We start from the raw sequence: 57308 nt of genomic DNA on the forward strand, positions 1-57308 counted from the left end.
GTTCGCGCGCGCCTGGTACATCGCGAGGACGTCCATCAGGTCGGTGTGGCGCGTGTGGTAGCGGCTCAGGTAGTTGTTGAACTTGAACTCGCGGTCGTCCTGGCCGGCGTCCCAGTAGCGCGACGCCGTGACGCCGTGCACCAGTGCACGGTAATGGAGCACGGGCAGATCGAACCCGCCGCCGTTCCACGAGACGAGCTGCGGCGTGTACTTTTCGATCACCCGAAAGAACGACTGGATCAGCGACGCTTCCGGGTCCTGCGGCGTGCCGAGCGAGCGCACGCGGAAACCCGTGTTGTCGCGAAACACGCAGGAAATCGCCGCGATCCGCTGCAGATGATGCGGCAGAAAGTCGTTGCCGACGCGCTCGCGGCGCGCGGCAAAGGCAAATTCGGCGACTTCGGCGTCGGAGAGGTCAGCGGGCAGATCTTCGAGACGGCGAATACCGTCGACATCGGGAATCGTCTCGATGTCGAAAACGAGGATGGGAGTCATCGAATGCTAGAGCACGGCGTCCTTGCGCACGCCGTTGGAAGCGAAAAAGCGCTTGAGCCGCACGAGCGCCTCTTGCTGGATCTGGCGCACACGTTCGCGCGTGAGGCCCATTTCGTCGGCGAGCTCTTCAAGCGTCGCCGGTTCGATGTGATTCAGCCCGAACCGGCGCTCGATCACATGCCGATGTTTGTCCGACAGACGCGACAGCCACAGGCGCGTGAGCGTCTCCAGTTCGCGGTGCTGCACTTCGGCGTCGGGCGACTGGCTCTGGTCGTCGGACAAGAGGTCGAGCAGGCTCGAACCCGGGTCGAGATCGAGCGGCGCGTCGAGCGACGCGGTGTGTTCGTTCAGCGCGAGGATGTCGGTAACTTCCTCGGGCGTCTTGCCGGTCAGGTACGCGATGTCGTCGATGCTCGCGTCGCGGCGGTCCGGCGCGATCGCCGTGTTCGAATTCGCAGAATTTTTTTCCAGATGACGCTTGGCGCGCAGCACCTGGTTCAACTCGCGGATCACATGCACCGGCAGGCGCACCGTGCGCGCCTGATTCATGATGGCGCGCTCGATGCTCTGGCGAATCCACCAGGTGGCGTAGGTCGAAAAGCGGAAACCGCGCGTCGGATCGAATTTTTCGATCGCGTGCATGAGACCGAGATTGCCCTCTTCGATCAGATCGAGCAGCGGCACGCCGCGATTCAGATAACCCTTTGCGATACTCACGACGAGCCGCAGATTGCGCTCGATCATGACCTGGCGCGCCTCGAATTCGCCCGCCTTCGCGAGGCGCGAATAACGCTGCTCTTCCTCGACCGTCAAAAGCGGCTTGACGCTGATTCGATTCAGATAATGCTGGATGGTGTCGGCGGTGAGTTCCGCCTGCAAAATCGAGCGGAAATCGTCGGCGTCGGGCGCGGAATCGTTTGCGGCGTCGATCGTGTCTTTGGTGCGTATGCCGGATTCGCCGGATTCGTCGTCGGCGGCGTCGATTTCGACGTCGACCGTTTCGGTGTCTTCTTCGTCGTGGCTCGAAGCACCGTCTTCCACCGACACTTGCATAGGTCGGCTGATCGACTCAGTCTCGGCTTGAGGGAGGCGGCGCTTCGTTTTAGGCATGATGGTTTCGCTTTTTATTGCGGCGGCAAGTACTTCAGCGGGTCGACAGGTTTGCCCTGCCGGCGGACTTCGAAATGCAACATCACGCGATCCGAATCGCTATTACCCATCTCAGCGATTTTCTGCCCTTTTGTCACCGCGTCACCCTCTTTTACCATCAAAGCGCGGTTATGTGCATATGCCGTGAGAAAAGTCGCATCGTGCTTGATGATAATGAGATTGCCGTAGCCGCGCAGCCCATTTCCGGAGTAAACCACGCGTCCGTCCGCCGACGCGTTCACCGGGTCGCCCGGCGCGCCGCCGATGTTCAAGCCCTTGTTCTTCGCATCGTCGAACGTGCCGATGATCGGGCCGCGCACCGGCCAGATGAACGCCGGCTGCGTCGCCGGCGCCGTGGCCGCGTTGTTGTCGATGCCGGCCATGCCTGCCGCGGCGCCCGCGCCGACTCCCGGTGCCATTCCCGGCGCCGTTCCCATTCCCGAGGCCGAGCCGTACACCGGCGCCGCCGCGGTCGTTCCGGTCGTCACGCCCGGTTGCGGCGTGCCGTAGGTCGAATTGTTGAGCGGCTGCGCCAGCACGGCACCGCCCGCGATCGGCGCCGTCGACACGCCCGGCGTCGTCGCGGCGAGATTCGCTCCCGGCGGCGCCACCCGAACCAGCTGACCGACTTCGATCTGGTTCGGATTGGTCATGTTGTTCCATGCCGCGATATCGCGATAATTCTGACCGTTTTCCAGTGCGATCCGATATAGGGTGTCGCCCGGTTTCACACGGACATAGCCGGGCGGCGGCGGACCGTTCTGCGCCGCCTGCGCCGCTTCGGTGGACAGCGGCGCGCCGGTCCGGTCGACGACCGGCGCCTGCTCCATCCGCGTCGCACAGGCTGCCAGCATGGACAGCGCGAGGATGCACACGCCGCGCTCGACCGCCGTCCGGCGGACCAACACGCTCCCTTCTCGCACAAAACGCAACATACTCATCGGTGTCAAATCACTCCGGATTTTAAGGGTACAAAGAAAACGCGATCGAGCTGGGACTTCCGCCACTGCGTCGGCGATACGCGCTCGACGAGCGTCAGCACCTGCGACTGCGCGTCCTGCGAGCCGACCGGCGCGACGAGCCTGCCGCCGACCGCCAGTTGCTCGAGCAGCGCCTGCGGCACGCAGAGCCCCGCGCACGCGATGACGATCGCATCGAACGGCGCCGCCGGCGGCAGGCCGAGGCGGCCGTCGCCGTAATGCAGGCGGATGTTCGGCACGCGCAGCGGGCGCAGATTGAGCTTCGCGCGCTCCGACAGCGGGCGCACCCGCTCGATCGAATAGACCTCCGTTGCGACCTGCGACAGCACGGCCGCCTGATAGCCGCAGCCGGTGCCGATCTCGAGCACCTTCGCGAGCGAGCGCCCCGCCGCGACGAGCTCGATCATGCGCGCGACCACCGATGGCTTCGAGATCGTCTGATGATGGCCGATCGGCAGCGCGGCGTCTTCATAGGCCTGCGCGGCTAGTCCGGGATCGACGAACATATGGCGCGGGACAACTGACATCGCGTTGAGCACCCGCGCATCGGCGATGCCGTTCGCGCGCAGCCTTTCGACCATGCGCTCGCGAACCCGTTCCGAGGTCAGCGCGTGCGCCGTGTTCAGCGCGACATTCGGCGCGCCGCGTTTCACGTTGGCGGTGCTTGCGGTCGCTTCGCGGTGCTCGTTCTGGCGCGGCGCCGCGCGCAACGCGCCCGGCAACTGATGCGCGACGGCGCTCGCAACCCTTGGGCTGGCCGGTGCCGCCGGCGCGACGGTGCGCAGCGGCGTCCTGGTCGCGACGACCGACGCGGGATTCGCGGTTCTCGGCACAGTTGGCTTGGCCGGTTTGACCGCGGCCTGAACGGCGACGACCGGCTTGCCGGTACGGCTTTTCTGCGTCGCGGAATTCACCGCGCCGACACCCGGCACCGATCGCAGCGCACTGCTCACGGCCGTCGCGGCCTTGGCGCGCACTTCGTTCGGCCGGGCGCCCGGCTTCTTCGGCTCGCGGACCAGATCGGCGAGCGCGAGCGGGAAGCGCTTCGCGCGCTCGTCGGTCATGAGCGATGGCTCCCGGCGCGCGCCCATTCGCGCGTGTCCGACAAGAGCTTCGTATGCGTGAGGTCAAGTTGCAGCGGCGTAATCGACACATGGCCGTTCGCGACGGCGTGGAAATCGGTGCCTTCGCTCGCATCGAGCGCATCGCCCGACGGCCCGATCCAGTAGATCGGATTGCCGCGCGGATCGGTCTGGCGGATCACCGGCTGCGACGGATGGCGCTTGCCGAGCCGCGTCACCTGCCATTCGCCCATCTGCTCGTAAGGCAGGCTCGGAATGTTCACGTTCAAAAGCGGATGGCCGGGCATCGGATGCTCTAGAAAATGGGCGACGATTTCCGCGGCGACGCGCGAGGCCGCATCGAGATGCAGCCAGTCGCGCCCGACGAGCGAAAACGCGATCGCCGGAATGCCGAACATGAAGCCTTCGGTGGCGGCGGCGACGGTGCCCGAATAAAGCGTGTCCTCGCCGACGTTCTGACCGTTGTTGATTCCCGACACGACGAGGTCCGGCTTGTTGTCGAGCATGCCGGTGAGCGCGATGTGAACGGAGTCGGTGGGCGTGCCGTTCACGTAGTAAAAGCCGTTCGCCGCCTGATGGATGCTGAGCGGCCGCGAAAGCGTGAGCGAGTTCGACGCGCCGCTGCAGTTCTGCTCCGGCGCCATCACGGTGAGCTCGCCGAGCGGACACAGGGCGTCGTGCAGCACGTTGATGCCGCGCGCCAGATAACCGTCGTCGTTGCTGAGTAGGATTCGCATCCGACGATTGTAACCGAGGAAAGATGGCACGCCCACGACGCGGCAGCCCATGCTCTACACTGATGCGCGATGCCGTGAACCCCGATCAGGAGACGAGATGCGCGCCGTTCGATGCACCCGCTACGGACCACCCGAAGCCCTTTCCATCGAGACCTTCCCCGACCTGCATCCGGGTGCGGGCGAAGTCGTGATCGACGTGAAAGCCGCGAGCGTGAACTTCCCCGACGTGCTCATCATCCAGAACAAATATCAGTTCAAGCCGCCGCTGCCATTCACGCCGGGCGCCGAGCTCGCGGGCATCGTGCGCGAAGTCGGTGCGGGCGTGACGCAGTTCTCGCCGGGCATGCGCGTCGCTGCCTACACCGCGCAGGGCGCCTTCGCCGAGCAGGCGGTGGCGAGCGCGTCGTCGTGCGTGCGGCTTCCCGATGACGTCGATCTCGCGCACGCCGCCGCGTTCACGCTGGCTTACGGCACGTCGTATCACGCGGTCGTCGACCGGGCGGCGCTCAAGGCCGGCGAGACGATGCTCGTACTCGGCGCCGCGGGCGGCGTCGGCCTCGCGGCGGTGCAGATCGGCAAGGCTCTGGGCGCGCGGGTGATCGCGGCGGCATCGAGCGCGGAGAAGCTCGCGCTGTGCACCGAAAACGGCGCGGACGCGACCATCGACTATGCGCGTGAGGATCTGCGCGAACGTATCAAGGCGCTGACGGACGGCCGCGGCCCCGACGTGATCTTCGATCCGGTCGGCGGCAGCTACGCGGAACCGGCGTTTCGCAGCATCGCGTGGCGCGGGCGCTATCTCGTGATCGGCTTCGCCAACGGCGAGATTCCGAAGCTGCCGCTCAATCTCGTGCTCCTGAAGGGCGCGAGCATCGTCGGCGTGTTTTGGGGCGAGCACATGAAGCGCGAGGCGGAGCTCGCCCACGAAGGCTTCGAGCGGATGATCGGCTGGATCAGGGAAGGCAGGCTGCTGCCGCACGTGTCGAAACGCTACTCGCTCGATGAAACTCCGCAAGCGCTCGACGACATGGCGAACCGCCGCGTCACCGGGAAAGTGGTCATCGTGCCGTGAGCCCAGCGACGGGGCACCGCGTGGCATGAAAAAAAGGCGCGCCGGGCAATCCGGCGCGCCTTTTTTCAATCTGGCATCAAGCGCGTCACAGCTTCTCGGTTTCTCCGGTCTTCGGCTGCCATTTCATCAGCCGCCGCTCGACCAGCGCAACGATGCCGTCGAGCACCAGCGCGAACGCCGTGAGCACGAGAATCCCGGCGAAGACGGTGTTGATGTCGAAGGTGCCTTCGGCCTGCAGGATCAGATAGCCGACGCCGCGCGCCGAGCCCAGATACTCGCCGACCACCGAGCCGACGAACGCCAGTCCGACCGACGTATGCAGGCTCGAAAACACCCAGCTCGTCGCGCTCGGCAAATAGACGTGCTGCAGCAGTTGCTTGCGGTTCGCGCCGAGCATGCGCGCGTTCGCGAGCACGACCGGGCTCACTTCCTTCACGCCCTGATAGACGTTGAAGAACACGATGAAGAACACGAGCGTGACGCCCAGCGCAACCTTCGACCAGATGCCGAGACCGAACCAGACCGCGAAGATCGGCGCGAGAATCACGCGCGGCATCGAGTTGGCGGCCTTGATGTACGGATCGAGGAGCGCGCTCATCATCGGTGCGAGCGCGAGCCACAGCCCGACCCCCAGTCCCAACACCGTGCCGATCACGAACGCGAGCACGGTTTCGATCAGCGTCACCCACAGGTGAACGTAGATTTCGCCGGTCGTGAACCATTCCCAGATGCGCAAGAGCACCTTCTGCGGCTCGCCGAAGAAGAACGCGGCCTTGCTGTTGTCGTCGAAATAAAACGCGGGTAGGAGCGTCGGGCTCGTGAGCACGTACCAGAGCACGAAGCACAATACGAGCAGCAGCCACTGCCACACCGCCAGGTTTGCGCGATTCGGGCGCAATTTGTTCCACATGATCTTGTTCCGCCTTCGCGGCGTTTGGTTAGACGGCGGTGAGTTGCTGCTGATAGCCTTTCAATACCTCTTCGCGCAGCACGCCCCAGATTTGCGCGTGCAGTTCGACGAAGCGCGGATGCGAGCGGATTTCGGCGACGTCGCGCGGACGCGGCAAATCGATAACGAATTCGCCGATCGGATGCGTGCCCGGCCCCGCCGACAGCACGACGACGCGATCGGACATCGAGATCGCTTCGTCCAGATCGTGCGTGATGAAGAGCACGGCCTTGCGCTTCGCGGCCCAGAGATCGAGCAGCTCGTTTTCCATCAGCTGGCGCGTCTGGATGTCGAGGGCGGAAAACGGCTCGTCCATCAGGATGATGTCCGGATCGAGGATCAGCGTCTGCGCCATGCCGACGCGCTTGCGCATGCCGCCCGACAGCTGGTGCGGATAGCGGTCGCCGAAGCCGCCGAGACCCACGCGCTTTAGCCACTCCTCGCCGCGCTCGCGCGCCTCGTCTTTCGGCACGCCGCGAAACGAGAGACCCGCCGTGACGTTGTCGAGCGCCGAGCGCCACGGCATCAGCGCTTCGGCCTGGAACATGTAGCCGGCGCGCTTGTTGATGCCGTCGAGCGTTTCGCCGAACACGGTCACCGCGCCCGACGACGGCTGCAACAACCCCGCGCCGACGTTGAGCAGCGTGGACTTGCCGCAACCCGTCGGCCCGACGACCGATACGAATTCGCCCGGCGCGATGCGAAGCGTCGTGTCCTTCACGGCGGTGTAGCGCGCCGCCCGGTTCTCGCGCGACGCGAACGTGCAGGTGATGTCTTCCAGCGCGAGCGCGTAACCCTGAAGAGAAGCTTGCATCGGCGTCACGCCTTGACCGTCGAGAGCGCCTTCTTCACGAAGTCGTTGGTCCACGCCTTCGACAGATCGATCGGCTTGCCCTTCACCGTCTGGTCGAACGCCTGGAGCGTCTTGAGCGACGTCGCGGGACCGTCGGCCGGCATCAGGCCGTCGGGCGACATCGCTTCCTTCACGTGCTGCCAGGAATCGAGGTAGAGCGCGCGGTCGCCGAGCAGGAAGCCTTCGGGCACCGTCGCGATCAGCTCGGAGCCTGACGCCGTTTGCAGCCACTTCAGCGCGCGGACCATCGCGTTGGTCAGCGCCTGCGTGGTGTTCGGATTCTTCGTGATGAAACTCTGCGACGCGTACAGGCACCCCGCCGGCATGTTGCCGCCGAAGACGGCCTTCGTGTCCGCGAGCGTGCGCGTATCCGAGACGATGCGGATGTCGCCCGCGCGATCGAGCTTGGTCATCACCGGATCGAGATTCGCGATCGCATCGATCTGCCCGGACTGCAGCGCGGCGATCGCGCCCGCGCCCGCGCCGACGCCGATGAACGAGACGTCGCTCGCCGTGAGCCCGGCCTTCGCGAGCACGTAGCTCGCCATGATCGACGTCGACGAACCGGGCGCCGTCACGCCGATCTTCTTGCCCTTCAGGTCGGCGACGGACTTGAAGTTCGGCATCGCCTTCTTCGATACCGCGAGCACGATCTGCGGCGCGCGTCCCTGCAGCACGAATTCGCGGAAATACTGGTTCTTCGCCTGCAAGAGCAGCGTGTGCTCGAACGCGCCGGAGACAACATCGGCGCTGCCGCCGACTGCCGCCTGCAACGCCTTCGCGCCGCCGGCGAAGTCGGCGATCTCGACTTCGAGCCCTTCATCCTTGAAGTAGTTACGGCGCTCCGCGATCGTGAGCGGCAGGTAATAAAACAGATTCTTGCCGCCGACCGCGACCGACACCTTCGACTGCTCCAGCTTCGCCTGCCCGAAGGCGAGCGGCGCGCCCGACAATGCACCACCTGCGAGCACGACACCGCTCGCCACGAACGTTCTGCGTTTCATCGACTTCCATCTCCGGTCTTTGTGTTCTTGTCAGCGGACGCGCCTTCCAGCCAGGTGCCTAGATCACCTTTGCGGTCCGCAGTCTCAAAATATCGTCAGGATGATACCCGAGCGACTGAAGGACTTCATCCGTGTGTTCACCGAGTTGCGGCCCGAGCCAGCGGGTCTCGCCGGGCGTCTCCGAGAGCTTCGGCGTCACGTTCGGCAGCGTGATCTCGCGGCCGTCCTGCCACGGAAACCGCTGCAGCATCTGGCGCGCGATGTATTGCGGATCGGTGAACATGTCCGCGACGCTGAAGATCCGCCCCGCCGGCACGTCAACGGCATTAAGAACCGCGAGCGCCTCGTCGATGCTGCGCGTTTTCAGCCAGGCGGCGATCGCGTCGTCGATTTCCTGCGTGCGCGGCACGCGGCCGTCGTTCGAGGCGAGCGCGGGATCGTTCGCGAGATCGTCGCGCTCGATGGCATTCATCAGGCGCTTGAAGATCGGATCGCTGTTGCCGCCGATCACGATGCTGCCGTCGCGGCACGGATACGTGTTCGACGGCACGATGCCCGGCAGCGACGCGCCCGTGCGTTCGCGCACGAGGCCGTACACGCCGTACTCCGGCACGACACTCTCCATCATGTTGAAGACGGCTTCGTATAGCGCGACGTCGACCACCTGTCCCTTGCCGCCGTTCGCCTTCTTGTGGTGCAGCGCCATCAGCGCGCCGATCACGCCGTGCAGGGCCGCGATCGAATCGCCGATCGAGATGCCGATGCGCGGCGGCGGCAAGTCCGGATAACCCGTGATGTGCCGCAGGCCGCCCATCGATTCGGCGATCGCGCCGAAGCCCGGCCGGTCGCGATACGGGCCGGTCTGCCCGTAGCCCGAGAGGCGCACCATCACGAGTCCGGGATTTTCCGCCGACAGCACTTCATAGCCGAGCCCGAGCTTTTCGAGCAGCCCCGGCCGGAAATTCTCGACGACGATATCCGCTTCCTTCGCGAGCCGGCGGACGATCTCCTTGCCCTCCTCGGCCTTGAGGTTCACGGTCACGGACTTCTTGTTGCGCGCCTGCACGGCCCACCAGAGCGACGTCCCGCCGACTTCCGGATAGAGCTTGCGCCACTTGCGCAGCGGATCGCCGCCGTTCGGATCTTCGATCTTGATGACGTCCGCGCCGAATTCGCCCATGAAGCGCGCGGCGAAGGGGCCCGCGATCAGCGTGCCGAGTTCCAGCACCTTGACGCCGGCGAGCGGCCCGGTCGATGTGCTCATGGTGTCGTCTCCGATTTTGTTGTTCTGGCGCGCCCGGACTAGAGCGGAATGTCGAGCGCCGTAAAACGCGGCGTGCCGTCCGCGAGCGTGCCGTTGAACATCTCGGCCGGCCGCACCCACAGTCCGCGTTCATGCGGCCACAGGTGTTCGTAGACGATCATCGGTTCTTCCGTCTCCGAATGCCGCGCCACGCCGATCACGCGATACAGCCCGCCCTTGTAATGCCGATGCGTGGCGAGCGCCTTCGCTTCTTCTTCCGTCATTGCAATGCTCCTATACCGAACGCCGGTCGAGCATCGCGCGCGCGATGGTTCCGGCGTCGACGTATTCGAGTTCCCCGCCCACCGGCACGCCGCGCGCGAGCCGCGTCACCTTCAGGCCTTTCGACTTCAAGGTCTGCGCGAGATAGTGCGCGGTCGCCTCGCCTTCGTTCGTGAAGTTGGTGGCGAGCACGACTTCCTGCACAAGGCCATCGTTCGCGCGGCCGATCAGCCGGTCGAAGTGGATCTCCTTCGGGCCGATGCCGTCGAGCGGGCTCAGATGGCCCATCAGCACGAAATAGAGGCCGCGATACGTGAGCGTCTGTTCGAGCATGACCTGGTCTGCGGGCGTTTCGACGACGCACAGGAGCGCGGGATCGCGCTCGGCATCGCTGCACACCTCGCAGATCGCCGCCTCGGTGAACGTGTTGCACATCTCGCAGTGCTTCAGGTGCTCCGTCGCGAAGACGAGCGAGCGCCCGAGCTTCTCGGCGCCCGCGCGGTCGTGCTGCATCAGGTGGTAGGCCATGCGCTGCGCCGACTTCGGGCCGACGCCGGGCAGCGCCCGCAACGCTTCGACGAGCGCCGACAAGGCAGAAGGCTGTTTCATGTTTCCCTGCGTATTCCCTGTGTTCGACGAGCGCAGGCGATCAGAACGGCATCTTGAAGCCCGGGGGCATCGGCATGCCGGCCGTCATGCCGCTCATCTTTTCCTGCGTGGTGGCTTCGGCCTTGCGCACGGCGTCGTTGAAGGCGGCGGCGACGAGGTCTTCGAGCATGTCCTTGTCGTCGGCGAGCAGGCTCGGGTCGATCTGCACGCGGCGCACGTCGTTCTTGCAGGTCATCGTCACCTTGACGAGGCCCGCTCCCGACTGCCCTTCCACTTCGATCAGCGCGAGCTGGTCCTGCATCTTCTTCATGTTTTCCTGCATCTGCTGGGCCTGCTTCATCAGCCCGGCGAGTTGATTCTTCATCATGATGTGGCTCCTTGCCTGGAAATCGATGTGGTGCGTATGCGTGGCGGACATCGGCGCATGCGTGTGCGTCGGGTGCGCCTTGATTGTCCGATGCTGCGTGTTCGTTACTGCGGGGTGCGTCGATACTCAGTTGCCGGCCGCCGTGCCCGACGATGCCAGCGGCTTGATCGACCCCTGCACGATACTCGCCCCGAAGTCGCGGATCAGCGACTGCACGAACGGGTCCCGCGCGATTTCCTGCTCCGCTTCCTGCTGGCGCTTCGCGCGCAGGGCGGCGTCGAGCGCGGCGGCCGTGCGGCGCGCCGGACCGACCGTCACGCTGACTTCGAGTGCGCGGCCGAGCTTGTCGGCAAGCGCCGTCTTCAGCTTCGCGACCTGCGACGCTTCGGCGTACTGCGGCACGGGCACGCTGAGCGCAATCGAGGTGGCGTCGCAGGCGGTCAGTTCGCTGTTGAACGCGAGCTGGTAGGAGATGCCTTTCAGCGGCAGATCGACGGCGAGCGCGGGCCAGTCTCCCTTGACGCCGATCGCATCGAGCGGGACGGCGGGCGGCAGCGGGCGCGTATCGACTTTCGGTGCGGGAGCGGGCGTCGCGTTAAAGCGCAGGTCGTCCGGGCCGCTTTCGAACGCGGGCACGAAGCCGTCGTCGGGCGGCATGAAATAGGCGTCTTCCGCGGATGCCGGCTGGTAATCGTCCGGCGGCATGTCTTCCCACGGGGGCACCGACGCGGCGGCGTCGCGCTTCGGCGCGGCAGCTGGCGTCGATTCGACCGGCTGCGCTGCGGACGAACGACGCGGCGTCGGGATTGGAACAGCGGGGGCTGCGGGTTTCGCTGCGACGGGCTTCGGCGTGGCCGGCGCCGCGCGCGCGCCGCGATCGGACGAAATCCGCATGCCGGCGCTACGCAGCACGTCCAGCGCAGCACTCGCGCCGGAAGCGGCGCGCGGCGCAGCGGTCCGGCCGCTATTGTCGACGGGCGGTTCCGCGTCGCGTTCGGACGCGGTTGCGGCCTGCTGCGCGGCGGCGGCGATCGGTGCGACCGGCGCAGCCGGTGATGCTTCATCGCGCGACGACGGCTGCGGCTCGGCCGAAGCGTCGGTGGCCGACGAGTCGGTGGACGCTGCGTCGAGCCCGGACGCCACCGGTTCGGCGGACTCGGCGGTACGCTTCGCATCGGCCGGCATGACGGGCATCGCCCCGCTTTGTGCCGATGCTGCAGGCGCCGCACGTTCAACCGTCGCGGCTCCGTTCACGCGAGACGCCTGCGCGGACGCGGCGTTCGCAGCCGTTGCCGCTACCGCCCCCGCCTTTCTCGCCGAACCGCCCGCCGGCGCATTGACCGCGACGCCACCGCCGCCGCCCGGGCCGCCAGCCGGCTCGAAGGCGAGCATGCGAAGCAGCGTCATCGTGAAGCCGGCGTATTCGTCCGGCGCGAGCCCCAGTTCGCTGCGTCCGACCGTGGCGATCTGATAGAACAGTTGGACCTGCTCGGCGGAAAGCGCATCGGCGAAGCGGCGGATGTCTTCGGCTTCGGGCCACTCATCCAGCACCGACGCCGGCGCGAACTGCGCCCACGCGATCCTGTGCAGCAGACTCGCCAGATCCTGCAACGCGGTGGAGAACGACAGGCTGCGCAGCGCCATTTCATCGGCGACCGAAAGCACGGCCTCGCCGTCACCGGCGGCGAGCGCATTGAGCAGTCGGATCAGATAGCTCTGATCGAGCGCGCCGAGCATGCCGCGCACGGCTTCCTCGGTGACCTGATTGGCCGAATAGGCGATCGCCTGATCGGTGAGCGACAGCGCGTCGCGCATGCTGCCGTCGGCCGCGCGCGACAAGAGCCGCAGCGCCTGCGCCTCGAACGGAATCTTTTCTTCGCCGAGAATGTTCTCGAGATGCGAAACGATGTGCCCCGCCGGCATCTGCTTCAGATTGAACTGCAGGCAGCGCGACAGCACGGTCACGGGAATCTTCTGCGGATCGGTCGTGGCGAGGATGAACTTGACATGCGACGGCGGCTCTTCGAGCGTCTTCAACATCGCGTTGAACGCGTGGTTCGTGAGCATGTGCACTTCGTCGATCATATAGACCTTGAAGCGCGCATCGACCGGCGCGTACACGGCGCGCTCAAGCAGCGCCGCCATCTCGTCGACGCCGCGATTGCTCGCCGCATCCATCTCGACATAGTCGACGAAACGCCCCTCGTCGATTTCCCGGCACGCGCGGCACACGCCGCACGGCGTGGAGGTCACGCCCGTTTCACAATTGAGCGCCTTCGCGAAGATACGCGAGAGCGTCGTCTTGCCGACGCCGCGCGTGCCCGTGAACAGATAGGCGTGGTGCAGGCGGCCGCCGTCGAGCGCGTGCGTGAGCGCACGAACGACGTGCTCTTGGCCGACGAGCGACGCGAACGATTTCGGCCGCCATTTGCGTGCGAGAACTTGATAGGTCATGCCGAAATTGTATCAGCAACGTCACGCGACAAAGGCGGACGCAATGGCCCTTCGGGCATGCGTTCAAAGCGTGCCGAGCGGCGTGAAAACGAGGGGGAGAAAAGCAGAGAAAAAGCGGAAGGTGACGAGCCCGACCCTCGGCACTGGCGGAAAACGGCTGTGGCTGCTTCGTTCCCGACCTGACCAGGTTGACCGCGCCGCCATGCGAGGAGGCCCGTCACGACGAATTGTATCATCGGATGGACAGAAGCGCACCTCCGGCTTCGATCGCGCTTGGACGAGCGTCCGTCGGGCCTTGTTCCGCAAGCGTTTCGGCGGCCTCTTGCGCATTCGGTTTGCGCCCGCATGTGGGTCGTATCGATGCTCGCTCGACGTCCCTATCGGCATCCGGCAACGGATAGCAAAGTAGGCTAAGATGACATGTGAATTACCCGTAACCGGCGTGCTCCGGCACGTTCGCGGCTCAAAGCAAAGGCTTTGTCGCGTGCGGCATGCGAGCGGTTTTCACTTCCGCAGCAACGAAGAACTTTCTTGTTTTGGTGTATCGTGGCGAGCATTCAAACGCAGGCCTCGAATCCATAGAGGTATTCAGATAATGAGCGAATCAATCAAGCATATCAGCGACGCATCGTTTGAACAGGATGTCGTCAAGTCGGATAAACCTGTCCTGCTCGACTTCTGGGCCGAGTGGTGCGGTCCGTGCAAGATGATTGCCCCGATCCTCGACGAAGTCGCGAAGGATTACGGCGATCGCCTGCAGATCGCGAAGATCAACGTCGACGAACATCAGTCGACGCCGGTCAAGTTCGGCGTGCGCGGCATCCCCACGCTGATCCTGTTCAAGAACGGCGCCGTGGCCGCTCAGAAGGTCGGCGCATTGTCGAAGTCGCAACTCACCGCGTTCCTCGACAGCAACCTGTGACACCCCGGGCTAGTACATAAATCAGGGCGCTGCGAAGGCGCCCTGCTTTGCTTCTGCGTCATCGGGCGGAAGCCGGCCCATGTTGTCTCGCGACAACATGGGCGCCAAAGCCGCGTCGCACCGCCACCCGGGGCTCGCCCGGCGTGTGCTATGCTAGAATCACAAGACTTCAAAGACGTACAAGTCCTAGAGCGGTTCCGCTCACCTCTTCTCCCAAATCTTTCTGTCGCACCTCTTCTCCCTGGCGGGAAATCCGTATGCATTTATCCGAGCTCAAGTCTCAGCACGTGTCAGCCCTGATCGAAATGGCTAATGGCCTCGAGATCGAAAACGCAAACCGACTGCGCAAGCAGGAACTCATGTTTGCGATTCTCAAGAAGCGCGCCAAGACGGGCGACACGATCTTCGGCGACGGCACGCTGGAAGTCCTTCCCGACGGCTTCGGCTTCCTGCGCTCACCCGAGACCTCGTATCTCGCGAGCACGGACGACATCTATATCAGCCCGTCGCAGATTCGCCGCTTCAATCTGCATACCGGCGATACGATCGAAGGTGAAGTGCGCACGCCGAAGGACGGCGAACGCTATTTCGCGCTGGTCAAGGTGGACAAGGTCAACGGGCAGCCGCCCGAGGCCTCGAAGCACAAGATCATGTTCGAGAATCTGACGCCGCTGCATCCGAACAAGCCGCTGCCGCTGGAGCGCGAAATGCGCGGCGAGGAGAACGTCACGGGCCGGATCATCGACATGATCTCGCCGATCGGCAAGGGCCAGCGCGGTTTGCTCGTGGCGTCGCCGAAGTCGGGCAAGACGGTGATGCTCCAGCACATCGCGCATGCCATCAAGTCGAACCATCCGGACATCGTGCTCTTCGTGCTCTTGATCGACGAGCGTCCTGAAGAAGTGACGGAAATGCAGCGCTCGGTGGCGGGCGAAGTGATCGCCTCCACCTTCGACGAACCCGCCGCGCGCCACGTTCAAGTTGCAGAAATGGTGATCGAGAAGGCGAAGCGCCTCGTCGAAATGAAGCACGACGTCGTTATCCTGCTCGACTCCATCACGCGTCTCGCGCGCGCCTACAACACGGTCGTGCCGGCGTCGGGCAAAGTGCTGACGGGCGGTGTCGATGCGAACGCATTGCAGCGTCCGAAGCGCTTCTTCGGCGCGGCTCGCAATATCGAGGAAGGCGGTTCGCTCACCATCATCGGCACGGCGCTGATCGAAACCGGCAGCCGCATGGACGACGTGATCTACGAAGAGTTCAAGGGCACCGGCAACATGGAAGTGCACCTGGAGCGCCGTCTTGCGGAAAAGCGCGTCTATCCGTCAATCAACCTGAACAAGTCGGGTACGCGCCGCGAAGAACTGCTCATCAAGCCGGACCTGCTGCAGAAGGTCTGGGTGCTGCGCAAGTTCATCCACGACATGGACGAAGTCGAAGCGATGGAATTCCTGCTCGACAAAATCCGCCAGACGAAGAGCAATTCCGAGTTCTTCGATCTGATGCGCCGCGGCGGAGGCTGAACCCGCTTCGCCGTTCAGGCCGCACCGCACGAAAACCGCTCGCTTCGCCGAGCGGTTTTTTTTCGCCTGGACGCCGCCGATGCCGAACCTGTACGTTCACGTTCAGGTTGCACTATAATCTCGTGCATGTCCGACGAATCCACCCCGCTTCTCACCGTGCGCGACGCCGCCGAACGGCTCGGCGTGACGCCGCGCACGCTCAAGTATTACGAGGAACGCGGCCTCGTCACGCCGAGCCGCAGCGAAGGCCGTTATCGCCTGTACGACGAAAGCGACCTCGAACGTTTCGGGCGCATTTTGCGTCTGCGTTCGCTGGGTTTCTCGCTGCACGGCATTGTCGAAATGCTCAAGCGCCCGCTCGAATCGACCGAGGCGGGCAACCGGCGCTATTCGGCCGAATCGCTCGACGAGATCCGCGGCGGCCTTCAGCAGCAACTCGACGCCCTCGACGCGCGCATCGAAGCGGTGCGCCGCGAACTGAAGGAAGCGCAAACCGTGCGTGCGGAGTTGCGGCGCGATCTCGATTACGTCGAGGCGCGCGTTGCCGGCACGCCCGCCGACCAGTTGCTGGAAGCGCGCCGCAACGCGCGCGCGGCATCGAAGGCGAAACGCGCGAAGCGCGGCGGCGCATGAGTGCGCAGGCCGTCACCGCCGAGCGCCTTCGCGGCGACTTCTTCCCGTGGGTGCTCGCGCTCGCGACCGGTCTCGACTATTTCGACAACGCGATCTTTTCCTTTTTCGCGAGCTATATCGCAGGCGGCGTGAATGCGTCGCCGGACGAACTCGTGTGGTCGTCGAGCGCCTACGCGGTCGCCGCCGTGCTCGGCATTCTTCAGCAGCAATGGTGGGTCGAGCGGCTCGGGCATCGGCGCTATATCGCCGGATGCCTTTTGCTCTACGCGGCGGGCGCGGCGATGTCAGCGCTCTGCGACACCTCGTTGCAACTCATGTTCACGCGGGGTTTCCAGGGCTATTTCATCGGTCCGATGATGGGCGCCTGCCGCATCCTGATCCAGATCAGCTTCGCGCCGCAACCGCGCGCGAACGCGCTGCGCTCCTTTCTCGCGCTGATCGTGCTCTCGAGCGCGCTTGCGCCGCTCGCGGGCGGCATCCTGATCGCGCATTTCGACTGGCGCGCGATCTTCTTCTGCACCGCGCCCGTCGGCGTCGCGTTCGCGGTGTTCGCGTTTCTCGTGGTGCCCGATTCCGGCAACGTGCAGCCCGAAGCGCGCGGCGAGTCGCACTTCTGGCCGTATCTGCTGTTCGCATTCGCGCAGGGCGCGCTGCAAATCGTGATGCAGCAGGTGCGCTTCCAGCTCTTCACCGCCTCTCCGATACTCATTCTTCTGACCGTTTCGGGCATCGGCGCGCTTGGCTGGTTCGTCTGGCACCAGTGGCATCATCCGTCGCCGCTGGTGCGGCTGCATGCGCTGCGCGAGCGCACGTTCCAGGTCGGGCTCCTGCTCTACATGTTCTATTACTTCGAGTCGACGGGCTTTAGCTATCTGATCTCGCGCTTTCTCGAACAGGGTCTCGGCTATCCGGTGGAGAACGCGGGACGGCTCGTCGGCGTGACGTCGCTGGTTTCGGGCACCGCGCTCTTCGCCTACTTACGCTACGCGAAGCTGCTGCCGCGCAAGAAATGGATTATCGTGCCCGGATTCGCGATCGCGGCGCTCGTCGCGTGGCTGATGACGCGCATGTCGCCCGCGGTCGGACAGTCGGCGCTCATCCTGCCGATGCTGCTGCGCGGCCTCCTGCTGCTCTTCATCGTGCTGCCGGTCGCGAATCTCACGTTCCGCATCTTCGCGATCGAGGAATTCACGCACGGCTACCGGCTGAAGAACATCGTGCGTCAACTGACGATTTCGTTCGGAACGGCCTCGGTGATCATCGTCGAGCAGCATCGGCAGGCGGTGCATCAGACGCGCCTCGCGGAAAGCGCAAATCCGTACAATCCGGTGTTCCAGCAGACCGTCGAGACGCTCGCGCACGGTTTCGCCGCTGCCGGGCGCAGCGTCGCCGAGGCGCATGCGCTCGCGATCGCCGACGTGAGCCGGATGGTCGCGCAGCAGGCGAGCTTCCTCGCGTCGCTCGACGGCTTCTATTTCCTGATGGGCGTCGCGCTCGTCGGCGGCGCGTTCGCGTGCTGGCAAAAACAGATCGACTGACACGATGCCCAATCTTTTCTCACGCTGGTTCGGCGCGCAACGGCGCGAACGCGCGCTGCGCAAGTACGCCATCGACGATGCGCTCTGGCAGCGCACGCTCGGCGCGCTGCCGTTCTTCGGCCACCTCGGCCCCGCCGATCTCGTCCGCCTGCGCGAATGCGCGAGCCTCTTCATCGCGCAGAAGGAGTTTTCGACCGCGCACGACCTCGAACTCACCGACGCGATGATCGTCTCGATCGCAGCTCAAGCGTGCTTGCCGGTGCTCAACCTGAGCCTCGACCTGTATCGCGGCTGGGTCGGCGTGATCGTCTATCCGGGCGAATTCGTGATCAAGAAGACGGTCGAGGACGAGGACGGCGTCGTCCACGAAGTCGAGCACGACGCGAGCGGCGAGGCGTGGGAAGGCGGCCCGGTCGTGCTGTCGTGGGAAGACGCGCAGATGACGGACGGCGCGGACGCCTACAACGTCGTGATCCACGAATTCGCGCACAAGATCGACATGGTGAACGGCGAGGCCGACGGCCATCCGCCGCTTTTTCGCCGCTGGCATGCGCCGCTCGACGCCCAAGGCTGGGCCGACGTCTTCGACCACGCCTACGACCACTTCTGCGCGCAGGTCGACGCCGTGCCGGAGCGCCGATGGAGCCGGTTCGAGCGCGATTCGCTGATCGATCCGTACGCCGCTGACCATCCGTCGGAGTTCTTCGCGGTGTGCAGCGAGGCGCTCTTCGTCACGCCGCAGGCGTTCGAGGCGGCTTATCCGGAGTTGTACCGGCTGCTCGCGCGCTATTACCGGCAGGACCCGGCGGGCGTGGGCGCGCTGGCGCTTCCGTCCGCGTGAGCCGGGCGCCGCGAAATCATGCCAAACGACTGATTTTCTGGCATAATCGCCGTTTTTCGACCTCAGGCAAGTGACTCGCTTGAAAACAGGCGGATTTCTGAATAGTTCGGAGACGCCGAGTGGGTTGGCTACCGTCAGATATCAGGAAAGACCATGAAAGAAGGCATTCACCCGAATTACCGCGAAGTGCTGTTCATCGACATGTCGAACGACTTCAAGTTCGTGACGCGTTCGACCATCAACACGCGCGAAACCGCCGAGTTCGAAGGCAAGACCTATCCGCTCGCGAAGATCGAAGTGTCGTCGGAATCGCATCCGTTCTACACCGGTCAGCAAAAGATCATGGACACGGCAGGCCGCGTCGAAAAGTTCAACAAGAAGTTCGCTGCGTTCTCGGCGAAGAAGTAAGACGGCAGCGTTTCACGGTCGGCGCAACACGCCGATTCGTCGATACGGACAAAAAGGGCAGCGAAAGCTGCCCTTTTTTGTCCCTGCTCGGTGCGGCCCGCGGCGCCGGCGCCGGCCGCACCGTGACACGGGTCGCGCCTCACGGCCCCGGCCGCGCCCGGCTTCTGCCGACCCGCGCGGCTCGCGTCTACAATGCCGGATGCTTCGATTCACGCGTCGTCGGGGCTCGCGCGCCGGCTGAACGACCCGCGCCGCTCGCGGCCGCGGGGTCGCTGTTTTTCCATCCACTGCTCCTTTTCGCATGCGCTCTGTCGTCCGCCTGACCGCTTCCGCCACCAGCGCCCTGCCGCGCTGGCTTCTGCTCGCCATCTGCATTGTCTATGCGTCGTTCGGGCTGTTCGGCCGCGATCCGTGGAAAAACGAGGACGCGGCGGGCTTCGGCGTGATGTGGACGATGGCGAACGGCGACGCGAAAGACTGGCTGCTGCCGAATCTCGTCGGCAAGGCGCTCACGGCCGACGGCCCGCTGATGTACTGGCTCGGCGCCCTCTTCATCCGCGTGCTGAGTCCGTGGGTCGATGCGAGCAACGCGTCGCGCGTCGCGACGGGTCTGCTCTTCTGTCTTGCCTGCGCGTTCGTCTGGTACACGGCCTATCTGCTCGGCCGGCGCGACGAGGCCCAGCCGTTCAAGTACGCATTCGGCGGCGAGCCGGAGCCGCGCGACTACGGCCGCACGCTCGCCGACGGCGCGCTGCTCATCCTGCTCGCGTGCTTCGGGCTCGCCGAGCGCGGTCACGAAACCTCGCCGCTCGTCGCGCAGTTCGCCGGAAGCGCGATGCTCGTCTACGGCCTCGTGCGCAGCATCGACAAGCCCGTGCAGGGCGCGCTGATCTGGGGCGCGGCGATCGGCGTGGTCGGTTTGTCGAGCAGCCCGGTGCTCGTGTTCGCGCTCCTGGTCTGCACGCTCGCGATGACCATCGTCGTGCGGCCGGTGCGGGCACTGCCGCTCGTCATCATGGGGCTGCCGCTCGCGATCGCGCTGATCGCCGCGTGGGTGCTGCCGACGCTGCACTTCTATCCCGACGACGGCGAATGGTGGCTGCGCCAGTGGTGGCGCAGCAGCTTTCACACGTTCACCGGGCCGCCGTCGGAAGTGCTCGGCTACGCGATGAAGAACCTGCCGCTCTTCACCTGGCCCGCGTGGCCGCTCGCGATCTGGACCTTCGTCAGCTGGGGCGGACAGCGCCGCTCGCCGCACGTGGCGGTGCCGCTCTCGGTAATCGGGCCGCTGCTCGTGCTCGTCGTGCTGCAAAGCCACGAGACGAATCGTCTGTTCATGCTGCTCTTGCCGCCGCTCTCGGTGCTCGCGACCTTCGCCCTGCCGACGTTGAAGCGCGGCGCGATCAACGCGATCGACTGGTTTGCGATGCTGAGCTTCACGATCCTCGGCACGTTCGTGTGGCTCGTCTGGACGGCCGGTATCTTCGGCTTTCCGCCGCCGCTCGCGCGTAATCTCGCGCGGCTCGCGCCCGGGTTTCATCCCGAGTTCAAGATCCTGTCGTTCGTGTGCGCGGTGGCCGTGACGCTCTGCTGGATCCTGCTCGCCCGCTGGCGGCTCGCGCGCCATCCGAAAGTGCTGTGGCGCAGCGTCGTGCTCTCGAGCGCGGGCACCACACTCATGTGGGTGCTGCTGATGACATTGTGGCTGCCGGTCGTGAACTACAGCCGGACCTATCGCGACGTCGCGGAGCGGATCGCCGACCACCTGCCGCCCGATTACAGCTGCATCTCGCCCGTGCGTCTCGGCGACGCGCAGATCGCGACCTTCGCCTACTTCGGCGGCATGCACTTCTCCTTCTACGAAGATTGCGACGTGATCCTGCGCCAGGACCGCGCGGATTTCGGCGAGCCGTCGTCGATGTCGGCGTTCGCGTGGAAGCTCGTCTGGGAAGGCCGGCGCGTCGCCGACCGCGACGAGCGCTTCCGCCTGTATGTGCGCATCGAACGGCCGGTTCCGCCCGTCAAGCGCGAGCGCCCGAAGACGCTGCGGCGCCCGTAAACCGATGCGTCCAGCGTTTCACGACATGCTCGCGGATGTGCGCAAAATCGCCTCGCTCGCGTGGCCGGTGCTGATCGGCCAGTTGGCGATCATCGCGTTCGGCGTGATCGACACGGCGATGGTCGGCCGCTTTTCCGCCACCGATCTCGCCGCGCTCGGGCTCGGCTCGTCGGTCTACATTTCGATCTATATCGGCCTGACGGGCATTCTGGTCGCGCTCCAGCCGATCGCCGGCCAACTGTTCGGGGCGGCGCGCGAAAAGGAAATCGGCGAGGAAGTGCGGCAGGCGCTCTGGCTCGCGGCGCTGCTTGCCGTCATCGGCTTCGTGCTGCTCTATTTTCCCGAGCCGCTGCTCGGTCTTGCCGACGCCCCGCCCGCGCTGCACGAGCGCACGGTGCAGTATCTGCGGATCGTGTCGTTCGGGCTGCCAGCGAGCCTCGTGTTTCGCGTCTACAGCTCGCTCACGAACGCGGTCGGCAAGCCGCGCCTCGTGATGTTCCTGCAAGTGGGCGCGCTCATCGTCAAGTTTCCGCTCAATACGTGGTTCATCTTCGGCGAGCTCGGCGTGCCGGCGCTCGGCGGTCCGGGCTGCGCGCTCGCCAGCACGCTGATCAACTGGCTGCTCGCCGCGGTCGGCATGACGGTGCTCGTGAAATTCGAGTTCTTCCGCCCGTTCGGCATCTTTTCTCACTTCTGCTGGCCGGTGTGGAAACGTCAGGCCGCGCTGCTGAAGCTCGGCATTCCGATGGGGCTCTCCTATCTGATCGAGGTGACGTCCTACACGTTCATGGCGCTCTTCATCTCGCGCTTCGGCACGACGTCGCTCGCCGGCCACCAGATCGCCGGCAACCTCGGCGCGGTGCTCTACATGACGCCGCTGTCGATCGGCATCGCTTCGTCGACGCTCGTCTCGCAGGCGCTCGGCGCAGGCCGCTTCGACGCGGCCGCGTCGATTTCGCGGCACGGCATCGCGCTCGCGAGCGGGATCGCGTGCCTGTACGGCGTGCTCGTGCTGGCGCTGCGGCTGGAAATTGTCTCAGCCTACACGCCGAACGAAGCGGTCATCGCGGCGGCGATGCCGCTCGTGCTGATCGTCGTTTTCTATCATCTCTTCGACGCGCTTCAGATCTCGACCGCATTCATCCTGCGCGCCTACAAGGTGACGCTCGTGCCGACCGTCATCTACGCGCTCGCGCTGTGGGGCATCGGACTGGGCGGCGGCTATCTGCTCGGCTTCGACGCCGGCGGCATGGTGCCGCAGTGGCTGCAGGGCGCGCGCGGCTTCTGGGTGGCGAACACGCTGAGTCTGGGCGTCGCGGGCGTCGGGCTCTTTCTCTACTGGCGCCGTGTCAGCACGCGGCACGTGTCCGTCGCGACGAAGTCTTCCGACGTCCGGATCTGAATTGTCACCAAACGCAAACTCCTGCGTTTCAACATCGCGTCTCATGCACTGAAACTGAAAGATGCGTGTAGGGCTCCGGTAGAATCTGCGGCGTCTGCCGAACCCGGAGCGAGCGCGAATGAGCCGCGTCACAACAAAAAAACAATGGATTCTGGCCGCGACGGCCCTGCTGACGGCCGCCGTCTTCGGCACCGCGATGCATCGCGCCGATGCCGCCCGCGCCGTGAGCGTATCGCCGCAAGGCAAGGTCGCGCAGGTGCGGCAAGTCGTCGTCAAATTCGACGAAGCGATGATCGCGTTCGGCAGTCCCGGCGCCGCCGCGCCCGCGAAAGTCTCTTGCAGCGGCGCGAGCGTCGGCGGCACGGGGCGCTGGATCGACGCGAAGGCCTGGGCCTACGATTTCGAGCGCGACCTGCCGCCAGGCATGCGCTGCGCGGTCGATTTCATCGACAGTCTGAAGTCGGACGCGGGCAACGCGGTCACGGGCAAGCGCAGTTTCGTGTTCGAAACCGGTGGCCCGTTCGTCGCGCGCGTGATGCCGGGCGGCGGCGAAATCGAGGAAGACCAGGCCTTCGTGCTGCGCCTCAACGGCCCTGCGACGGAAGCCTCCGTGCTCGCGGACGTCTGGTGCGAATCGAATGCGCTCGGCAACCGCATCCCCGTCAAGATGCTCGACGCCGACACGCGCACTGCGCTCCTCAAGCATTTCCGGCTCGACAAGGAAAGCGATCGCGTGCTCACGCTCGCCTGCCAGCAGACCTTGCCGTCCGCGACCAAAATGCAGCTCGTCTACGGCGCCGGCGTCGCGGGCCCGAGCGGCATCGCGAACGACGTCGAAAAGCGTTTCGACTTCACCGTGCGCGATCCCTTCACCGCGAGCTTTTCGTGCGAGCGCGAAAACGCGAAGGCGCCGTGCACGCCGCTGCGTCCGTTGCAGTTGCGCTTCTCGGCGCCGATCGCCCGCGCCGACGCGCAGAAGATCGTCCTGCACGGCCCGGGCGGCAACGCCGCGCCGCGCTTCGATGCGAACGACAAGAGCGCCGAAGTCGACAGCATCGAGTTCGCGGCGCCCCTGCCCGAACGCGCGCAACTGTCGATCGAATTGCCCGCGAATCTCAAAGACACGAGCGGCCGCAAGCTCGCGAATGCCGATCTCTTCCCGTTGAAAACGTCCACTGCGCCGATGCCGCCGCTCGCGAAATTTTCGTCGGCGACGTTCGGGATCATCGAGCGCTTCGCCGAGCCGAACATGCCGGCGATGCTGCCCGTCACGCTGCGTCACGTCGAGGCCGACCTGCACGTGCAGGGACTGAACGCCGGCACCTCGCGCGTGACGAAGCTGAAACTCGACGCGGACGATGAAATCCGCCGCTGGATGCGCATCGTCGACCGTTTCGACGGCACGTCGATGGCACGTTCCGAGATCCGGGAACTGATGCCGCAGGCGCTCGGCAACGGCGCCGCGCCCGTCTACACGCCGAGTCCCGACAACAGCAACAACGCCCACGCGAAAGATCCGCGGATCGACGTGCGGTCGCTCTCGCTTTTGAACCGGCAGCCGGGCGTCGAGGCGCTCACCGTGCCCGCCGCCGATCCAAAGGCGCTCCGGCCGTTCGAAGTGGTCGGCATTCCGCTCGCGAAGCCGGGCTTCTATGTCGTCGAGCTGGCGTCGCCGGCGCTAGGCAGATCGCTGCTCGGCAAAACGCAGCCGATGTACGTGCGCACCTCGGTGCTCGTCACGAATCTCGGCGTGCACTTCAAGCAGGGCCGCGAGAGCAGCGTCGTGTGGGTGACGACGCTCGACAGCGGCAAACCCGTGCCCAACGCGCAAGTGCGCGTGACCGACTGCAACGGCGAACAGCTCGCGCTCGGCAAAACCGACGCGAACGGGCTCGTTACGATCAGCAAGCCGCTCTCGCCGTTGCGCCGGTGCGACGAAAACAGCTTCAGCTACGACGGCTTTTTCGTGTCCGCGCGCGTCGACGATCCCGCGACCGGTCCCGACATGGCGTTCGTGCGCTCGGACTGGAATCGCGGCATCGAGTCGTGGCGCTTCAACGTGCCGACCGACATGGGCCTCGAACGCACGACGCGCGCGCATACCGTCTTCGACCGGACGCTCGTGCGCGCGGGCGAAATGGTGTCGATGAAGCACCTGATGCGCGTCGAGACGCTCAAGGGCTTCGCGTTTCCCGAGCACTATCCGACGCGCGTGACGATCCGCCATGAAGGCAGCGGGCAGACGTACAGCATGCCGCTCACGTGGTCCGCCGATCACAGCGCCGATTCCTCGTTCGCGGTGCCGGCGGCGGCGAAGCTCGGCGAATACAGCGTGTCGCTCGACGATGGCTCGGCGAGCAATCAAGGCGACGATAACGACAGCGAAGAAGGCTCGTCAAACGCCTCGTTCTATGGCGGCAGCTTCCGGGTCGAGGAATTCCGGCTGCCCGTGTTCAAGGGATCGGTCGGCGTGCGCGACCAGAAGACGAGCGCGCTCGTCGCGGCGAAGGAAGCGCCGGTCGCGGTGCAGATCGAATACGTATCGGGCGGGCCGGCGTCGAACCTGCCGGTGCGCGTCTCGGCGCTTTTGCGCGACACGTCGCCTGCGTTCGCCTCGCAGTTCGACGGCTTCAGCTTCGCGCCCTACCGCAAGCCCGCCGACGACGGCGCAAGCGCCGCATCGGACGATGAAGAAGGCGCCGAGGAACAGAACGCGACGGCGAAACTCGTCGCCGACAAGCTGCCGGTCACGCTCGATCGCAATGGCGCGGGAACGGTCACGCTGAAGTCGCTCCCGGCCGTCGAGTCGCCCAAGCGCCTCGCGATGGAAGCGACCTTCGCGGACCCGAACGGCGAAATCCAGACGATTCGCGGCGACGCCACGCTCTGGCCCGCTGCACTCGCCGTCGGCATCAAGGCGGGACAGTGGGTCTCGGTCGGCAACGCGGTGCCGGTGCAGGCGCTCGCCGTCGACCTGCAAGGCAAGCCGCGCGCGGGCGTCGCGCTCGAAATTCGCGGCGTCGCGCGGCTGATGTCGAGCTCGCGCAAGCGCATGGTCGGCGGCTTCTACGCCTACGACAACCATACCGAAACCAGGGATCTCGGCACCCTCTGCAGCGGCAAGAGCGACGACCACGGGCTCTTCTCCTGCGACGCAAAACTCAAGGACGCGGGCAACGTCGACCTGATCGCGGTCGTCAAGGACGGCGACGGCCACGCCGCGAACGCGACCACGTCGGTCTGGGTCACGCGCGAGGACGAACTGTGGTTCGGCGGCGAAAACACCGACCGCATCGACGTGCTGCCCGAAAAGCCGAGCTACGAGCCCGGCGAAACCGCGCGCTTCCAGGTGCGCATGCCGTTTCGCTTCGCGACCGCGCTCGTCGCGGTGGAACGCGAGGGCGTCGTGGAGACGCGCGTCGTCGAACTGAACGGCAAGGACCCGACCATCGACCTGAAGGTGCAGGAATCGTGGGGGCCGAACGTGTATGTGTCGGTGCTCGCGCTGCGCGGGCGGATTCACGAAGTGCCGTGGTACTCGTTCTTCACCTGGGGCTGGAAGGCGCCGGTCGAGTGGGCGCGCGCCTTCTGGTACGAAGGCCGTCAATACGAAGCGCCGACGCCGCTCGTCGATCTTTCGAAGCCCGCGTTCCGCTACGGTCTCGCCGAGATCAAGGTCGGCACGGCGGCGCACCGGCTCGCCGTCACGGTAACGCCCGACGCGAAGTCCTACGCGGTGCGCTCGAAGGCGCACGTCAAGGTGCGCGTGGCGCTGCCGGACGGCAAACCCGCGCCGGCGGGCACGCAGATCGCGCTCGCCGCCGTCGATGAAGCGCTGCTCGAACTGATGCCGAACCAGAGCTGGGACGTGCTCGACGCGATGCTGCAACGGCGCGCGTATGGCGTCGAGACCGCGACGGCGCAGATGGAGATCGTCGGGCGCCGGCATTTCGGGCGCAAGGCGGTGCCGGCAGGCGGCGGCGGCGGGCACAGCGCGACGCGCGAACTCTTCGACACGCTGCTCGTGTGGAACCCGCGCGTGACGCTCGACGCGAACGGCGAAGCATCGGTCGACGTGCCGCTGAACGACGCGCTGACGAGCTTTCGGATCGTCGCGATCGCAACGGTCGGCGCGGGGCAGTTCGGCAGCGGCAGCGCGTCGATCCGCAGCACGCAGGATTTGCAACTGATTTCGGGGCTGCCGCCGCTCGTGCGCGTCGGCGATGCGTTCCGCGCGCAGTTCACGCTGCGTAACACGACCGCGCGCAAGATGCAGGTCGTCGTGACGCCGCGCGTTGCTGGGCTCACGCTGGACGCGCGCACGATCGAACTCGCGCCGGATTCGTCGCAGGAACTCGCGTGGGACGTGACGGCGCCCGATACGCTCGGCGCCGCTGCGTCGTCGGCGGCGCTTGCCTGGGATGTGAGCGCCGTCGAGCAAGGCGGCGCGAAAGCGAGCGATGCGGTGAAACTGACGCAGCGTGTCACGGCGGCGATTCCCGTGACGGTCCAGCAGGCGACCATCACGCAGGTCGACGGCACGCTCACGCTGCCCGTCGCGCCGCCCGCCGACGCGACCGCGTCGAGCGACGGCACGATTCGCGGCGGCGTCGCGGTATCGCTGCAACCGAAGCTCGCCGAGGGTCTGCCCGGCGTGCGTCGCTGGTTCGAACGTTATCCGTACAGTTGTCTCGAACAGCAGACCTCGCGCGCACTCGGTCTCGCGGATGCCGCGCAATGGCAGACCGTGATCGCGCGCATGCCGTCGTATCTGGACCGCGACGGCCTCGCGAACTACTTCCCGCCCGCCGACGACGAGCGCCCGACCGGCAGCCCGACGCTGTCCGCGTACTTGCTCGCGGTGTCGGACGAAGCGACGAAGGCGGACCGCCGCTTCGCGCTGCCCGACGACCTTCGCGGCAAGCTCGCGGCGGGTCTCGTCAACTTCGTCGAAGGCAAGCTCCAGCGCGACTTCTGGGCGCCGCGTCAGGATCTCGATCTGCGCAAGCTCGCGGCCATCGAGGCGCTGTCGCGCTACGGCATGGCGCAACCGCGCATGCTCGGTTCGATCACGATCGCGCCGAATCAGTGGCCGACCTCCGCGCTGCTTGACTACTACGCGATCCTGTCGCGCGTCGAAGGCATCGCCGGTCGCGACGACAAGCGCGCGCAGGTCGAGCAGATTTTGCGCGCGCGGCTGACGTATCAGGGCACGCGCCTCACGTTCTCGACCGAGCGCGACGACGATCTCTACTGGCTCATGACCGGCACCGAATCGAACGCGGCGCGCACCGCGCTCCTCTTCGCCGACGCGCCCGGCTGGAAGGACGAGATGCCGCGGCTCGTCGGCGGCCTGCTGGCGTTGCAGAAGAACGGCGCGTGGCAGACGACGACCGCGAACCTCTGGGGCACGCTCGCCGTCGAGCACTTCTCGCGCGTCTTCGAAAGCACGCCGGTCAGCGGGCAGACGAAGATCCAGCTCGGCGCGACCGAGAAAACGGTGACATGGCCGGCGCCGCCGCCCGCCGCCAGCGCCACGCTGCCGTGGACGAGCGGCGCGCTCACGCTCACGCAGGAAGGCAGCGGCAAGCCGTGGGCGACCATCGAAAGTCTCGCGGCGGTCGCGCTGAAGGCGCCGTTCGCGGCGGGCTATCGCATCACGAAGACCGTCACCCCGGTCGATCCCGCGGTCAAGGGCGCATTCACGCGCGGCGACATCGTGCGCGTGCACCTCGACATCGATGCGCAAAGCGACATGACGTGGGTCGTCGTCAATGATCCGGTTCCGGCGGGCGCGACGATCCTCGGCTCGGGGCTCGGCCGCGATTCGGAAGCCGCGACGGAAGGCGAAAAGCGCGACGGCGCGTGGCCCGCGTTCGTCGAGCGCGGCTTCGACGGCTATCGCGCGTATTACGACTATCTGCCGAAGGGCAAGCTGCAAGTCGAATACACGATGCGGCTGAACAACGTCGGCACGTTCGGCCTGCCGCCGACGCGCGTCGAAGCGCTCTACGCGCCCTCGTCCTTCGGCGCGCTGCCGAATGCGCCGATGGTCGTTAAGCCGGTCGCGGCGAAGTGACGCGATGAAACGCGCCGCGCGTCTTTTCATCGGCTGGATCGCGTGCGTGTTCGCAATGAACGCGCACGCGTATCCGACCTTCGACGAAGTGCGCGCCAACTGGCGCAGTTCCGACTGGGTGCTGCTCGACCGCGAAGGCGTTCCGCTACAGCGCGTTCGCATCGACAAATCGGCGCGGCGCGGCGACTGGGTCGCGCTCGCGGACATCTCGCCGGCCTTGCGCGAGGCGATCGTCGTGTCGGAGGACAAGCGCTTCTACGAACATGGCGGCGTCGACTGGCACGGTGCCGCGGCGGCCGCGTGGGCGAACCTCTGGAACACGAAAACGCGCGGCGCATCGACGGTCACGATGCAGCTCACCACCCTCATCGACGATGAAAGCCGCCGGCCCGGCCGACGCTCCGTCGGCGAAAAGGCGCAGCAGACGGTCGGCGCACTGTGGCTCGATCACGCGTGGCGCAAGGATCAGATTCTTGAGGCGTATCTGAATCTCGTGCCGTTTCGCGGCGAGATCGTCGGCTTGTCGGCGCTTTCGCAGACCGTGTTCGGCAAGGCGCCTTCCGGGCTGAACGAACGCGAGGCGGCGCTCGCCGCCGCGCTCGTGCGCGCGCCGAACGCGCCTTACGCGAAGGTCGCGGCGCGCGCCTGCGCGATCCTGCGCGATATGCGCGCGCCCGAAGACTGCGTGAACGTCGAAAGCTACGTGCAGTTGACCCTCACGCGCACCGCCTCCGCGTCCGCGCTGTCTTCCGACTACGACGCCCTCGCGCCGCATTTCGCGCGGCGCGTCGCGGCCGAAGCGCATCCGGCGGCGGGCGCGCGCGTGCCATCGACGCTCGATGCACGGCTGCAGCGCTTCGCACGCGACACGCTGTCGCGCACGCTGACCGAGCTGAACGCGCGCGCGGCGCCGCGCAATGTCCACGATGGCGCTGCGATCGTCATCGACAACCGCAGCGGCGACGTGCTGGCGTGGGTCGGATCGGCGGGCGGGTTCTCGAATGCGCCGGAAGTCGATGCGGTGCTCGCCGCGCGGCAGGCCGGCTCGACGCTCAAGCCGTTTCTCTACGCGCAAGCCATCGACGAAAAGCGGCTGACCGCGGCCACGCTGCTCAACGACGCTCCGCTCGATCTCGCCACCGGCGGCGGTCTCTACATTCCGCAGAACTACGACCATGACTTCAAGGGCTGGGTGAGCGTGCGCACGGCGCTCGGCTCGTCGCTGAACGTGCCGGCCGTGCGCACGCTCGTGATGGTCACGCCGCATCGCTTCGCGAAAACGCTCGTGGCGCTCGGTCTGCCGCTCACGGAGGCCGGCGACTACTACGGCTTCAGCCTCGCGCTCGGCAGCGCGGACGTGTCGCTGTTGTCGCTCGCCAATGCCTATCGCGCGCTGGCGAACGGCGGCGTGGCCGGCCCGACGCGCGACATTGCAAGCAAGGCGGCGCCGGCGCCCGGCATGCGCGTATTCAGTCGAGAAGCGAGCTTCATCGTCACCGACATCCTCGCCGACAACAACGCACGCACGCGAACCTTCGGCTTCGACAGCGTGCTCGCGACGCGCTTCTTCAGCGCCGTGAAGACCGGCACCAGCAAGGACATGCGCGACAACTGGGCGATCGGTTTTTCATCGCGCTACACGGTGGGCGTGTGGGTCGGCAACGCGGACGGCGCGCCGATGTGGGACGTCTCCGGCGTCACGGGCGCCGCGCCCGTCTGGGCCGCGCTCATCAACTACCTGCATCGAAGGACGGCGAGCCGCGAACCGGCTGCGCCCGGAGGCGTCGTGAAAACGCGCATCGCGTATCAGGACGGCATCGAGCCAGCGCGCGACGACTGGTTCGTGCGCGGCACGCAGATGACGACCATCGCGCTTTCCGCCACAGCCGGAGCACCAGCATCGAATCGCGGTGCGCCGAAGATCGGCTCGCCCACAGACGGCACCATCTTCGCGCTCGATCCCGACATCCCCGCGAGCGCGCAGCGCGTCTGGTTCGAGCGCGCGGGCGGCGCGCACGATGCGACGGCCTGGCAACTCGACGGAAAGCGGCTCGCGCGGACCTCGCGCATCGCGTGGCTGCCGTGGCCCGGACGGCACACGCTCGAACTCGTCGACGCCAACGGCGCGGTGCTCGACCACGTGGGTTTCGAAGTGCGCGGCGCATTCGCGAAACCGCGGCAAGCGACGAAAAAGCCGTTGCACGATCCGTCACGATCCGCCAGTTCCCCGGCAAATCCGGCGCAATGACGTCAAAAAGAACATCGGGAGCACGAAGTTTTGGTGTCGTCGTCGTGGACACGTCATCCCGTCGTGCGTCGGTAACGTTAAATATTGTGCGTCCGCGCGATGCCGGCCCGATGGTCAGGCAGAATGCGGCCGGTTATCGTCCGGGACGGTTTTTATCCTATGCTTAACGGCACCGATCGACTTCGCCCGCCCGACTTTCAATCTAGCTCTCTCTTTCTGGAGTGCCTGTCATGCTGAAAAAGCTTCTGATGTTGTGGGTTGCAATGATGCTGTCGATCGGCGCCGCGTTCGCGGCTGTCGATGTGAACACCGCCGATCAGGCGGCGCTCGAGTCCGTCAAGGGCCTCGGGCCCGTTAAGTCGAAGGCGATCATCGACGAACGCACGAAAAACGGCCCGTACAAGGACGCTGACGACCTCGCTACCCGCGTCAAGGGACTGGGCACGAAGTCCGTCGCGAACCTGGAGACGGCGGGCCTGACCATCGGCGGGTCGTCCGCGCCGCCGACCGGCAAGACCGCGACGCGTCCTTCGTCCACGACGGGCGCGGCTGCGTCGAACTCGACGGTCAAATCGTCGACAGCGGCGACCGCCGCGACCTCGCCCGCCGCCACGACCGCGACCACGCCGGCGACCGCACCGGCCGCATCGGGCACGAAGGCGACCAAGGCATCGAAGAAGGAGAAGGCTGCCGCCGCCGACGCCGCCTCGGGCGCAAGCGACGCCAAGCCATCCAAGTCGAAGAAGAAAAAGGACAAGGCCGCGAGCACCGCAGCCGCGAGCCAGTAACGCAACGGCATCGACGGACCCATAGCAGCGAACGGCAAGCGCTGCAAATCGAATCGAACCAATCGAATCAATCAGCGGGCCGGCACTCGATACCGACGTGCGCGGCTCGCGAAGCCGGATCGTTCAATCGGCGAGCAGCGACCGCGCAGCAGCATCGTTTTCGTCGTCCGCGCGCGGACGGCGCCTCCCGCTGCGACGTCACGTGCGCAATCCGCGCGCGGCGTCGCGGCGGCATCCAACCCGCGTCACCTTGTAGTGAGACAGCCATGAGCCTACTCGATTCCCTCGCATCTTCCCTCGGCAAATCGTCGCCTGAAGGCGGCGGCGGTTCCTCCAATCTGATCGCCGTAGCAATGGAATTCATCAACAACCAGCCGGGCGGCCTCTCCGGCCTGATCCAGCGCTTTCACGAACACGGCGCGGGCGACGTCATCTCGTCGTGGATCGGCACCGGCGAGAACAAGCCGATCAGTCCCGATACCGTGACCAACGTGCTCGGCAACGAGCAAGTCGGCGCGCTGGCGCAGAAGGCCGGCGTCTCGGGCGATCAGTTGTCGGGCATGCTCGCCGCCGTGCTGCCGAATCTCGTCGATCGCGCGACGCCCAACGGCGAAGTGCCCCCCGAAGGCAAGCTGGACCTGACGAGCGTGCTGGGTTCGCTCGGCGGCTTGGCGGGCCTTTTCGGCAAGAGCGAAGGCGACAAGAACGCCTGAGCACGCGTTCGTTTCGATGCCCCGACGACGCCGCCCGCGCGACAAGCGCCGGCGGCGTTTCTATTAGGCGAGCTTCTTCACCATGTCCGCGATGATCGTATGACGGATCACGCGCAGGCAGGTCAATTCGCCGCCGAGCGTCGCGGCAAGCGCTGGATCGCCGCCGAGCAGCGCGGCGTTCTCCTCTTCGACCTGCGCGTACAGGTCCGCGGCCGCCTTCACGATGCCGTCGACGAGCGCATCGAGCAGCCGTTCGGCCGTCTTGCGCGCGATGCCGAGGACGTCGGCGGCGCGCAGCATCAGCGCGCGATCGAAGTCGGCGTAGTAGCGCGCGTCGAGTACGTCCCATGCGAACGATGCCCGCGCGGGCCAGTCGCTCTTCTGATACGACGGCGTGCCATACGCGGCGACGCTTAACAAGTCATAGAACGGCGCGAGCTGGATACCGTCGTGCGAGACGAGAAAGCTCAGGTTCTTCAGATGCGCGTCCGAGTTGCCGACCAGCACGTTGAACACGAGCCAAGAAAAAAGCCGCGTGCGCGCGGACGCCTGATTGCGGCAGCGCGCCGCGATCGCCGCAAGCTGCGCGACGCTGCCCTGCTCGTACTTGAACGTGCGCGCGAGATCGAGCAACTGGCAGGCATCGATCGAATGGAGGCGGCGCCAGGCGCCCTCGCGCTTCTCGCGATCGAAACGGTCGACGAGATACACCGGCGACGGCACATAGCGCCGATGCACCGCCGGCACGTCGAGCCGCATCTTCGCCGCGAGCTTCATCACGAACCATTCGTTGATGACGGAATGCGGATAGTCGTCGGTGTCCTGATGATTCGGCTTGAGGATGTGCGTCGACGGCGTGTGACCGGCCGGCTCGAACAGTTCGTTGCCGCGCAGGACGACGGCGAGCTTGTGCTGCGCGCCCGCGAGCGACATGCGCTTTAACGCGTCGTGCGTGAGCGGCACGCGCGGCAACGCTTCGATGCGCGCCTGCAAGGCGTCGTCGGTGAGCCGGCGCTCGGCGATCGCGCTCTCTGGCGGCGCGCCCGCCGGATAAAGCGTGACTGATCCCGCCGATTCCGCGCCGTAATGCGCGAGCAGCGCGAAGGCGTCGGCTTCGTTGCGGATCGCGGCGTCGCGGGCGAGCAGCGTGCGCTGGCCCTCTTCGGGCAGCAGGTTGTCGAAATACCACTGGACCGGGCGGCGCGTGCTGCCGTCGCGGCAGGTTTCGTCGGCGAGCGGCAGCGCCGGGCTCAGCGCATAGTTGTCCGCGCGCTCGCGCCACGCCGGGAGATAGGTGAAGGACCAGATGTCGTCGTCGGCGGCGAGCGTGCCGACTTCGACGTCGTTGATGCTCGCGATCAGGCGGCGGCCGGCGATGCTCGCGCTCGTGCCGTCGGCTTGCTGCTGTTCAGCCATCCGTCTGCTCCCGCGCCGCCTTGCGCTTTTCCGCGCGCTCGACTCGGGCATAGCGCTTTTGCTCTTCGCTTGCGAAAAGTTCGGCGGCGGCGTCCGGAATATCGACGCTCACGCGCACGCCCAGCCCTTCCAGCACCTGGAAAAGCTTGCCCCAGTGCACGCTTTCCGCGCCCTTTTCGACTTTGCCGAGAAAGCTCTCGCTTACGCCGATGCTGCCCGCGGCGTCGTCCTGACGCAGGCGTTGCGCTTTGCGCGCGGCGCGCACTGCCACGCCGATGTCATGCGATTCAATGAGATCGATTTTCATGGATTGAATCCGTGTGATCGCAAGGATCATAGCAGCCGTTCAACCCGGTCTGCAACTTATCCATTCGATCAGCGGGATTTTTTGATTAAACTTTCTATGTCGCACCATTTCGTTGCGATCGCACGGATAATCCGTAGCAACGTCAGTCACGCGGATTAATCCCGCAGCTCACACGGATTGAAAAAAAAGGCGGTGCATCGCTCCACCGCCTTCCAGACCGCCGACCGCTTCGCTCAATGCACGACGCGATCGAACACGAACTGCCCTTCCCGCACGTCGACGGGGATCACGTCCTTCGGACCGAACTTGCCGGCCAGAATCAGCTTGGCGACCGGATTCTCGATCTCCTGCTGGATCGCGCGCTTCAGCGGCCGCGCGCCGAAATGCGGGTCGTAGCCGACCTTGCCGATCTGCTCCAGCGCGGAGTCGGACACGTCCAGCTGCATGTCGAGCTTCGCGAGCCGGTCGTGCAGACGCTCCAGCTGAATCTTCGCAATCGACTGGATGTTGCTGCGATCGAGCGAATGGAACACGACCACATCGTCGATCCGGTTCAGGAACTCGGGCCGGAAATGCAGCTTCACCTCTTCCCAGACCGCGTCCTTCACCGCTTCGTGCGGTTCGTCGACCATCGCCTGGATCACCTGCGAGCCGAGGTTCGACGTCATCACGATCACCGTATTCTTGAAGTCGACCGTGCGTCCCTGGCCGTCCGTCATGCGGCCGTCGTCGAGCACTTGCAAGAGCACGTTGAACACGTCCGGATGCGCCTTCTCGATTTCATCGAGCAGGATCACGCTGTACGGCTTGCGTCGCACCGCTTCGGTCAGGTAACCGCCTTCCTCGTAGCCGACATAACCCGGCGGCGCGCCGATCAGCCGCGCGACGCTGTGCTTCTCCATGAACTCGCTCATGTCGATGCGGATCAGGTGATCTTCCGAGTCGAACAGGAACGCGGCGAGCGCCTTGCACAGCTCGGTCTTGCCGACGCCCGTCGGCCCGAGGAACAGGAACGAGCCATACGGCCGGTTCGGGTCCGAGAGACCGGCGCGCGAACGGCGGATCGCGTCGGCGACGGCGCCGATCGCTTCGTTTTGCCCGATCACGCGCTCATGCAGCTTGCCCTCGATCTGCAGGAGTTTTTCGCGCTCGCCCTGCATCATCCGCGACACGGGAATGCCGGTGGAACGCGACACGACTTCCGCGATTTCCTCCGCGCCGACCTGCGTGCGCAAGAGACGCGGCCGCGTCGGATTGTTCTGCTCCGTGGCTTCGGCTTGCGTGACCTGCTTCAGACGCGTCTCAAGTTCGGGCAGCTTGCCGTACTGCAATTCGGCGACTTTTTCGAGCTTGCCCTCGCGCTGCAAACGCGTGATGTCCGCGCGCACTTTCTCGATCTCTTCCTTCAGGAGCGCGCTGCCCTGCACCGTCGCTTTCTCGGCGGTCCAGATTTCCTCCAGATCGGAATATTCGCGATTGAGCCGTTCGATTTCCTCTTCGATCAGTTGCAGACGCTTTTGCGACGCTTCGTCCTTTTCCTTCTTGACGGCCTCGCGCTCGATCTTCAGCTGGATCAGCCGGCGGTCGAGCCGGTCCATTTCTTCCGGCTTCGAATCGATTTCCATCTTGATCTTCGAGGCCGCTTCGTCGATCAGGTCGATCGCCTTGTCGGGCAGGAAGCGGTCCGTGATGTAGCGATGCGACAGTTCCGCCGCCGCGACGATCGCCGGATCGGTGATATCGACGCCGTGGTGCAGCTCGTACTTTTCCTGCAAGCCGCGCAGGATCGCGATGGTCGCCTCCACCGACGGCTCGTCGACCAGCACCTTCTGGAAGCGCCGTTCGAGCGCCGCGTCCTTCTCGATGTACTTGCGGTATTCGTCGAGCGTGGTCGCGCCGACGCAATGCAGCTCGCCGCGCGACAGCGCCGGCTTCAGCATGTTGCCCGCGTCCATCGCGCCTTCGGCCTTGCCTGCGCCGACCATCGTATGGATTTCGTCGATGAAGACGATGGTCTGGCCTTCGTCCTTCGCGATGTCGTTGAGCACGGCCTTCAGCCGCTCCTCGAACTCGCCGCGATACTTCGCGCCCGCGAGCAGCGCAGCCATGTCGAGCGAGAGCACGCGCTTGTTCTTGAGCGTCTCCGGCACCTCGCCGTTGACGATGCGCTGCGCGAGCCCTTCGACGATCGCCGTCTTGCCGACGCCCGGCTCGCCGATCAGCACCGGATTGTTCTTCGTGCGGCGCTGCAGGATCTGGATCGCGCGACGGATTTCGTCGTCACGGCCGATCACGGGGTCGAGCTTGCCCGAGCGCGCGCGCTCCGTCAGGTCGACCGTGTATTTCTTGAGCGCTTCGCGCTGGCTCTCGGCGTCCTGGCTATTGACCTGCGCGCCGCCGCGCACCGCGTTGATCGCGGCTTCGAGCGCACGGCGCGTCAAGCCGTGCTGCTTCGCGATACGGCCGGTTTCGCCCTTGTCGTCGGCCACCGCGAGCAGGAACATTTCGCTCGCGATGTAGGTGTCGTTGAGCTTTTGCGCTTCCTTGTCGGCGCTGTTGAGCAGGCCGGCCAGATCGCGGCTGACCTGCACGTTGCCGTCCGTGCCGCGCACTTGCGGCAGGCGCGTGATGGCGTCGTTGAGCGCCGTTTGCAGCGCCTGCACCTGCACGCCCGCGTGCGACAGCAGCGAACGCGCCGAACCGTCCTGCTGCGCGATCAGCGCCGCCAGCAGATGCACCGGCTCGATGTACTGGTTGTCATGGCCGACCGCGAGACTTTGCGCGTCGGACAGCGCTTCCTGGAACTTCGTGGTTAGTTTGTCGATTCTCATTATTGAGACCTCCAATTCGGAATGTGTTCAAAATGAGGTGTTTTTCGGCGCTTTCAAGCGTCTAAATGCCTGTCTCGCGCATTTTTTCGACTTTCGACAAATCCTGGCGGCTCTCAACGGTGCGCCGAGGCCAGCGTGCTACCGCCGGACGGCATCAACCGCACGATGCCGAGCAGCCCGGCCAGTTCGTTCGCCGGTTGCGCCAGTTCGCCGATCGTGTGGCGGTCCAGCTCGGCGAGGAACGCATCGCGAGCGGCGGCAAAGACGCCCTTTAGCCGGCAATGCGCCTGAATCACGCAATGGCGATGCGCCTCGTCGTCGGAGAAACAGCCGACGAGCGCGAAATCGTGCTCCGTCTTGCGCACGATTTCACCGATCGTCAGCGCGCCCGAACGTTCGTTCAGTCTGAGTCCGCCATTGCGCCCGCGCACGGTCTCGATCCAGCCGAGTTCGCCGAGCCGCTGGACGACCTTCATCAAATGATTCTTGGAAATGCCGTAGGCGTCGGAGATTTCCTGGATCGTCGTGAGCCCTTCCGTGCGCACGGCGAGGTAGAGCATGACGCGCAACGAGTAATCGGTGTAATCGGTGAGTCGCATGGTTCGATGCACGCGCGACAGCGCGATGAGGCAAAACGACGAATGAAACCGGGCGCAAGCGGTAAGAAACGCTCCGGCGAAGCGCAGGGGACCTGCAAATCCGCCGGAAGCCGCCCTGCGCACGAGGGATAATGGCGGGGCCCGCGGCGATCGGCGGCTAGAATGCGTTGCCGCCGACGGATCGCGCGCGAGCGCCATTGGTCAGGCGACATTGTGCGTCAGATCGCGCCCGGCCGTCACCCTTCGCGCGAATCCCCGAATCACCGTCAAGATCATGAACCAGCGAACCGACACCGCCGATCCGTCCCCGCGCCACACGCAAGCCGACGAAACCAATATCCGGGCGCTCGTGGAAGCGTTTTACCGGCGTGTCGACGACGATCCGCTCCTCGGCCCGATTTTTTCGCGCGAACTCACCGGCCGCTGGGACGATCATCTCGCGAAGATGACGACCTTCTGGTCGAGTCTCGTGCTCGGCTCAAAGCAGTATCGCGGGAACGTGCAGGAGGCGCACCGGCCGCTCGGCGATATCGAGCCGCAGCACTTCGCGCGCTGGCTGTCGCTGTTCCTCGATACGGTGGAATCGCGCTACGAGCCGGCTGCGGCCGTGCTCTTCATGGAGCCGGCGCTGCGCATCGCGCAGAGTCTGCAACTGAGCAAATTCGGCTGGGACTACCGGATTCCGGACGCGCAGGTCGACTTGCTCGCGGCGCTCAAGCGGCTGCGCACCGGCGACGCCGCGCCCGATCTGCCCGCGCGCGGCAACGGCGAACCGTTTCCGGCGACCTTCGTCGGGCGCGGCAACAGCGAAGACTGAGCGGCATTCAGTCCGGCTGCGTGTCGTCCGCCGCGGCGTTCCAGCGCTTCAGGGCGGAATCGTCGGATTCGCGTGCGTCGACCCAGCGCTCGCCGGCTTCGGTCTTCTCCTTCTTCCAGAACGGCGCCTGCGTCTTCAGGTAATCCATCACGAACGCGCACGATTCGAACGCCTCGGCGCGATGCATCGCGGTCGTCGCCACCAGCACGATCTGGTCGAGCGGCTTGAGCAGGCCGACGCGATGCACGATCAGCACGTCGGAGCCCGGCCAGCGCTCGCGGGCCAGTCGCGCGATCGCTTCGAGCGACTTCTCGGTCATGCCGGGGTAATGCTCCAGCTCCATCGTTTCGACCGCGCTGCCTTCGTTCAGATCGCGCACGGTCCCGACGAAGCACGCCACGGCGCCCACCTTCGGATTCTGCGCACGCAACGCGGCGACTTCCGCGCTGAGGTCGAAATCGGCCTCCTGCACCCGGACGATGCTCATCTCAGCCACCCGTGACCGGCGGGAAGAACGCGACTTCGCAGCCTTCGGTGATGCGCTGCGTCGGGTCGGTCATCACGTGATTGCAGGCCATGCGCAGCGCGCGCCCTTCCGCGAGCGTTTCCGCCCACGCGCCGCCGCGCGCGCGCAGCCAGGCGCGCACGTCGCCGACGTTGACGATGCCGTCCGGCACCTCGACGCTCTCGTTCGCGACGCCGAGCGCTTCGCGCACGCTCGCGAAAAATCTCAGTTCCACTTTCATGTTTGCCTTTTGCCTTTGTACCGTTCAGCGCATCAGTTCCGAGAACGGAATGAAGCGCACGATCTCGCCCGCGCTGATCGCGTGATTCGGCGGATTGTCGATGAGGCCGTCGCCCCAGACCGTCGAGGTCAGCACGGCCGAACTCTGGTTTTCGAAGACGTCGAGCCCGCCTGCGTCGTTCACCCGCGCGCGCAGGAATTCGTTGCGGCGATCGCCCTTTTTCTGCGTGAAGTCGGCGCGCATCGAATAGACGCGCGGCGCGACCGCCTCGACGCCCGCGAGCCGCAGGATGAACGGCCGCACGAACAGCAGGAACGTGCAGAAACTCGACACCGGATTGCCCGGCAAGCCGATGAAGAACGCCTCGTCGCCTTCGCTCTCGCTCCCCCGCCGCACCGCGCCGAACGCGAGCGGCTTACCGGGTTTCATCGCGATCTGCCACATCGAGATGCGTCCCTCCGCCTCGACCGCCGGCTTCACGTGATCCTCCTCGCCGACGGACACGCCGCCGCACGTCAGGATCAGGTCGTGATCGCGGGCGGCCTGCCGCAGCGTGTCGCGCGTCGCGTCGAGGCGGTCGGGCACGATGCCGAGATCGGTCACGTCGCAATCGAGTTTCGCGAGCAGCGCGCGCAACGTGAAGCGGTTCGAGTTGTAGATCGCGCCTTCCTTCAGCGGCTCGCCGGGCATCGTGAGTTCGTCGCCGGTGAAAAACACCGCGACGCGCGTGCGACGCACGACGTCGAGCCGCGCGCAGCCGACCGACGCCACGAGTCCGAGCGCCTGCGGCGTGAGACGCGTGCCGGCGGGCAGGATCACGGAACCCTTTTCGATGTCCGCGCCCTGCCGCGTGATCCATTCGCCCGCTTCGGGAGCTGCTTCGAAGGCGACGCGTCCGTCGTCGGACACGCTCGCCATTTCCTGCATGACGATGGCGTCGGCGCCGGGCGGCACGGTCGCGCCGGTGAAAACGCGCGCCGCCGTGCCCGTCGCGAGCGGCGCGGCGACGTGCCCGGCGGGCACGCGCTGCGAGACCGCGAGCGCCACCGGCCGCGCCGTCGATGCCTGCGCGAGTTCGGCGCTGCGCACCGCGTAGCCGTCCATCGAACTGGTGTGCATGGGCGGGACATCGAGCGGCGACACGACATCGGCGGCGAGGACGCGGCCGAGCGCATCGAGGGTGTCAATGGACTCGACACCCTCGACCTGCCGGGCGGCGGCGAGGAGGATGCCGAGCGCTTCGGCGGTGGCGAGCATCGGCGGACGTGAGGCGGGTGTGGACATGGACTCGGAAGCGAGGCGCGGCGCGCGTGATGATCGATCCGGTCATTGTAGCGACAAGCGCCAGGGCCCAAGCGAAGGCCCCTGCGGTGATACACTTCCACCACACTTTCCTCCTCCTTTTCCCATGAAATTCTGTTCCGTCTGCGGCCACGAGGTCAGCCTGAGCATTCCGCCCGGCGACAACCGCGAACGCTTCGTGTGCGGGAGTTGCAGCACCGTCCACTATCAGAATCCGCGCAACGTCGTCGGCACGGTGCCGGTCTGGGACGACAAGGTGCTGCTCTGCCGCCGCGCGATCGAACCGCGCTACGGTTACTGGACGCTGCCCGCGGGCTTCATGGAAATGGACGAGACGACAAGCGAAGGCGCCGCGCGCGAAACGCTGGAGGAAGCGGGCGCGCGCGTCGAGATCCAGAGTCTTTTCACGCTGCTGAACGTGCCGCACGTGCATCAGGTGCATCTGTTCTATCTCGCGCGGCTGCTCGACATCGAACTCGACGCCGGCGAGGAAAGCCTGGAAGTGAAACTCTTCGACGAAAGCGAAATCCCCTGGGACGAGATCGCGTTCCCGACGGTCGGCCAGACGCTGCGCTTTTTCTTCGCCGACCGCGCTGCCGGCACCTATACGCTCCACACCGGCGACATCTTCCGCACCCTGCGCGACGGCTGACGGAGCCGAACATGGTCCCGTGGCTCGCCTCCGACGATCCGTTTCCGCCGGTCGAGCGTGCGCTCGGCGCGTCGAGCGGCGCGCCGGGCCTGCTCGCCGCGAGCGCCGACCTGCTGCCGGCGCGTCTCATCGACGCCTACCGGCACGGCATCTTCCCGTGGTATTCCGACGGCCAGCCGGTGCTCTGGTGGAGCCCCGACCCGCGCATGGTCCTCGTGCCGCGCGAGTTCAAGCTGTCCGATTCGCTGAAGAAGACGTTAAGGCGCGTGCTGCGCGAGCCGCAATGGGAAGTGCGCGTCGACCACGATTTCGCCGCCGTCATGCGCGCCTGCGCCGACACCCCGCGCGAGGGCCAGCGCGGGACCTGGATCACCGCGGACATCGTCGAGGCGTATTCGACGCTGCATCGCGCGGGCGACGCCCACAGCATCGAAACCTGGTTCGACGGCGAGCGGGTCGGCGGTCTTTACGGCGTGTCGTTCGGGAAGATGTTCTTCGGCGAATCGATGTTCGCGCACAAGAGCGATGCCTCGAAAATCGCGCTCGCGGCGCTCGTCTCGCACTTGCGCCGCCATGAAATTGAGATGATAGACTGTCAGCAGAACACGTCGCATCTGGCGTCGCTGGGCGGTCGCGAGATTCCGCGCAAGCGCTTCATGGCGCACCTGCAAGGCGCGGTCGAGAAGCCGCCGATCCCCTGGCACTTCGACAAATCCGTCCTTCGCGATTTGCTTGCGCGGTAGGATCGCCAAACGCCAGGCGCGCCCGGTGCGACGTTGCATGACTCGATGACCGCCGCGCGGCGATGAGCCATCGCGCGACGTGTTTGTGACCGAGAGTAGACGCCTCCGAGAGCCGCCAACGTGACTCACCCCAACGAGCTGCCGCTTTCACCGCTTTCCGCGCTGCAATTCTATGCAACGGCGCCCTATCCTTGCAGCTATCTGGAAGGGCATGTCGCACGCTCGCAAGTCGCCACACCGAGCCATCTGATCAACTCCGACGTCTATACCGAACTCGTCAAGGCCGGCTTCCGGCGCTCGGGCGTCTTCACCTATCGTCCGTATTGCGACGGGTGCCGCGCGTGCGTGCCGGTGCGCGTGCCCGTCGAACGCTTCTCGCCGAACCGCACGCAGCGGCGCGTCTGGAAGCAGCACGGCGAACTGATCGCGAGCGTCGCGCCGCTTCATTACGACGAAGAACATTACGCGCTCTACATGCGCTATCAGTCGGCGCGGCACGCGGGCGGCGGCATGGACCGCGACAGCCGCGACCAGTACGAGCAGTTCCTGCTGCAAAGCCGGATCAATTCGCGAATGGTCGAGTTCCGCGAGCCGGCGCATCCGGGCCATCCGGACGAACCCGGCGAACTGCGCATGATCAGCATGATCGACATCCTGGGCGACGGGCTCTCGTCGGTGTACACGTTCTTCGAGCCGGGACTCGCGCACACCAGCTTCGGCACCTACAACATCCTCTGGCAGATCGAACAGGCGAGAAGCCTCGACCTGCCGCACGTCTATCTCGGCTACTGGATCCGCCAGAGCGACAAGATGGCGTACAAGGCCAATTTCCGCCCGCTGGAAGGGCTCGTCGACGGCCAGTGGTCACTGCTCGATCCCGCGACGATGCATTCCGCCGGCACCCCGCCGATGCCGGGAAAGATGCCGCGCGCGGAACGCAGCGGGCGGTAGGACGCCCGCGCGATCGGACGAATCCGCATCCCGCCAGCCGCGTCGCCCAAAAGGGCTAAAATAGCGGGTTTAAAATTTCGCCGTCGCCGGCTCCCTCCTCGTGTTCAGTTCACTCTATCCGCTCGCGCGCGCGCAGCTCTTTCGCATGGACGCCGAAGACGCCCACCATCTGACGCTGCGCATGCTCGGCGCCGCCGGGCGCACCGGGCTCGCGGGCATGCTCGCGAAGCAGTTGCCGGACTCGCCGCGCACCGTGATGGGCCTCACGTTCCGCAATCCGGTCGGCCTCGCAGCGGGTCTCGACAAGGACGGCGCGTGCATCGACGGACTCGCCGCGCTCGGTTTCGGCTTCATCGAGGTGGGAACGGTCACGCCGCGCGCGCAAGCAGGCAATCCGCGCCCGCGCATCTTCCGGCTGCCGGAAGCGAACGCGCTCATCAACCGGATGGGCTTCAACAACGGCGGCGTCGACCAGTTCGTCGCGAACGTGCAGGCGGCGCGCTATCGAGGCATGCTCGGGCTGAATATCGGCAAGAACGCCGACACGCCGATCGAGCGCGCCGCCGACGACTATCTCTACTGCCTCGAACGCGTCTATCCGTTCGCGAGCTATGTGACGATCAACATCTCGTCGCCGAACACGAAGAATCTGCGTCAGTTGCAAGGCGCGGACGAACTCGATTCGCTGCTCGGCGCGCTGAAGGACAAGCAGCAGCGACTCGCCGACATGCACGGCAAGCTCGTGCCGCTCGCGCTGAAAATCGCGCCCGATCTCGACGACGAACAAATCAAGGCGATTGCCGGCACGCTCCTGCGTCACCGCATCGACGGCGTGATCGCGACCAACACGACGCTCTCGCGCACCGCCGTGACCGGCATGCCGCACGGCGAGGAAGCCGGCGGCCTGTCCGGCCGGCCGGTCTTCGATGCGTCGAACGACGTGATCCGCAAGCTGCGCGCAGAAGTCGGGACGGACGTGCCGATCATCGGCGTCGGCGGGATTTTCTCGGGCGCCGACGCGCGCGCGAAGCTCGCGGCGGGCGCATCGCTTGTGCAGCTCTACACCGGCCTCATCTATCGCGGACCCGCGCTCGTGACCGAGTGCGTCGAGGCGCTCGCGTAATATAGAAATAGACAAACGGTATTTAAGGGACGATTGCATTCTGCCTATCATCGCTCCACTTGAATCCCTACCGATTCCAACCCAGAGGTATCGAAAACAATGAAACTGTCTCTGCTCAAGAAAGTGCTGGTCGCCGGGCTGATCGGCGCGTCGCTCTCGGCCGCGGCGCACGCCGAAGACCTGCTCGACTCCGTCAAGGCGCGCGGCACGCTGCGCGTCGGGCTCGAAGGCACGTTCCCGCCGTTCAACTCGAAGTCGCCGCAGGGTGAACTCGTCGGCTACGACGTCGACATCGCGAAGGCTGTGGCCGCGAAGCTCGGCGTGAAGCCGGAATTCGTCACGACGGAGTGGAGCGGCATCATCGCGGGCCTGCAGGCAGGCAAGTTCGACGTGATCGTGAACCAGGTCGGCATCACCGATGCGCGCAAGGCGACGCTCGATTTCTCGCCCGCGTACACGTACTCGAATGCGCAACTGATCCAGCGCAAGGACGACACGCGCGAATTCAAGTCGCTCGACGAACTGAAGGGCAAGAAGCTCGGCGTCGGTCTCGGCACGAACTACATGGACATGGCGAAGGCGGTGCCGGGCATCGACGTGAAGACGTATCCGGGCGCGCCCGAATACCTTCGCGATCTCGCCGCCGGCCGGCTCGACGCCGCGCTCAACGACCGCCTGATGCTCGCGTACCTGATGAAGAACTCGCAGTTGCCGCTGCGCACGGGCGCGAACCTCGGCGCGGGCAATCCGTCGGGCATTCCGTTCAAGAAGGGCAATCCGAAGTTCCAGAAGGCCATCGACGATGCGATGACCCAGCTCGAACAGGACGGCACCTTCACGAAGATCTCGCAAAAGTGGTTTGGCATCGACGTGACCAAGCCCGCGAAGTAACGCATCCCGCAGATCCCGAGGGCGGCGCCGGCAAGCGGTGCCGCCCTTCTCTTTTCCGTGCCCGGTTTATGATGTGCGCTTTCTCGCCCGGCGCCATTGCCAGCTAACGTCACACGTCCATGTCCACGACCTCCCTGCTCGTCCAATCCGCACCGGTCCTCGCGCAAGGCGCGCTCCTGACGATCAAGTTCGCGGTCTATTCGATGTTCTTCGGCCTGATCGCGGCCGTCGTGCTGGCGCTGATGGGCATCAGCGAAAACCGGGCGCTCGCCGCGGCCGGGCGCTGCTACGTGAGCGTGATGCGCGGCACGCCGCTGCTCGTGCAGATCTTCGTCATCTATTACGGGCTGCCGAGCCTCGGGATCTCGCTCGAACCGACGCCCGCGGGCGTGATCGCGCTGTCGGCGAACGTCGCGGCGTACCTGTCGGAAAGCATGCGCGGCGCGATTCTCGGCATCCATCGCGGACAGTGGCTCGCGGCCTTCAGCCTCGGCCTGTCGCGCACGCAGACGCTGCGCTACGTGATCGCGCCGCAGGCGCTGCGAATCGCGGTGCCGAGTCTGTCGAACAGCCTGATCAGTCTCATCAAGGACACGTCGCTCGTCTCGGTGATCACCGTGACGGAGCTTCTGAGAAGCGCGCAGGAAGTGATTGCGGCGACCTATCAGCCGCTGCCGCTCTATCTCGCGGCGGCGTTCGTCTACTGGGTGCTGTGCAGCGTGCTGGAACTGGTGCAGCGGCGCGTCGAGCGGCGTCTCGCGCTGCCGGGAAGGCACTGAGCGCGCGACGCTTCACTGCGACACACGCAAAGCCGCCCGCCTCGGGCGGCTTTTTGCATCCGGATGCCCTTATCGCGTCGCGCTGAGATAGAACGCGCCCGTGCGCTGCGGCGTGACGCCGACGAAGGTCAGTTGCCCGTTGATCACCGTCGACTCGATCGGCAGCGACACGCCGTTGCCGATCGCGCATGCCGCGCTGGTGAAGGTGAGCGTGCCGTCGAGCACGTGCTTGCCGGTCGAACGCGGCCTGACGCTGCCGGTGAACGTGCAGCCGCCTTGCTGGCCGGTCAGCGAGCCGTCGGCGGCGAAGTTGACGGTCGTCATCACGGGCACGGTGTTGTGCCAGGCGCCCAGCACGTCGGCGACGGCGAGCGGCGTGTCGTACACCGTGTTGTAGTTGCCGTTGAACTGCAGCGTGCCCGGCGTGGTCGCGGAAAACGACGTCTTCGCGAGGAACGTGCCGTTGACGGCCGTCGCCTGCACCGCGCCGCTCGTCGCGAAGACGACCGCCGCCGGATCGGTGAACGCGCCGTCGGTGGCGGTCATGATGCCCTCGACGAGCCACGTGAAGAGTCCGCCCGACGTGTAGACGCTGAAATACTGGCCGTTCTCGAGCACGAGCGTCTGGACCGAAAGACCGTTGTTGGTCGCGCCGCCCCAGATGCCTTCGGGCAGCGCATGCGAGGTTTTCGGGGTGCAGCTCTTGTTGAGGTTGGCGTCGGTCGTGCAGACCTGGTCGCTCGAACCGCCTCCGCACGCGGCGAGGACGGGCAAGACGAGCAGCATGAGTTTCGACAGGATTTTCATAGGGACGTGAATTCGGCGTTGGCTTCGCGAGCGGACGAAAGTGAACATGAGCCAGCGTTCGCAAGCGAACGCGGCCCCGGTACGCGAAGTTAACGACGAGCCCCAAGCAAACTTGATGCGGGCAATCCCGCATGACGATCGGCGCGTCAGTCCGACTCGAAAGGGAAACGCAGGCCGAGGTCACGGCGCGCGGCATCGGTGATGGCGATCATGCGCATGGAGGTGGCGTGCGGCATCAACGGGCTTTCGATCGCGCCCGCGCGCAGCAGTTCGCAGAAGTGCGCGGTCTCGTAGTTGAGGCCGCCGCCTTCGAACGGCGCATCGAGTTCGACCTTGCGGCCGTCCAGATAGGTGACGCTCGCGCGGGCCGGATTCCACCAGTTCTCGTGGATCGTCACGGTGCCGCCGGTGCCCGCGATCAGCGCATCGCCGCGGCCTTGCAAGTCGAGCCCGCAGAAAAGCTGCGAAATGCCGCGCTCGTGGCGCACGTTCAGGCTCGCGAAGGTATCGACGCCGCTCTCGCCGATACGCCCGATCGTCTGCACGTCGAGCGCTTCACCGAGCCAGTCGACGGCGAGAAACGCCTCGTAGATGCCGATGTCGAGCAGCGCGCCGCCACCGGTTTCCTTCGAAAACGACGGATGCGTCGAGGGCACGTTCGCGATCGAACAACCGGCGCGCACGAGCCCGATCTCGCCGATGGGGTCGGCGGCGAGATGCGCGCGCAACTGCGTATAGAGCGGATAGAACGGCGGCTTCATGGCTTCCATGAAGAGCCGTTTCGCGGCGCGCGCGGCATCGATCATCTGTTGCAGGCAACGGGCGTTGACGGCCGCCGGCTTCTCGCACAGCACCGGCTTGCCCGCCGCGAACGCACGCAGCGCGTAATCGGGATGGCTGTCCTGATGCGTCGCAATATAGAGCGCGTCGATCTCGCCGAGCATCGCGTCGAATTCGACGGCGCGCGCATTGAACGGCGCCGCGAGCGCCCGCGCGGACTCGATGCGCCGCGACGCGACGCAGGCGAGTTCGGTGCCCGGCACGTGCGCAAGCCCTTCGGCGAAACGCCGCGCGATCCGTCCCGCGCCGACGATGCCCCAGCGGATCGTGGTGTCGTTGGTCATCGGTATGCCGGTCCTCCGTTTGGTCTGGTCGGTGGCATTGTGCCTGAAGCACACGCGCCGCCGAAAGCGTTGCGCCCAAACGAAAAACCGGGGCAAGCCCCGGTTCATTCTCAGCACCGCCCGACACGCCAACGCGTTTCAGGCCGACGCCCCGATCGGCGGATTCGCGCCGCTTCGTTCGAGCGAAAACGCACGCCCCACTTCCTCGGCGGCCATGTCGATCAGCTCGCGCGTCGCGCGTTCGGCGCCCTGGGCGTCCTTCGCCTCGATCGCCTCGACCACGCTGCGCTGCGCGGCGAGCGTCGCTTCCCGCACCGACTCGATGCCGTCGACGATCGGATTGACCGTCACCAGCGCGCCGCGCACGATCGCGGTCATCTGGCGGAAGAACTGGTTGCCGCTCGCGCCGACGATGCGCGTGTGCAGCGCCTCGTCGGCCGCCTGGTATTCCGGCTCGCCGACCTGCAAACGTTCGAGCGCGTCGAACGCGTCGCGGATGCCGGCGACCTCCTCCGGCGTCGCGCGTGCCGCAGCGAGCGCGGCCGCGCGCGGCTCGATCAGCATGCGGAATTCGATTACATCGCGGAGAAACGTCTGATCCGGCTTGGCACGAAAGCGCCAGCTCACCACGTCCTCGTCGATCAGCCGCCAGTCGCTCATCGGGCGGATGCGCGTACCGGTCTTCGGCCTCACGTCCAGCATATGGCGTGCGAGCAGCATGCTGAGCGCCTCGCGCATCACGGTGCGGCTGACGTCGAATTCCTTGGACAAAATGTCCTGTGGCGGCAGTATCGCGCCATATTTCTGCTCGACGATGCCGGAGACGAGCCCGTCCATCACCTTCGCCACCAGCGACCGCTCTTTGTTTTCATCCATCACGCTTCTCCCCTTGCGCATGACCGTAGCCGTATGCCTCTCGCGCATCGCCTTCGCGCTTCCCAAGCTGCGAAAAGCTCGGCAAGGGCCCCCGAAGGGCATTTGCCGTGCCTGATACGTTGCGTCTTCGCTCAGTCGAAATCCAGTTGGGAAAGTCCTGACAGGGTATTCCCTCTCGATTCGTCCTCGATAGCGGTCGTCCGCACATATCGCCCCGCGCTCTTTGTGTACCCACCGCGACCTTCCCTCCCGCTCTCTGCCCGCTCACATTGGAAGCGACGCTCGGAATCGTCGGCTTCGTCGGCTTCAACAGCCTCGTTTGTCGCGCGCGCTTCGTCGGATGAATCGCGGCAACTGTCCGCACACGCGCCGCCTTTCGTCAGTGAAACTGAAGAAAGGCGGCGCGTGATGTTCCGCTTGGCGCGAGGACCTCGAATCGTTTCGGAAATCGAATCGGTCTGGCATTCATTTGACCAAGCATCCCGTGGTCCTTCTGTGCGCACGCGAACGCTTCGGCTTGCAGAGGGACGTATTGTCTGCTCACGTGCGCCCGCGGACGGTGCGGCAATGCCGCGCAAACGATTTCGGGCCGCCTGAATGCGAAACGGCGATCCGTCAGGATCGCCGCATGATTCGATGCCGCGTCGTCGCCTGGGTGCGGACGGCGACGACGGCGTACCCTCAAGCGCGGGATGTCGGCTCATATCGCACCGTCGGGGGCGCGCCGCGCGCCCTGCGCCGCGCGCCGCTCGTCCATTGCCGCGCGCTCGGCGAGCGTGCGCTGGTAGATCGCCATGTACTCGCGGGCGACGCGCTCGACCGACAGGCCGTCGAGATTGCACTTCGCGCGCGCGCCGAGTTGCGCCCGCGCGTGCGTGTCCATCAGGAGCCAGCGCAACTTGGCGGCAAGCTGCTGCGGCTCGCCCGCATCGACGAGCACGCCGGCCGCGCCGCCTTCGAGCAGCTCCGGAATGCCGCCCGCGCGCGTGCCGACGATCGCGCAGCCCGCCTCGCGCGCTTCGACGATCGCGAGCGGACACGGATCGGCGTGCGAGGCGAGCGCGAAGACGTCGGTCTGAGCGAGATACGGCCGCGGGTCCGCCACGAAGCCGGCGAAGTGCACCGAATCCGCGATGCCGAGTCCCGCGGCAAGCTCTTCCATCGACAGGCGATCGGGACCGTCGCCGAGCAGGTACAGGTGCGGCTCCTTCATGAACTCGGGCGCATCGCGCGCCTCCGTGCGCACCTGGGCGAACGCGTGCAGCAGGTCCGCGATGCCTTTTCTTCTGAACATGCCCGCCACCGAGAGCACGTTGGGGTGCTTCAGACGCACCGGCCGCGCGGCCGGACGGCAGATGAGGCGCGGCGCATCCACGGCGCCGTTTCTCACGACCGAAAGACGTTCGGGCAGCATGCCGTGCTCGACGAGCGATTTCGCGACGGCCTCGCTCACCGCGACCATGCGGTCGCCGCAGCGCACGATCGACGGGCTCTTCTGGAATTCGTGATGCACGGTCGTGACGAGCGCGAAGCGCCGCCGCATGCCCGCGAAGCGCGAGACGAGCGCGCCCGTCATCATGTGCGCGTGAACGATGTCGGGATCGAAGCGATCGATGAGACGATTGAAGCCCGCGACCATCGACGGCACACGCCACGGTTGTCGCGACTGCTGCAGCAGCACGTGATTGATGCCGTGGCGCCGCAGGAGCGGCTCGAAGCCTCCGCCCGACGACGCCACCACCACGTCATGGCCGGTGCGTGCCTGCACGCAGGCAAGGTCCACCATCATGTTGACAGTGCCGTTGCCGATCGTTTGCGCATGGTTGGCGAGGTGGACGATTTTCATGAGGTCCGGTTCGAGGGACGGGGATCGGCGTAAATCGTATGCGTGAATCGTGGCTCGGCTCGCCTCGGGCTCCGGTGAGCGCTTCCTTGTGATGTTGCGGCGACGGTGCTCAGAGCAGCTCGAAAGTGTCGAACGCACCCGCGCGCACCGCCAGCGGTTTCGCCGCGCCCGCGGTATCGCGCGACTGGCGGCTTTTTCTCGTCAGTCCAATGAACGGCATGCCGTGCTCGAGGAACGGACCTTCCGTCTTGCGAAAGCCGAACGCTTCGTAGAATTCACGCAGGCTCACGGGCGCCGCGATCCGCACGCGACGGCCCGGCCAGCGCTCGGTCGCCACCGCGAGCACGCGTTCGATGAGCACTTCCGCCGTCCCGTCGCCGCGCCGAAGCGGACTTGTCAGGATCTTGTCGACCACCACTTCGGGATCCTCGACATCGCCTTCGTGAATGCGCGCATACGCGAGCACGGGCATCGGCCGCATCATGTCTTCGGTGGCGAACACATGCACGGCGGTTTCGTCGCGGCCATCGGCATCGAGATGCACGTGTGACTGTTCGACGACGAACACGGCACTGCGCGCGCGCAAGATCAGATACAGCTCGCGTGCGGTGAGTTGTTCGAAGTCCAGTGTTTTCCAGTTCATCAATTGGGTCTCCATGCTGACGGCGTCAAGCCGACGTTGCGACGTTCACACGTTACGTCCCGGGCAGGCGTTAATCAGTGCGCCATCGCACCGACGCTCCAGCATGCGGATTCGTTAAATAAGGCCGGCCACACATGACGTCGCGGGGAACGACGTCATGGCGGCAGGCATCTCATGCATGCGGGCTTTGTGATCGGACAGCGCGGCTTCGCACATCGTTCACGTATGACATAAGCACTTGCCTGCCCTGCATTCGAACGTGCCTCGGCGATTGCGTCCTGCCGCTCACGCGACCCTCAACGACATGGGAACATCCACATGAATACCGCCACCGATGCAGGCAGCGTCGCGTACGCGAATGTCGCGCACCCCTGCATCGAACGTTTGACGGTTCGCCGCGAGGTCACGGCATGAGCGCGTTTCATCTCACCGATGTATCCGGCTCCGGTCCGGACCGCGCGCGCGTCGTCAGTCTCGATCCGCTGAAGGTGCACGCGCGTCGCCATCAAACGCATGCGCTGCATCGCGGCGAGCGCATCTGGCACGACACCGACTCCCACGTCGATCTCTGGATCGAGCTGCTGCACGGTTACGCCTTCGAGCCGCGTGCCGCGCTCGCCTTCACCGTCACGCAGGACTTCGAGGACGATCAGTTCACGCTGCCGCGCGTGCCGGTCGACGACATCGACAAGCTGTTCGGCCTGCAGGTGCAGGAGCTGTCGATCTTCGATTCGCTCGAAGAACGCGTGCTCACGCAGACCCGCCGCGCGAACACCGTGCTCATCGAAGTGGACGCATTTCATTTGCCCGATACGCGCTCGATCGCGTATCACCGCGCGCACGTGAAGACGACCATCGGCGTCGATGCCATCGATCCCGACGCACGGCGTCTCTGCTATTTCCACAACACGGGCTACTACGTGCTCACCGGCGACGACTACGATCGCGTGCTGCATCGCCCGGACGCCGAAGGCGCGTCAAACGCGCTCTATCCGCATGTGGAATTCGTGAAGCATGCACGCGAAGCGCTCACGGGCACGGCGCTCGCCGAAGCTTCCGCCGATACGCTCTGCGCGCATCTGCTGCGGCGTCCCGAGGGCAATCCGGTCGGCCGCTGGCGCGCGGCGTTTGCCGGTCACGTCGAAACGATGCTCGAGCGCGGCGAGCCCTACGCGCAGCAGTATTCGGCCAACGTGATGCGGCAACTGGGATCGAACTTCGAGTTCCTAGCGCATTACCTCGGCTGGATGCGCAAGCAAGGCTTCGACATTCCACACGAAGCGCACGTGAGCGCGCAGAAGATGGCGAGCGAAGCGATGGTGCTGCAATGCAAGCTCGCGCGCGCGCTTTCACGGCAGCGGCGCGAACCCTGCGACGCGTCGTTCGACGTGCTCGAACGCGCGTACGAGCGTACGGTTCCGGTGCTCGCGGCAATCGTCTGCTAAATGCTTCGGCGTCCGACGATTCATCCATGCTGCAAAGCCGAATCGCGTGCTTCTTTCGCACGGTCGTACGCACCGTCGCGAAGTGAAACATTTCCGCGCGCGCCTTATCGTCAGCCGCAAGCGAAGCGGCTCGCGCAGGCGAGGTGCAGCGCGCAAACGTTGGCCGCCGACACGAAACGGCGCATCCGATGCGCTCGTTGGCCCGCTCATCCCCTGTCAGCGTGCTTCGGCGAGGGCCTTAGGTATGACGACATTTTTCTTGCTGTAGCGCCCGCTGCACCGCGCAGGTGCCCTCGGCGAATCGTTTCCGACGAATCACGCGATCCGGTGCAATGCGCCGTCCGGCGGGCCTTCGGCCCAGCCTGCAAGGCGCCGCGGGCAATTCGGAGCTGCCGGCCGAGCGACTGCGTTCGATAGCCCACGCAGGCGATGGAACACGGATGAATCATTTTTCAAACTCCCTACAAATGGAGGGGGCGATTGGGAGGGTGAACGGCGCGAGAGCCTTATCGGACCGTGGAATAAATACTGAAAGGCGCGCCTTGCGGACATTGACAGACAAATGGAAGCGCAATCCGCGACGATTCCTAAGACCAGCAATGTTCAAGACTGAAACAAAAACGGTTCGCTGCGCTGCGTCACGGATGGTCTTTGCTAGACGGCCCCATGGTGGCATTGACGTTGCCCCGACTGGCACGGTCCTCGCTAAATGAGTGGCGCAACCCGGCACGGCGCACAGAACAAAAAAATCAAGCGACGGCCGCGTGGCTACGGGGCTGGCGATGAAAAGTTTCAGAAGCAGTCGCACCGACTTCTCGAACGATTCGCGCCAGTAAAAAAATAGTGAAGCGCACGGCGCGAAGTTACGAGAGAAAAAATCATGCTGACCCTCCAGTCCGACCTGCATGGAAACCATTTGCTGGGCGCGCTTCCGGCGCACGAATGGCAAGCACTTACACCGCACCTCGAACTCGTTCAACTTCGCACCGAACAACTACTGTGTGATTCGGGCCAGCGCATTCATCACGTTTATTTCCCCACTACCGCGATCATCTCGCTCCTGCATACGATGGAAGACGGCGGCTCCGTCGAGATCGCCGCAGTCGGCCGCGAAGGCATGACGGGCGTGCCGGTGCTCACGGGCGGCGAAACGATGCCGACGCGCGTGCAGGTGCAATGTCCCGGCTTCGCGTACCGGATGAGCGCACAGGCACTGCGCGAACAGTTCGGCCGCTCCGACTTCCTGCGCCGCCTGATGCTGCTCTACATGCAGGCGCTGCTCACGCAAGTCGCGCAGACGGCGGCCTGCAACCGGCATCACTCGCTCAACAAGCAGCTCTGCCGCTGGCTTCTGATCGAGATCGACCGCACCGCGTCGAACGAGTTGCAGGTCACGCAGCAACTGATCGCGGACATGCTCGGCGTGCGCCGCGAAGGCGTGACCGAAGCGGCCGGCAAGCTGCACGATGCGGGCCTCATTCATCACAGCCGCGGCTGCATCAAGGTCGTCGATCGCGAAGGACTCGAAGCGCGTGCATGCGAATGCTACGGCCTCGTGAAGCGCGAATTCGACCGCCTGCTGCCGCGCCTGCGTGCGACCGAACCCTCGACCACGAGCGCCTGACAACAAGGGCGTGCCATGAGCGGTCAGCGGGGAGCACGACCATGATGTTCAATCGAACTGCGCGGTGTCTCGACGTCGCGTTGATCGTTGCGGGCGGACTGATCGCCCATTCGATGCGCTTCTCGTCGTCGAGCGATTTCAGCGACGTCGAGAAGCTCCTGATCGCGTTCAATAGCGTGCTCGCGCTCCTGCTCTTTCCGAGCTTTGGCGTCTACGAGACCTGGCGCGGCAAGGCGCTGCCCGGGATGCTCGCGCGCGTCGCGCTCGCGTGGATGGCGGTCGCCGCGACGAGCCTGCTCGTCGCCTTCACGCTGCACCGGATGGACGCGGTATCGCGCCTCTGGTTCGCCTATTCGACGATCATCGCGGGTGCGATGATCGTCGCGTCGAAGTGCGTCGTGTATCTCGGCCTGCGCGTGATGCGAAGCCGCGGGCTGAACCAGCGCACGGTGGCGATCGTCGGCGCGCAGGGCTTCGCCCGCACGCTGCTCGCCCATCTGAACCGCACGCCAGGCCAGGGCTTCACGCCCGTGTGCCTGCTCGACACGAGCGGCAACGAAGCGCTGCACGCCAGCGGGATCAGCCGTGCCGGCGGCGCGGGCAACACGCGTGCGGGCCGCCTGCCGGTGCTCAACGACTTCGACGAATTCGTCGCGAAGGTGCGCGCCGAAGGCATCAACGAAATCTGGCTCGCCTTGCCGCTCTCGGAAGAGCACACGATCTACCGCTTCGTGCACGCGATGCGCCATGACTTCGTGAACCTGCGCCTCATTCCGGACACGCGCAGCATGTCGCTCTTCAATCATTCGATGACCGACGTCGCGGGCCTGCCCACCATCAATCTGACGACATCGCCGGTCGGCACGCTGCAGATGTGGCCGAAGCTGCTGTTCGACCGCTGCTTCGCCGCCGCGGCGCTCACCGCGCTCGCGCCGCTCTTGATCTGCATCGCCATCGCGATCAAGGCAACCTCGAAGGGTCCGGTGCTGTTCACGCAGTTTCGCAAGGGCGCGGACGGACGGCCGTTTCGCATCTACAAGTTCCGCTCGATGGCGCTCCACAAGGAGCAGGCGGGCCACGTGACGCAGGCCAAGCGCAACGATCCGCGCGTGACGAAGATCGGCGCATTCCTGCGGCGCACGAGTCTCGACGAACTGCCGCAGTTCCTGAACGTGCTGTTCGGACAGATGTCGGTGGTGGGTCCACGCCCGCATGCGATCGAGCACGACGACCTCTACAAGGATCTCGTCTACGGCTACATGTTCCGCTACCGGATCAAGCCGGGCATCACCGGCTGGGCGCAGGTGAACGGCTATCGCGGTGCGACAACCAAGGTCGAGAAGATGGAGAGCCGCGTGAAGTTCGACCTCTTCTATATTCACAATTGGTCGTTCTGGTTCGACATCAAAATCGTCGCGATCACGATGTTCAAGGGGTTTGTCAGTCGCAACGCTTATTGAGCAACGCTTATTGAGGAGACCGGCGAGTCCGCCGAGCGTCGCAAGCGGACAAGCCCCAGAAAAGAGAAGGCCCGGCAGCGTGCTGCCGGGCCTTTCTCATTGGCATTATCCGCGCCGGTCCTGCCTCGCTGAGACGCTCCGCGCGAGCAGGCGGATTTCATAGAGCGCCGCGAGCATCGACAGATGCGCGCGCTCCGCCGCCGCTTCGTCCTTCGACATCCCGCCGCAAGTGCGCCCGCCCATGATCATGCCGAGACACAGCGCATAGCTGCTCGCGAAGTCGGCCGGTGAAGGCTCCAGGAGTTTCAGCCGCTCGTAGGCCGTGTCGAGTGCGTAGCGGAGATCGGCGTGCATCGAATGGAGGAATTCAGGATTGGCGGTTGTACGTCGGCTTCGAGCCCGGTTCGGACGCGGTCCGCGTTGTAGCGCTGCGAAGCCGCGCGCCTCCCTAGGCGTCGCCCTAAATTTCCATCTCGTTGCAGCAAGAACAGTACCGGCGCCCGGCCCGCACGAAGCGGAGCGCCAAAGCGCCACCGCAAAGGCCGAACGCAAAAGCGTCAGCCGCAGATGCGCAGTCGCGCGACGAAACGCGTGCCCTCTTCCGCCGAAGACGTGACGTCCAGCACCCCGCCATGCGCCTCGACGATGCGCGCGCAGATGTAGAGCCCGAGCCCGAGGCCGCCGCCCGGCCTGCTGGTCGCGGGACGCCAGTAGGGTTCGAAAACCTTCGACAGGTCGTCGGAGGCGATTGGCGTGCCGCCGTTCGTCACCGACAGCACGACGCAGTCCCCGTCGAGCGCCGCCTCGACGACGACCGGTTCGTCGTGCGCGCCATGCGTGAGCGCGTTGCCGAGCAGATTCGACAGCAGTTGCTGCACGCGGCCGCGGTCGCAGAACACGCGCTGCGCGATCGAAATGTGCTCGCGCACGGTGCGGCCTGGATTGGCGTCGCGCAATTCGGACACGACGTCGCAAAGCGCGGTGCGCAGATCGTCCTCGGGTTGAAGCGTCACGCCGATGCCCGCTCCCAGCCGGCCGCGCGCGAAATCGAGCACGTCGTCGATCAGGCGCGACATGCGGCGCGCGGTCGCCTGCAGGCGACGGCCAATGGAAACCGAATCGGGCTCGCGGCTCTTGCGCACGAGCAGCTCCGCGCTCGCGGAGACGGCGGCGAGCGGATTGCGCAGATCGTGGCCGAGCACCGCGATGAACTGCTCGCGCAGCTCCGCGGTCGCGCGTTCGTCGAAGAGCGCGGATTCGGCCGCGCGATGACGCCCTTCGCTGTCCAGTTGCAGCGCGATCAGCTCGGCGAAGAGCGTGAACATCGTGACCGTGCGCGGGTCGGAGACGACGCGCGGACGCGGATCGATGGCGCACAGGTTGCCGAAATACTCGCCGTTCGGCAGCACAATCGGCACCGAGATATAGCTTTCGATGTTGTAGATGCGCGGCGTGTGATGAGCGTTGTAGACGGGGTCCGTGCTCGCGTGATCGATCACAATCGGCATGCGCGCCGCGCGGGCCTCGATGCAGAGCGTGGTGTTGACGTCGAGCTGGCCGCCGGGCTTCAGCCCGAACTGGATGTCGTCCTGTACCGCGCAGGCGGTCCAGTTGCCGTCGGTCACGCGCGCGACGGCGGCGAAACCGAGGCCCGTGTTCTTGCAGATGACACGCAGCATCGAAGGCACGGCGCTGATGCGGCTGATCGCCTCGACATCGCGTGCAATGGCTTCTTTGCTGTCGTTCATCGTTGGCTGGGGAGCAAGCGTTTGCGCGTGAGAGGTGTCCTGCAATGCTACCTCAACCCGCTGTTTTTTCGAGATTTTTTGGCGCGGCGCGCGCCGCTGAAGAGCGCCGGCGCACGTTCGCGTGGACAAAAAAGCGACACGCGCAGGC

General features: G+C 65.6%; 50 protein-coding genes and 1 other RNA gene (1 of these 51 only partly in view). 23 read left to right on the plus strand and 28 right to left on the minus strand.

Features of this window, described 5'->3' with window-relative positions; all coding sequences use genetic code 11:
- The 5 genes in view from QCE48_RS08555 to surE are tightly spaced (at most 14 nt apart) and all read right to left on the minus strand, a layout consistent with a single transcriptional unit that may run on beyond the window.
- A protein-coding gene (locus QCE48_RS08555; protein ID WP_087632234.1) for a 3'-5' exonuclease crosses the window boundary here: on the minus strand, positions 1-495 show its 5' portion. Its footprint begins 282 nt before the window's first position; only the first 495 of its 777 coding nucleotides appear in the window; its start codon is at positions 493-495; the stop codon falls past the left edge of the window.
- A 6-nt stretch (positions 496-501) separates the two neighbouring features.
- A complete protein-coding gene (gene rpoS / locus QCE48_RS08560; RefSeq protein ID WP_087632233.1) occupies positions 502-1605 on the minus strand; it encodes an RNA polymerase sigma factor RpoS in 1104 nt (367 codons plus the stop codon).
- Positions 1606-1619: 14 nt separating this feature from the next.
- Entirely contained in the window at positions 1620-2585 is a 966-nt protein-coding gene (locus QCE48_RS08565) for a peptidoglycan DD-metalloendopeptidase family protein (protein WP_309788236.1), read from the minus strand.
- 5 nt (positions 2586-2590) lie between these two features.
- On the minus strand, positions 2591-3688 hold the full coding sequence (locus QCE48_RS08570; protein WP_309785191.1) for a protein-L-isoaspartate(D-aspartate) O-methyltransferase: 1098 nt from the start codon (positions 3686-3688) through the stop codon (positions 2591-2593).
- Positions 3685-4443, minus strand: coding sequence for a 5'/3'-nucleotidase SurE (surE, locus tag QCE48_RS08575; RefSeq protein ID WP_309785190.1), 759 nt, complete (start codon positions 4441-4443; stop codon positions 3685-3687). Before surE ends, QCE48_RS08570 begins: the two co-directional genes overlap by 4 nt.
- A 97-nt stretch (positions 4444-4540) precedes the next feature.
- Between surE and QCE48_RS08580 the strand changes: the two genes are divergently transcribed.
- Positions 4541-5515: an NADPH:quinone oxidoreductase family protein gene (locus tag QCE48_RS08580; protein ID WP_309785189.1), complete on the plus strand. Its 975-nt coding sequence runs from the start codon at positions 4541-4543 to the stop codon at positions 5513-5515.
- Between the two features lie 85 nt (positions 5516-5600).
- On the opposite strand, the gene QCE48_RS08585 is transcribed toward QCE48_RS08580, so the two are convergent.
- The 9 genes from QCE48_RS08585 to ffs all read right to left on the minus strand — a co-directional run bounded on the left by QCE48_RS08585 (position 5601) and on the right by ffs (position 13495).
- A complete protein-coding gene (locus QCE48_RS08585; RefSeq protein WP_087632230.1) occupies positions 5601-6425 on the minus strand; it encodes an ABC transporter permease in 825 nt (274 codons plus the stop codon).
- 28 nt (positions 6426-6453) lie between these two features.
- Positions 6454-7278, minus strand: a complete 825-nt coding sequence (locus tag QCE48_RS08590) for an ABC transporter ATP-binding protein (protein ID WP_309785188.1) — start codon at positions 7276-7278, stop codon at positions 6454-6456.
- Positions 7279-7283: 5 nt separating this feature from the next.
- Positions 7284-8321: an ABC transporter substrate-binding protein gene (locus tag QCE48_RS08595; RefSeq protein WP_309785187.1), complete on the minus strand. Its 1038-nt coding sequence runs from the start codon at positions 8319-8321 to the stop codon at positions 7284-7286.
- A gap of 58 nt (positions 8322-8379) precedes the next feature.
- Complete coding sequence (locus tag QCE48_RS08600; protein WP_309785186.1) at positions 8380-9585, minus strand: CaiB/BaiF CoA-transferase family protein; 1206 nt, start codon at positions 9583-9585, stop codon at positions 8380-8382.
- Between the two features lie 38 nt (positions 9586-9623).
- Positions 9624-9848 carry a DUF1653 domain-containing protein gene (locus QCE48_RS08605; protein WP_309785185.1) on the minus strand — a complete coding sequence of 75 codons (225 nt, stop codon included), beginning with the start codon at positions 9846-9848 and terminating at the stop codon, positions 9624-9626.
- Between the two features lie 10 nt (positions 9849-9858).
- Positions 9859-10455 carry a recombination mediator RecR gene (gene recR / locus QCE48_RS08610; RefSeq protein ID WP_309785184.1) on the minus strand — a complete coding sequence of 199 codons (597 nt, stop codon included), beginning with the start codon at positions 10453-10455 and terminating at the stop codon, positions 9859-9861.
- 40 nt (positions 10456-10495) lie between these two features.
- The gene (locus QCE48_RS08615; RefSeq protein ID WP_062636957.1) at positions 10496-10822 is read right to left on the minus strand and encodes a YbaB/EbfC family nucleoid-associated protein; all 327 of its coding nucleotides are present in this window, start codon (positions 10820-10822) and stop codon (positions 10496-10498) included.
- A 126-nt stretch (positions 10823-10948) separates the two neighbouring features.
- Positions 10949-13276, minus strand: coding sequence for a DNA polymerase III subunit gamma/tau (gene dnaX, locus QCE48_RS08620; protein ID WP_309785183.1), 2328 nt, complete (start codon positions 13274-13276; stop codon positions 10949-10951).
- Between the two features lie 120 nt (positions 13277-13396).
- Positions 13397-13495: signal recognition particle sRNA small type (gene ffs, locus QCE48_RS08625), an RNA gene on the minus strand.
- 376 nt (positions 13496-13871) lie between these two features.
- Between ffs and trxA the strand changes: the two genes are divergently transcribed.
- The 12 genes from trxA to QCE48_RS08685 all read left to right on the plus strand — a co-directional run bounded on the left by trxA (position 13872) and on the right by QCE48_RS08685 (position 32430).
- Complete coding sequence (gene trxA / locus QCE48_RS08630; protein WP_008349330.1) at positions 13872-14198, plus strand: thioredoxin TrxA; 327 nt, start codon at positions 13872-13874, stop codon at positions 14196-14198.
- Positions 14199-14455: 257 nt separating this feature from the next.
- The gene (gene rho, locus QCE48_RS08635) at positions 14456-15721 is read left to right on the plus strand and encodes a transcription termination factor Rho (protein ID WP_062636961.1); all 1266 of its coding nucleotides are present in this window, start codon (positions 14456-14458) and stop codon (positions 15719-15721) included.
- A gap of 126 nt (positions 15722-15847) precedes the next feature.
- Positions 15848-16354, plus strand: coding sequence for a MerR family transcriptional regulator (locus QCE48_RS08640; RefSeq protein WP_309785182.1), 507 nt, complete (start codon positions 15848-15850; stop codon positions 16352-16354).
- On the plus strand, positions 16351-17892 hold the full coding sequence (locus QCE48_RS08645) for an MFS transporter (RefSeq protein ID WP_309785181.1): 1542 nt from the start codon (positions 16351-16353) through the stop codon (positions 17890-17892). The genes QCE48_RS08640 and QCE48_RS08645 overlap by 4 nt, the downstream gene beginning before the upstream one ends.
- Positions 17893-17896: 4 nt before the next feature.
- Entirely contained in the window at positions 17897-18733 is an 837-nt protein-coding gene (locus QCE48_RS08650) for a zinc-dependent peptidase (protein ID WP_309785180.1), read from the plus strand.
- A 153-nt stretch (positions 18734-18886) separates the two neighbouring features.
- On the plus strand, positions 18887-19141 hold the full coding sequence (locus tag QCE48_RS08655; protein WP_309785179.1) for a type B 50S ribosomal protein L31: 255 nt from the start codon (positions 18887-18889) through the stop codon (positions 19139-19141).
- A 301-nt stretch (positions 19142-19442) separates the two neighbouring features.
- Positions 19443-21200 carry a glycosyltransferase family 39 protein gene (locus tag QCE48_RS08660; RefSeq protein WP_309785178.1) on the plus strand — a complete coding sequence of 586 codons (1758 nt, stop codon included), beginning with the start codon at positions 19443-19445 and terminating at the stop codon, positions 21198-21200.
- A 25-nt stretch (positions 21201-21225) separates the two neighbouring features.
- A complete protein-coding gene (locus QCE48_RS08665; protein ID WP_309788235.1) occupies positions 21226-22602 on the plus strand; it encodes an MATE family efflux transporter in 1377 nt (458 codons plus the stop codon).
- Positions 22603-22720: 118 nt separating this feature from the next.
- Positions 22721-28681: an MG2 domain-containing protein gene (locus tag QCE48_RS08670; RefSeq protein WP_309785177.1), complete on the plus strand. Its 5961-nt coding sequence runs from the start codon at positions 22721-22723 to the stop codon at positions 28679-28681.
- A complete protein-coding gene (gene pbpC / locus QCE48_RS08675) occupies positions 28644-30929 on the plus strand; it encodes a penicillin-binding protein 1C (protein ID WP_404982637.1) in 2286 nt (761 codons plus the stop codon). Before QCE48_RS08670 ends, pbpC begins: the two co-directional genes overlap by 38 nt.
- Before the next feature lie 230 nt (positions 30930-31159).
- Complete coding sequence (locus QCE48_RS08680; RefSeq protein WP_309785175.1) at positions 31160-31717, plus strand: helix-hairpin-helix domain-containing protein; 558 nt, start codon at positions 31160-31162, stop codon at positions 31715-31717.
- 233 nt (positions 31718-31950) lie between these two features.
- Positions 31951-32430: a YidB family protein gene (locus QCE48_RS08685; protein ID WP_404983307.1), complete on the plus strand. Its 480-nt coding sequence runs from the start codon at positions 31951-31953 to the stop codon at positions 32428-32430.
- Between the two features lie 63 nt (positions 32431-32493).
- Here the strand turns inward: QCE48_RS08685 and QCE48_RS08690 are convergent, their stop codons facing one another.
- The 4 genes from QCE48_RS08690 to QCE48_RS08705 all read right to left on the minus strand — a co-directional run bounded on the left by QCE48_RS08690 (position 32494) and on the right by QCE48_RS08705 (position 37583).
- A complete protein-coding gene (locus tag QCE48_RS08690) occupies positions 32494-33807 on the minus strand; it encodes a HipA domain-containing protein (protein ID WP_409014689.1) in 1314 nt (437 codons plus the stop codon).
- A gap of 31 nt (positions 33808-33838) precedes the next feature.
- A complete protein-coding gene (locus tag QCE48_RS08695; protein WP_062636982.1) occupies positions 33839-34153 on the minus strand; it encodes a helix-turn-helix domain-containing protein in 315 nt (104 codons plus the stop codon).
- A 233-nt stretch (positions 34154-34386) separates the two neighbouring features.
- Complete coding sequence (gene clpB / locus QCE48_RS08700; protein ID WP_309785173.1) at positions 34387-36984, minus strand: ATP-dependent chaperone ClpB; 2598 nt, start codon at positions 36982-36984, stop codon at positions 34387-34389.
- Between the two features lie 113 nt (positions 36985-37097).
- Positions 37098-37583 carry an Rrf2 family transcriptional regulator gene (locus QCE48_RS08705; protein WP_309785172.1) on the minus strand — a complete coding sequence of 162 codons (486 nt, stop codon included), beginning with the start codon at positions 37581-37583 and terminating at the stop codon, positions 37098-37100.
- Positions 37584-37857: 274 nt separating this feature from the next.
- Between QCE48_RS08705 and QCE48_RS08710 the strand changes: the two genes are divergently transcribed.
- Positions 37858-38400, plus strand: a complete 543-nt coding sequence (locus QCE48_RS08710; protein WP_309785171.1) for a group III truncated hemoglobin — start codon at positions 37858-37860, stop codon at positions 38398-38400.
- Positions 38401-38407: 7 nt separating this feature from the next.
- On the opposite strand, the gene QCE48_RS08715 is transcribed toward QCE48_RS08710, so the two are convergent.
- Genes QCE48_RS08715 through glp form a run of 3 tightly spaced genes read right to left on the minus strand, consistent with a single transcriptional unit; the run spans position 38408 to position 40403 of the window.
- On the minus strand, positions 38408-38887 hold the full coding sequence (locus tag QCE48_RS08715) for a molybdenum cofactor biosynthesis protein MoaE (RefSeq protein ID WP_309785169.1): 480 nt from the start codon (positions 38885-38887) through the stop codon (positions 38408-38410).
- Between the two features lies 1 nt (position 38888).
- Positions 38889-39146, minus strand: a complete 258-nt coding sequence (gene moaD / locus QCE48_RS08720) for a molybdopterin converting factor subunit 1 (RefSeq protein ID WP_309785168.1) — start codon at positions 39144-39146, stop codon at positions 38889-38891.
- A 24-nt stretch (positions 39147-39170) separates the two neighbouring features.
- A complete protein-coding gene (gene glp / locus QCE48_RS08725; protein ID WP_404983306.1) occupies positions 39171-40403 on the minus strand; it encodes a gephyrin-like molybdotransferase Glp in 1233 nt (410 codons plus the stop codon).
- Positions 40404-40554: 151 nt separating this feature from the next.
- Between glp and QCE48_RS08730 the strand changes: the two genes are divergently transcribed.
- The 6 genes from QCE48_RS08730 (at position 40555) to QCE48_RS08755 (ending at position 45587) form a co-directional block, all read left to right on the plus strand.
- Positions 40555-41100 carry an NUDIX hydrolase gene (locus QCE48_RS08730; RefSeq protein ID WP_309785166.1) on the plus strand — a complete coding sequence of 182 codons (546 nt, stop codon included), beginning with the start codon at positions 40555-40557 and terminating at the stop codon, positions 41098-41100.
- Between the two features lie 11 nt (positions 41101-41111).
- A complete protein-coding gene (gene aat, locus QCE48_RS08735) occupies positions 41112-41843 on the plus strand; it encodes a leucyl/phenylalanyl-tRNA--protein transferase (RefSeq protein WP_309785165.1) in 732 nt (243 codons plus the stop codon).
- Positions 41844-41963: 120 nt separating this feature from the next.
- Positions 41964-42794 carry an arginyltransferase gene (locus QCE48_RS08740; RefSeq protein WP_309785164.1) on the plus strand — a complete coding sequence of 277 codons (831 nt, stop codon included), beginning with the start codon at positions 41964-41966 and terminating at the stop codon, positions 42792-42794.
- Positions 42795-42894: 100 nt separating this feature from the next.
- Entirely contained in the window at positions 42895-43917 is a 1023-nt protein-coding gene (locus QCE48_RS08745; protein WP_309785163.1) for a quinone-dependent dihydroorotate dehydrogenase, read from the plus strand.
- A 99-nt stretch (positions 43918-44016) separates the two neighbouring features.
- Positions 44017-44808, plus strand: a complete 792-nt coding sequence (locus tag QCE48_RS08750; RefSeq protein ID WP_309785162.1) for a cystine ABC transporter substrate-binding protein — start codon at positions 44017-44019, stop codon at positions 44806-44808.
- A 119-nt stretch (positions 44809-44927) separates the two neighbouring features.
- Positions 44928-45587 (plus strand): amino acid ABC transporter permease, encoded by a 660-nt coding sequence (locus QCE48_RS08755; RefSeq protein WP_309785161.1) that lies wholly within the window; start codon positions 44928-44930, stop codon positions 45585-45587.
- Positions 45588-45656: 69 nt separating this feature from the next.
- On the opposite strand, the gene QCE48_RS08760 is transcribed toward QCE48_RS08755, so the two are convergent.
- The 5 genes from QCE48_RS08760 to QCE48_RS08780 all read right to left on the minus strand — a co-directional run bounded on the left by QCE48_RS08760 (position 45657) and on the right by QCE48_RS08780 (position 50883).
- Positions 45657-46394 carry a hypothetical protein gene (locus tag QCE48_RS08760; protein ID WP_309785160.1) on the minus strand — a complete coding sequence of 246 codons (738 nt, stop codon included), beginning with the start codon at positions 46392-46394 and terminating at the stop codon, positions 45657-45659.
- A 146-nt stretch (positions 46395-46540) separates the two neighbouring features.
- Positions 46541-47518, minus strand: coding sequence for a Gfo/Idh/MocA family oxidoreductase (locus QCE48_RS08765; protein ID WP_309785159.1), 978 nt, complete (start codon positions 47516-47518; stop codon positions 46541-46543).
- A 138-nt stretch (positions 47519-47656) separates the two neighbouring features.
- A complete protein-coding gene (locus QCE48_RS08770; RefSeq protein ID WP_116564519.1) occupies positions 47657-48394 on the minus strand; it encodes an FCD domain-containing protein in 738 nt (245 codons plus the stop codon).
- Positions 48395-49094: 700 nt separating this feature from the next.
- Positions 49095-50240 carry a glycosyltransferase family 4 protein gene (locus tag QCE48_RS08775; RefSeq protein WP_309785158.1) on the minus strand — a complete coding sequence of 382 codons (1146 nt, stop codon included), beginning with the start codon at positions 50238-50240 and terminating at the stop codon, positions 49095-49097.
- 109 nt (positions 50241-50349) lie between these two features.
- Positions 50350-50883, minus strand: coding sequence for a GNAT family N-acetyltransferase (locus tag QCE48_RS08780; protein WP_309785157.1), 534 nt, complete (start codon positions 50881-50883; stop codon positions 50350-50352).
- A gap of 410 nt (positions 50884-51293) precedes the next feature.
- Here QCE48_RS08780 and QCE48_RS08785 point away from each other — a divergent pair, with 410 nt between their 5' ends.
- The 3 genes from QCE48_RS08785 (at position 51294) to QCE48_RS08795 (ending at position 55412) form a co-directional block, all read left to right on the plus strand.
- Positions 51294-52328: a DUF1839 family protein gene (locus tag QCE48_RS08785; RefSeq protein ID WP_309785156.1), complete on the plus strand. Its 1035-nt coding sequence runs from the start codon at positions 51294-51296 to the stop codon at positions 52326-52328.
- Positions 52329-53208: 880 nt separating this feature from the next.
- The gene (locus QCE48_RS08790; RefSeq protein ID WP_087632198.1) at positions 53209-53952 is read left to right on the plus strand and encodes a Crp/Fnr family transcriptional regulator; all 744 of its coding nucleotides are present in this window, start codon (positions 53209-53211) and stop codon (positions 53950-53952) included.
- A gap of 44 nt (positions 53953-53996) precedes the next feature.
- Entirely contained in the window at positions 53997-55412 is a 1416-nt protein-coding gene (locus tag QCE48_RS08795; protein WP_309788234.1) for an undecaprenyl-phosphate glucose phosphotransferase, read from the plus strand.
- Between the two features lie 105 nt (positions 55413-55517).
- Here QCE48_RS08795 and QCE48_RS08800 read toward each other — a convergent pair whose 3' ends face one another.
- Together QCE48_RS08800 and QCE48_RS08805 are read right to left on the minus strand one after the other, a co-directional pair.
- Positions 55518-55766: a hypothetical protein gene (locus QCE48_RS08800; RefSeq protein ID WP_309785155.1), complete on the minus strand. Its 249-nt coding sequence runs from the start codon at positions 55764-55766 to the stop codon at positions 55518-55520.
- A 203-nt stretch (positions 55767-55969) separates the two neighbouring features.
- Positions 55970-57160 (minus strand): GAF domain-containing sensor histidine kinase, encoded by a 1191-nt coding sequence (locus tag QCE48_RS08805; RefSeq protein ID WP_309785154.1) that lies wholly within the window; start codon positions 57158-57160, stop codon positions 55970-55972.
- Positions 57161-57308 lie beyond the last annotated feature (148 nt).

Origin of the sequence: Caballeronia sp. LZ024, from assembly GCF_031451455.1 — a bacterium.
Classification (GTDB): domain Bacteria; phylum Pseudomonadota; class Gammaproteobacteria; order Burkholderiales; family Burkholderiaceae; genus Caballeronia; species Caballeronia telluris.

Bases quoted from the DNA above. Each gene is read 5' to 3' on its own strand.
- QCE48_RS08705 (WP_309785172.1), bottom strand. From the start codon at position 37,583: ATGCGACTCACCGATTACACCGATTACTCGTTGCGCGTCATGCTCTAC.
- recR (WP_309785184.1), bottom strand. From the start codon at position 10,455: ATGAAACAGCCTTCTGCCTTGTCGGCGCTCGTCGAAGCGTTGCGGGCG.
- QCE48_RS08780 (WP_309785157.1), bottom strand. From the start codon at position 50,883: ATGAACTGGAAAACACTGGACTTCGAACAACTCACCGCACGCGAGCTG.
- QCE48_RS08710 (WP_309785171.1), top strand. From the start codon at position 37,858: ATGAACCAGCGAACCGACACCGCCGATCCGTCCCCGCGCCACACGCAA.
- QCE48_RS08665 (WP_309788235.1), top strand. From the start codon at position 21,226: ATGCTCGCGGATGTGCGCAAAATCGCCTCGCTCGCGTGGCCGGTGCTG.
- clpB (WP_309785173.1), bottom strand. From the start codon at position 36,984: ATGAGAATCGACAAACTAACCACGAAGTTCCAGGAAGCGCTGTCCGAC.
- QCE48_RS08570 (WP_309785191.1), bottom strand. From the start codon at position 3,688: ATGACCGACGAGCGCGCGAAGCGCTTCCCGCTCGCGCTCGCCGATCTG.
- QCE48_RS08670 (WP_309785177.1), top strand. From the start codon at position 22,721: ATGAGCCGCGTCACAACAAAAAAACAATGGATTCTGGCCGCGACGGCC.
- rho (WP_062636961.1), top strand. From the start codon at position 14,456: ATGCATTTATCCGAGCTCAAGTCTCAGCACGTGTCAGCCCTGATCGAA.
- QCE48_RS08660 (WP_309785178.1), top strand. From the start codon at position 19,443: ATGCGCTCTGTCGTCCGCCTGACCGCTTCCGCCACCAGCGCCCTGCCG.
- QCE48_RS08730 (WP_309785166.1), top strand. From the start codon at position 40,555: ATGAAATTCTGTTCCGTCTGCGGCCACGAGGTCAGCCTGAGCATTCCG.
- glp (WP_404983306.1), bottom strand. From the start codon at position 40,403: ATGCTCGCCACCGCCGAAGCGCTCGGCATCCTCCTCGCCGCCGCCCGG.
- trxA (WP_008349330.1), top strand. From the start codon at position 13,872: ATGAGCGAATCAATCAAGCATATCAGCGACGCATCGTTTGAACAGGAT.
- QCE48_RS08775 (WP_309785158.1), bottom strand. From the start codon at position 50,240: ATGAAAATCGTCCACCTCGCCAACCATGCGCAAACGATCGGCAACGGC.
- QCE48_RS08765 (WP_309785159.1), bottom strand. From the start codon at position 47,518: ATGACCAACGACACCACGATCCGCTGGGGCATCGTCGGCGCGGGACGG.
- QCE48_RS08600 (WP_309785186.1), bottom strand. From the start codon at position 9,585: ATGAGCACATCGACCGGGCCGCTCGCCGGCGTCAAGGTGCTGGAACTC.
- QCE48_RS08595 (WP_309785187.1), bottom strand. From the start codon at position 8,321: ATGAAACGCAGAACGTTCGTGGCGAGCGGTGTCGTGCTCGCAGGTGGT.
- QCE48_RS08615 (WP_062636957.1), bottom strand. From the start codon at position 10,822: ATGATGAAGAATCAACTCGCCGGGCTGATGAAGCAGGCCCAGCAGATG.
- QCE48_RS08695 (WP_062636982.1), bottom strand. From the start codon at position 34,153: ATGAAAATCGATCTCATTGAATCGCATGACATCGGCGTGGCAGTGCGC.
- QCE48_RS08805 (WP_309785154.1), bottom strand. From the start codon at position 57,160: ATGAACGACAGCAAAGAAGCCATTGCACGCGATGTCGAGGCGATCAGC.
- QCE48_RS08755 (WP_309785161.1), top strand. From the start codon at position 44,928: ATGTCCACGACCTCCCTGCTCGTCCAATCCGCACCGGTCCTCGCGCAA.
- QCE48_RS08655 (WP_309785179.1), top strand. From the start codon at position 18,887: ATGAAAGAAGGCATTCACCCGAATTACCGCGAAGTGCTGTTCATCGAC.
- QCE48_RS08795 (WP_309788234.1), top strand. From the start codon at position 53,997: ATGTTCAATCGAACTGCGCGGTGTCTCGACGTCGCGTTGATCGTTGCG.
- aat (WP_309785165.1), top strand. From the start codon at position 41,112: ATGGTCCCGTGGCTCGCCTCCGACGATCCGTTTCCGCCGGTCGAGCGT.
- QCE48_RS08640 (WP_309785182.1), top strand. From the start codon at position 15,848: ATGTCCGACGAATCCACCCCGCTTCTCACCGTGCGCGACGCCGCCGAA.
- QCE48_RS08585 (WP_087632230.1), bottom strand. From the start codon at position 6,425: ATGTGGAACAAATTGCGCCCGAATCGCGCAAACCTGGCGGTGTGGCAG.
- pbpC (WP_404982637.1), top strand. From the start codon at position 28,644: ATGCGCCGATGGTCGTTAAGCCGGTCGCGGCGAAGTGACGCGATGAAA.
- QCE48_RS08645 (WP_309785181.1), top strand. From the start codon at position 16,351: ATGAGTGCGCAGGCCGTCACCGCCGAGCGCCTTCGCGGCGACTTCTTC.
- QCE48_RS08750 (WP_309785162.1), top strand. From the start codon at position 44,017: ATGAAACTGTCTCTGCTCAAGAAAGTGCTGGTCGCCGGGCTGATCGGC.
- QCE48_RS08790 (WP_087632198.1), top strand. From the start codon at position 53,209: ATGCTGACCCTCCAGTCCGACCTGCATGGAAACCATTTGCTGGGCGCG.
- QCE48_RS08785 (WP_309785156.1), top strand. From the start codon at position 51,294: ATGAGCGCGTTTCATCTCACCGATGTATCCGGCTCCGGTCCGGACCGC.
- dnaX (WP_309785183.1), bottom strand. From the start codon at position 13,276: ATGACCTATCAAGTTCTCGCACGCAAATGGCGGCCGAAATCGTTCGCG.
- QCE48_RS08715 (WP_309785169.1), bottom strand. From the start codon at position 38,887: ATGAGCATCGTCCGGGTGCAGGAGGCCGATTTCGACCTCAGCGCGGAA.
- QCE48_RS08760 (WP_309785160.1), bottom strand. From the start codon at position 46,394: ATGAAAATCCTGTCGAAACTCATGCTGCTCGTCTTGCCCGTCCTCGCC.
- QCE48_RS08565 (WP_309788236.1), bottom strand. From the start codon at position 2,585: ATGAGTATGTTGCGTTTTGTGCGAGAAGGGAGCGTGTTGGTCCGCCGG.
- QCE48_RS08800 (WP_309785155.1), bottom strand. From the start codon at position 55,766: ATGCACGCCGATCTCCGCTACGCACTCGACACGGCCTACGAGCGGCTG.
- QCE48_RS08580 (WP_309785189.1), top strand. From the start codon at position 4,541: ATGCGCGCCGTTCGATGCACCCGCTACGGACCACCCGAAGCCCTTTCC.
- rpoS (WP_087632233.1), bottom strand. From the start codon at position 1,605: ATGCCTAAAACGAAGCGCCGCCTCCCTCAAGCCGAGACTGAGTCGATC.
- QCE48_RS08605 (WP_309785185.1), bottom strand. From the start codon at position 9,848: ATGACGGAAGAAGAAGCGAAGGCGCTCGCCACGCATCGGCATTACAAG.
- moaD (WP_309785168.1), bottom strand. From the start codon at position 39,146: ATGAAAGTGGAACTGAGATTTTTCGCGAGCGTGCGCGAAGCGCTCGGC.
- QCE48_RS08770 (WP_116564519.1), bottom strand. From the start codon at position 48,394: ATGGATGAAAACAAAGAGCGGTCGCTGGTGGCGAAGGTGATGGACGGG.
- QCE48_RS08650 (WP_309785180.1), top strand. From the start codon at position 17,897: ATGCCCAATCTTTTCTCACGCTGGTTCGGCGCGCAACGGCGCGAACGC.
- surE (WP_309785190.1), bottom strand. From the start codon at position 4,443: ATGCGAATCCTACTCAGCAACGACGACGGTTATCTGGCGCGCGGCATC.
- QCE48_RS08680 (WP_309785175.1), top strand. From the start codon at position 31,160: ATGCTGAAAAAGCTTCTGATGTTGTGGGTTGCAATGATGCTGTCGATC.
- QCE48_RS08590 (WP_309785188.1), bottom strand. From the start codon at position 7,278: ATGCAAGCTTCTCTTCAGGGTTACGCGCTCGCGCTGGAAGACATCACC.